The sequence below is a fragment of the Ferrimonas senticii DSM 18821 genome (assembly GCF_000422665.1).
In the GTDB taxonomy this organism is placed as follows: Bacteria; Pseudomonadota; Gammaproteobacteria; order Enterobacterales; family Shewanellaceae; genus Ferrimonas; species Ferrimonas senticii.
Map to the genome: position 1 here is coordinate 57,672 of NZ_AUGM01000013.1, position 57,671 is coordinate 115,342.

The window sequence follows — 57,671 nt, forward strand, 5'->3', positions numbered from 1 at the left end:
GCAGCCGCAGGGGGTGGAGCAGGTGTTGGTAACCAGCTTCAGCCTTAATGCTAACGGCATTCATCTGTTTAGTCGGGTGATTCAACTGACTGATAATCGGGTGCTTAGCAGCGCCCAAAGCACATTAGCGTGGTCGCAGTTGCCGAACCAGTTTTATCAGCAGCGTAGCGTGGCTAATCTTGGCGGCAAATTGAGTCGTGATGAGTCGCGGCCGCCACAACCGATTTGGTGGCAATGATGAAGTTTTTCTCTGGGATTTATGCCGGGATTAGCGCGGTGATGCTGTTGACGACCCTCAGTGGTTGCGGCGTTGCCAGCCATCGGCAATATGAAGTGGTGGCACCGCAAGCATTTCCGGTCTTAACCGCCACTGGTATGGCGCCGATCTCACTGCAACTTGGTCGCACCGAGCAGGAGAAACAGCGACAAGCGATGCGCGCGGCGACCTTGGATGCTTATCGTGAATTGGTTGAGCAGGTGCACGGCTTGAATGTGAGCGTTGCCAGCCAGCTGGAAGAGCAGCAGCTGAAGCCGCAGCAGTTGTCGGCGGATGCCAGCGGCACCATTCGTGGCGCTAAAGTGGTGCGCAGTTATCCGCTGGGCGATACCTACATCACCGAACTGGAACTGGATTACCAAACCCTGTGGCAGTTGCAGCAACAACGGCAGCCGCGTACCACCTTAAAATCGGTGAGTTATTACTGAGGTCGCCGCTGCGAGTTATCAACGACTAGTTGTCAGTTGTCAGTTGTCAGTTGTCAGTTGTCAGTTGCCAGTGAGTAGTTGTTAGCGCTTAGTGGTCAGTTGATAGTCGGTAGTCGGTAGTCGTTAGTAAGAGCCGAGCGACAGCCCGTTGGCGCAACCGTCAGGGAGCCAAGCGTAGCCGCGAATAGGTCGCGGCAAAATCCGATGAACGTTCTATGCCGCTGCCCGCCGACAATACGGCAACAAAAAGGCGCTCAATCGAGCGCCTTGTTGCCTAGCCCAGTCAGGCTTAAGCGGTAATTAAGTTGCCTAAGCGGCGGCCGACATGGGTACCGCCGACGTCGGTGTAGGTTAGGGCATTATGATGACTGGTGCTTTGCAGCAGTTGTTGCAACCGCGCCATGCTGGCAGCGACGATCTCGGCCTGCTTTTGATTGTGCTGGTTGTGCTGCTGGCATTCGGCCAGTTTGCCGCGACACTGGGCCAGTAATGCAGCTTGTTGCGGGTGATCGGTTAATTGCGCAAGGTCGGCGTGGCGACCAATGCCGATGTCGGCCAGTTTGATCTCATCCAGCAGCGTCATTTTGCGTTTCAACAACTGCTCTATCGCCATCACATCGCGGTTAAGCAGGGCATCGGTTTCTTGCACCAGCAACTCAAGCAACTGGGTTAAACGTCCCAATTGCTGAGTTAATAGGTTTTCCAGCGGCACAGCGGTCATCGGTTCAATTAGCCGTTAAGCTCTTGTTCAAAGCGCATCAGGTTGTCGGCCAAACGTTCGGCATCGATCTGATAACGACCTTCAACAATGGCAGCACGAACCGCAGCGACTTTATCCATATCAATGCCATCGGCACTGTCTAGGGCGGCTTCGGCGCGTTGCAGTTGCTGCGCTTGCGGGGTCAGTGATACCGCATCCTGCTTGGCCACGGTTGCTTCGGCGCCAGCCGCTTGCGCGGTTTGGTTGTTGCCAGCACTGGCCAGTTGGCTTAGTGGTCGGGCGTTGCCGGTTAAGCTTTTTAAGGGATCCATAGTGGACTCCGTGGTCGGTTAATAATCGGTTATTTAAGCTATCGGCCACAACCGAGCAAGCTTTAACAGAAATTTGACGCAAAGACGCACAATTCTGAAGAACTTAAGTTTACACCTTTTAAGGCTAAACCGGTTAACGCGGCGGTGGCCGTTACAGATTGACTTGCACCTCGCCGACGGCAATCACCTCGGCATCAATCATTCGCTCTGACCGACTATTTTGCACCCGTATGGTGTCGCCAACGCTGCCGTTGCCAATCGCCTTGCCGGAGGTCTTTAACTCCAAACTGGCACTGCGGGCATAGATGGTGACGATGTCGTCGCGGCACACTTGGCAGATCTGTTGCCGCCGCAATGGCTGGCCATCGCCAACGCGGCGGGTGGTGCGGGCGCCAGCCAGTTGTTCGATGCTGGTGAAGTAATTGCCGCGCAAACTGGCCGCTTCCATCCGCTGCAATTTCAGGTTGTCGTAACCCAATGACGTCAGTGGCTCCAACGCGATGCTGGCGGTCACTACTGAATAATAGATGCGGGTTTCCACCGGCACATACAGCGACCAACCATCAGCATCTGGGCAGGTCACTTTTACCGTGGTTAAACGCTGCTGTTTACTGGTTGGAGCATGCGCGTTGAGCGGCAATAAACAACGCTTAAGTTTAAGTCGTTTGTCGAGCGTTTTGGCCTTTACCTGAACTTCGGCATGTTCTGGAAAATCTGTGAAGCTAGTCACGTAATCTTCTGCAGTTTCAGCGACTTGCGATAAAGAAGTAAATGATTCAGCCGCTATAGTAGATGGTACGAAGCTTAAGCTTAGCAAGCTGAGAAAGAGGCCGGTAACGGGGTATTTCATAAGGCTTCCTTGCAAGGAAACATCCATAGTTGGTCGGCATTATAACCAGAGTTTGCTGGTGGCGGGCGAGCGTGGGATCACAGTGCCTTTGGCGCAAAGAGATAGGATTTAGAATCGATGGCCAGCATCCTCGATACCGTTAACCAACGTACGCAGTTGGTGGGGCAGAATCGCCTTGAGTTATTGATGTTCCGTCTTGGTGGACGGCAACTGTACGGCATCAACGTCTTTAAGGTGCGGGAGGTCCTGCAGTGCCCGCCACTAACCACCATGCCACACCAGAAGGGATCGTTGCGTGGCATTGCCCAAGTGCGCGGTCAAACCATATCGGTAATTGATCTGTCGACCGCCATTGGCGGTGCTCCGGTGGCCGATCTGGAAACCAGCTTTGTGATCATTACCGAATACAACCGCACCGTGCAGGGTTTCTTGGTTAGCGGCGTTGATCGTATCGTCAACCTTAACTGGGAAAATGTGCTGCCGCCGCCAGCCAGTGCCGAAGGGGGTTACCTGACCGCGGTGACGGAATTGGAAGATGGCTTGGTGCAGATTTTGGACGTTGAAAAAATCCTGCATGAGATAAGCCCAAGAGCGACCGAGATCTCGCCGGAAGTAGCAGCGAACCTATCGCCAGAAGCGATCCATACGCCGATGATCATGGTCGCCGACGATTCTGCGGTGGCACGCAAGCAGATTGTCCGTGCGCTGGAACCTCTGGGGCTGAAAATCGTGTTGGCCAGTGATGGCTTGGATGCGCTGCGGCAGTTGCAAGAGTTGTCTCTGGATTGTCGCAGTATTACTAGCAAGATGGGGTTGATCATCTCTGATATCGAGATGCCAGAGATGGACGGCTACACCTTGACCGCCGAGATCCGCAGTAACCCGAAATTGGCGGGGATGAAAGTGATTCTACATACCTCGCTATCTGGGGTATTTAACCAAGCGATGGTCAACAAGGTTGGCGCCGATCAGTTTATTGCCAAATTTAACCCTGATGAGTTAGCCACTGCGGTTAACCATTACCTTTCGGTGCCAGTAGAGGCTTAATCGTTGCCGACGTTGGAACTTGCCCTTGATGACTACCGCATGTTTGCTGATTTTTTGCAGCGGCACAGCGGTATTGTACTTGGCGACAATAAGCAATACCTGGTGCGCAGCCGGTTGTCGCCGGTGTTGCGTCAGCATCAATACCCCAATTTGGGCGAGCTGATCCGGGCGGTGCTTGGGGTTGGCAACTTAAGCTTGCGCAACCAAGTTATTGAAGCGATGACCACCAACGAAACCTTATGGTTTCGTGATGGCGCGCCGTTTGAGTTGTTTAAACAGCAACTGCTGCCGCAGTTTGCCGATCGCAACGGCGGCCGCTTGCGGATCTGGTCGGCGGCTTGTTCGACCGGCCAAGAGCCCTATTCGCTGGCGATGTCAGTACAAGAGTATCGCCAGGCGAATCTGGGCAAGCTGTTGCAGCAACCAGAGATCCTTGCCACCGATATCGACACCAATGTGCTGGCGACAGCGATGGTCGGCAAATACGACCAACTGGCGATGGGGCGGGGGTTGTCGCCACTGCGACAGCAACAATTTTTCAATCGCGACCACGATGGCCGCAGTCAGATTGCTGAATTGATCCGCACCATGGTTACCTTTCGCCGCTATAACCTGCTGGACAGTTATCTGCTGCTGGGCAAGTTCGACATCATCTTTTGCCGTAACGTACTGATTTACTTTTCTATCGATGATAAGCGCAAAGTGTTGCGGCAATTTGCTGCCGCGCTTAATCCCGGTGGCTATCTGATGCTGGGGGCGTCCGAGTCGATGGTGCTGTTAAGTGAGGAGTTCGAGATGGTAAGAAGCGAGCTCGGCATCGTCTACCGACGCCGATAACCGCCCAGTTTCGCCGCCGACAGCGGTGATTTAACCGTCAATTTTCAGGCGTATCGAATTGATTTCGATGCGCCTTTTTTGTTTTAAGCGGGCAAAAACCAAGCTGGCACAGGCTTTGCAAAAGCGTTCACTAAATGCAAGTTGGGCTAACTAGTCCATCAAGTAGGCCGTAGCCGTGTTCAGGGAGACTGATGATGGCCATTTCGTTTGATAACGCGCTTGGGATCCACCAACACACCCTTGGGGTGCGCTCGCAGCGTGCCGAGCTGTTAGCGGGCAATATCGCCAATGCCGATACTCCCGGTTACAAAGCCAAAGATCTTGATTTTGAGGCTGCACTGGCCAGCGCCAAAGCCAAACAGTCAATGGGCTTAAGCCGCAGCCATAACAACCATATCGCTGGTCAGTCGTCGCTGCTCAGTGAAGAGCTGTATCGGGTACCGTTACAGCCTGACAGTGGCGATGGCAATACCGTCGATCTGCAAACCGAACGCAACCAATTTATGGAAAATGCGCTGCAGTATCAGGCCAGCGTTGAGTTTTTAGGCAGCAAATTTTCAGGCCTACGCAAAGCGCTGCGTGGCGACTAAAGGAAGCTAGAGCATGAGCTTATTTAATATCTTTGATGTCGCCGGCAGTGGCATGAGCGCCCAGTCTGTGCGGCTTAATACCACCGCATCCAACTTAGCCAACGCCGATACGGTGTCCTCCAGTCAGGATCAAACCTACCGGGCTCGGCAGCCGGTGTTTGCCGCGATGCTGGAACAGGCAACCGATGAACAGGTGGGGGCACAGGTGCAAGTGGCGGCGATTGTAGAATCGGATGCGCCGCTAGTACGTCAGTACAGTCCCAATCATCCGTTGGCTGACACCGATGGCTACATCTACAAACCCAACGTCAATGTGGTGGAAGAGATGGCCAATATGATGTCGGCATCCCAGAGCTATCAAGCCAATGCTCAAGTGGCCAGTGCCGCTAAAGATTTGGCCAAAGCCACCCTGCAGCTTGGTAAGTAAGGAAACGCTAGATGACCCCAATAGATCCCCATAGCGGCTCGACCAACCCTATCGATTCGATGAAGTGGCAGGCGCCAACCCTGTCGGAAGCCAATGGCAATCAGTCGTTGACCCAAGAAGATTTCTTCTCGCTGCTGTCGCAGCAACTGGCGATGCAAGATCCATTTAAACCGGTGGATAACGATCAGATGATCTCGCAGATGTCGTCGTTCGCCACCGTTGATGGCATCAGTTCGCTGAATGGCGGGATTGATACCTTGAACGCGTCGATGGCCAGTAACCAAGCGCTGCAAGCGTCTGGGCTGGTCGGCCAAAAGGTGCTGTTAGCGTCCGATACCACCTACCTTAGCGAACCAAGCGAAGGCGCTTCGGGGGTGGTTGATATCGCGCCGGGCACGCAAAACCCGCGGGTGCAGATCTTCGATGGTGCTGGCCAAGTGCTGCGCACCATTCCATTGGCGCCGGGCGCCAGTGGCAAAGTGGATTTTCATTGGGATGGCCTGGCCGCCAATGGTCAACCGGTATTGCCGGGCAGTTACAGTTTCACCGCCACCGGTTTGGTGGATGGTAAAGCCGAAGCGCTGCGCACCCACGCTTATGGCCACGTATCGAGCGTGACCTTGGGCGGGGCAGATAAGCCAACCATGCTGAATTTAAAAGGGTTAGGCAGCGTTGCCATGAACGAAATCTTGGCCGTTGCTGACGCATAAGGAGCACAACAATGGGCTTTAACGTATCGCTAAGTGGCCTAAGTGCCGCGCAGAAAGATCTGGATACCACCTCCAACAACATCGCTAACGTTAATACCGTTGGCTTTAAAGAATCCCGTGCCGAATTTGCCGATGTGTACAGTAATTCGCTGTTTACTAATGCCAAAACCGCAGTAGGTAACGGCGTCGCTACTGCCGCGATCGCGCAGCAATTTCATCAAGGTTCACTGAACGCCACCAGTAATTCGCTGGATATGGCGATTGATGGCAGCGGCTTCTTCATCATGAATTCAGAACTGTCGGGGGCGGATTTTTCCTACACCCGCGCTGGTGCCCTCAAGCTGAACGACAACAACTATATGGTCGATTCTAAGGGTAATTATCTGATGGCGTTGCCGGTTAATCCTGACGGTACGGTGAAGTCAGTGTCGCTGTCGACCACCGAAGCGGTGCAGATCCCACAGGTGGCAGGGCAGCCGCAATCGACCTCGAAAGTTGATCTATCGATGAACTTGCCCGCCAGCGAGGCACCGCTGGATCCAACCCAGTTCGATCCCAACGATCCGGGCTCTTACACGGCGTCAACGTCGGTCACCATTTACGACTCTTTGGGGCAGTCGCACATTCAGACCACCTACTTCGTTAAACCGGTTGGCGCGGCGCTGGCCAACAACAACCAGTGGGCCTGTTTTGTTACCGTGGACAACATGCCGGTGGATATTTGGGACACCATGGCTGGCAAACCACTAAGTGGCACCTACGAGCAAGACACCGATGGCGATGGTGTCGCCGATGGCACCGCAGCGGTAAAAGGCAAAAATGACCACACCGGTTTTGTGCTCAGCTTCGATGACACCGGATTGTATAAGGGCTCCAGCCCAGCCACCATCTTCACTCAAGCGCTGGGGATGGACGATCCGACCTCGGTGATCCCGACCGACGATGGCGCGGGGGTGATCCCTCCCGGTGCCGATGGCACCCAGCGTTTGCAACTGAGTTTTGACAATCCAACTCAGTTCGCCTCGCCATTTGAGGTGACTTCGCTGCAGCAAAACGGCACCACGGTGGGCCGGTTGACCAACGTTGAGGTAACCGCCAACGGTTTGATCAACGCCACTTATTCCAATGGCGATAAGCACGCTTTGGGCAAAGTGGCGCTGGCTCGCTTTACCAACGAACAAGGGCTTTCACAGGTGGGTAACTCGGCTTGGATCGCCAGTCAGTCCTCTGGGGTGGCGTTGGTTGGCGAACCAGATACCGGTTCGTTTGGCGCCATCCGCTCGGCGACCTTAGAGCAATCGAACGTGGATTTGACCATGGAGTTGGTGGATCTCATTTCAGCGCAGCGTAACTTCCAAGCCAACTCGCGGGCGCTGGATGTGTCGAATCAGTTGTCGCAAAACATCCTGCAGATCCGCTAAGCGCCATGACCGCTTGGTTCTACATTGCCGCCTCAATTGAGGCGGCAATTTGTTTCCTCTGAACGTTAAATTTTGGCCGCTTAAGTCCGCTAACCGACTGAATCACCGCAGCTAAATTCATTAAAAATAGTGGCACTGGTTTTGCTAAAGATCCGTCAAACAATAACCGTTGATGGACCGACGTCGTGGATAACTACCTGTATCTCGCCGCCAGTGGCGCCAAACAAAACCTCAATGAACTGGCGGTGCGTGCCAATAATTTGGCCAATGCACAAACCGACGCATTTAAAGCGGACTTGACCCAAGCGCGCAGTATGCAAGCGTTTGGTGAAGGGTTGCCGACGCGGGTGTTCGCCATGGAGGAACGGGTCGCCAGCGATTTCGACGCCGGCCCGCTGAAAACCACCGGGCGGGTACTGGATGTTGCCATCAACGGTCAGGGCTGGTTGGTGGTGCAAGACAGCAACGGCCAAGAAGCGCTTAGTCGCTTGGGTAATTTAAAGTTTGATGCCACCGGGATGCTGGTCAACGGCAACGACCAGCCGGTGCTGGGTGAGGGCGGTCCTATCTTTGCGCCACTGCCGATCGAAAAGGTTGAGATCGCCAATGACGGCCTGATCACCGTGCGACCGCAAGGGGCACCGGCTAACGCACTGGAAGAGATTGGCCAGCTGCGGTTAACCAACCCGCCAAAAGACACCCTAACCAAATCGGAAGATGGCCTATTTCGCCAACTTGAAAACCCCGATTACCCCACCGACGTCAGCGTCACCATCGTATCGGGTTCTCTGGAAGGCAGTAACGTTAATCCAGTGGCCGAGATGGTGCAGATGCTCGATGCCCAGCGCCAATTCGACATGCTGGTGAAGATGATGAAAACCGCCGAAGAAAATGACCGTGCCGGCGCGCAACTGCTGCGTGTTTAAGGAGTAAGCCATGCAACCTGCATTATGGATCAGCAAAACCGGTCTGGATGCCCAGCAAACCGATATTGCGAACATTTCCAATAACTTGGCTAATGCCAGTACCGTTGGCTACAAAAAAAGCCGAGCGGTATTTGAAGATCTGCTGTACCAAACCATCAACCAAGCCGGCGGCATTAGTTCGCAAAACAGCGAGTTGCCGGCGGGCTTAACCTTGGGCTCGGGCACCAAAGTGGCGGCCACGCAGCGTTTGTTTACCCAAGGCAATATGCAGACCACCGACAACAGCTTGGATCTGATGTTGGATGGCCCCGGCTTTTTCCAAATTCAGCTGCCTGATGGCAACGTTGCCTACAGCCGTAATGGCCAGTTTGCTCTGGATGAGGAGGGGCAGTTGGTCACCCCTGGTTCCGGCTATCTGCTGCAGCCCGGGATTGCCATTCCAGAGGATGCGCAAGCGATCACCGTTTCAGCCGAAGGCGAGGTATCGGTGCGACTTAACGGTCAGGTGGAAAACCAAGTAGTGGGCCAGATTGAGATCACCAACTTCATCAACCCAACAGGGCTGGAACCGATTGGCCAGAACCTCTATCTGGAAACCGGTGCCTCCGGCGCCCCAATCAACGGCATTCCGGGTCTGGATGGCTTAGGGGCGATCCGTCAAGGGGCGCTGGAGAGTTCCAACGTCAATGTTACCGAAGAGCTGGTTAACATGATTGAATCGCAGCGGATCTACGAGATGAACTCGAAAGTGATCTCCACCGTCGATCAGATGCTCGCCAGCTTGAACCAGCAGTTGTAAGGAATGGTGATGGCTTGTTTGCGGCTGATTAGTGCGCTGTTATTGGCGCTTGGCGCGGCGCAGTTGAGCGGCTGCGCTCACCCTAATGCGCCCTATCCGGACGATCCGTTCTACGCGCCGATCTATCCAGAATTACCAACGTCGCAGGTGGTGACTACCGGCTCGATCTACAACAGCAGTTATCGCAATGAACTGTATTCTGACATCAAAGCCCATCGGGTTGGCGATGTGATTACGGTGCTGCTGGAGGAGCAGACCAAAGCCAAAAAATCCGCCAGTAAAGAGATCACCAAAGACAGCAATATGCAGCTTGATCCAATCAGCGCTGGTGGCGCACCGGTAACGGTTAACGGCAAAACGTTGGATCTGAAATACGCCGAAGAGTTTGATATGTCCCGTGGCTCCGATGCCGATCAATCCAACAGCTTGGATGGCTCGATTTCGGTCAACGTGTTGCAGGTGCTGGCTAATGGCAATTTGGTGATCCGTGGCGAAAAGTGGATGACCATCAACGACGGCGACGAGTTTATTCGCATCACCGGTATCATTCGACCACGGGACATCAGCCCCGATAACACCATCGAAAGCCAGCGGGTCGCTAACGCTCGAATTCAATACAGCGGCACTGGCACCTTTGCCGACAGTCAAAAATCCGGCTGGCTAAGCCAGTTTTTCTCCGGCCCGCTGTGGCCATTTTAAGGAGCGCGCCGATGAGATGGATAATCGCTTTGGCCATCGCGTTGTTGGCCACCAATGCCACCGCCATGCGCTTAAAAGACATTGCTGATCTGCAAGGGGTGCGCAGCAACCAATTGATTGGCTATGGCTTGGTGGTGGGGTTGCCGGGCACCGGCGAGCAGAGCCGCTATACCGAGCAAAGCTTTGCCACCATGTTGTCCAACTTTGGCATCAACTTACCGGCGAACGTGCGGCCAAAGACCAAAAACGTCGCGGCGGTGGCGGTGCATGCGGAGTTGCCGCCGTTTACTAAGCCGGGGCAGCAGATTGATATTACCGTGTCATCGGTAGGCAGCGCCAAGAGTCTGCGTGGCGGCACCTTGTTGCAAACCTTTTTAAAGGGGGCGGATGGCCAGGTGTATGCCATCGGCCAAGGCTCATTGGTGGTGTCCGGCTTTAGTGCCGATGGTGCCGATGGCTCTAAAGTGCTGCAAAACACCCCCACCGTTGGTCGCATTCCTGGCGGCGCTATGGTGGAACGTGCGGTACCCAGCCCATTTGCTAACGGTGACTTTTTGACCTTTAACCTGCATCGCGCCGATTTCTCTACCGCTAAGGCGGTGGTGGATGAAGTTAACGGTTTGCTGGGTCCAGGGGTCGCACGGGCGCTAGACGCCGCCTCGATTCAGGTGTCGGCGCCGCGGGATCCATCGCAGCGGGTGGCGTATCTGGCAACGCTTGAAAACCTGCGGGTCGAGCCCGCCGATGAGGCCGCTAAAGTGATCGTTAACAGCCGCACCGGCACCATTGTTGTTGGTCGCAACGTCCGGCTGATGCCAACCGCGATCACCCATGGCGGCCTGACGGTGACCATTAAAGAGCTGCCACAGGTGTCGCAGCCAAACCCCTTTGCCGATGGCACCACCGTGGTCACGCCAAACAGCGCCATTGGCGTGCAGCAGCAAGACTCGCGGATGTTCAAACTGGATGCAGGCACCAGCTTGGATGAGTTAGTGCGGGCGGTGAATGAGGTTGGCGTCGCACCGTCGGATCTGATGGCGATTTTAGAAGCGCTGTCACAAGCCGGTGCCTTGCGTGGTGAGTTGGTGGTGATCTGATGAGCAGCCTCGACAGCCGCATTAACCAAAGCAGTCATTATCTGGATCTGGCCAGCATCGATAAGTTGCGCCAGCAAGCACAAGCGGATCCGGAGGCCAGTCTGCGGCAGGTGGCGCAGCAGTTTGAGGGGATCTTCTTAGGGATGATGCTCAAAAGCATGCGCGAGGCCAATGAGTCATTTAAAGACGCTGATAGCCCGTTTCATTCCAACCAAACCGACTTTTATCAGCAGATGCACGACAGCCAACTGGTGACCGAGATGAGCAATCAAGGCTCGCTGGGATTGGCAGAGCTGATTGTGCAGCAGTTGCGGCCAACCTTAGCCAAGCCAGAAGCCGCTGCGGCCAATAGCGATGCGCCAACGGCGACGACAGTGACCGAATTGGCAATGCCGCCGCGACCGATTAAAGCTGTCGCCGCGGTTGCCGATAAATCTACTGTGGCGGCCTCGTCGCTTGAGGTTATTGCCGACAGTGACGCGGTTGATAACAGCCGCGCCATGGTGGTGGAGCCGCTGTACTTTAGTCAGCCGCAGCAGTTTATCGAAGCGATGCTGCCGGCGGCCACCGACGCGGGCAAAAAGCTCGGTCAAGATCCGCGCTTGCTGGTGGCGCAGGCGGCGCTGGAAACCGGTTGGGGGCAGAAAATTCTGTCCGGGGCGCAGGGGCAAAGCTCGCACAATCTGTTCAACATCAAGGCCGATGGCCGCTGGCAGGGACCAACGACCGCCGTCAGTGCCTTGGAATATCAAGATGGATTGCCGGTGCTGCAGCGTTCTAAGTTTCGGGTTTACGACAGCCTCAAAGCCAGCTTTGACGATTACGTCCAGTTTTTACAGCAGCCGCGCTACCAACAGGCGTTAACCGCCACCACTGCCGAAGGCTTTGCGGTGGCGCTGCAGCAGGCTGGCTACGCCACCGATCCTAAGTACGCCGCCAAGATCATCAATTTGTTTCAACGACTGACGCAGCAGCCGCTTAACGGCCAATAATGCGCGGTTGCTGGTTAAAAAAGGCCTAAGGCCAGAGGGAATGCCCGATGCCAGATTTAATGAATATTGCCCGTAGCGGCGTCCAGGCCGCGCAAGCACGGATCAACGTTGCCTCGAACAACATCGCCAACATCGGTACCGATGGTTACCACCGCCAAGATGCCAGTCAGGTAACCCAAAAATCGGAACGCTACGGCGAATCGTTTATGGGCACCGGCACCTATGTGTCGGAGATCTCCCGCGCTTACAACAGCTTTGCAGAGCGAGAACTGACGGTATCCAGCTCCAACTACGGCCAAGCCAAACTCAGTAACGACAAATTGGCCGAGCTGGATAAGCTGGTCTCCAGCGCTGGCCGATCGGTGCCCAATGGCCTCAATCAGCTGTTTGGTAATCTGAATAACGTTGCCGACATGCCGATGGACACCGCGGTGCGGCAAAACGCGTTAACCTCGGCCGAGCAATTAGCGGATGCCTTTAACGTGCTCGGCAGTAACCTGCAAACCAAGATTGTTGAAACCAATGAACAGCTGGATGGCACCTTAGACACCATCAACGGCATTACGAAAGAGCTGGCGTTTTTAAACACCTCGCTGGCGCAGATCGATGGCCGCGACAACGCCATGTTGGATCAGCAAAGCCGCTTGATTAATCAGCTTGCCGAGTATGTAAAGATCAGCGTTATCCCGCAAGAAAGTGGGGTCAAAAGCATCCTGATGGGCGGCAGCACCATGCTGGTTACCGGCGCTGAGGCGCTGCAGCTGGGCAGCACTCACGGCGATCCCACCTTTTATCAAACGCGGTTAACCGCCAATGTCGGTGGCAATCCGATGATCCTAGCCGGCGGTCACGTTGGCGGCCAGCTGCAAGCGCTGTTTGATTATCGCGATCAGACCATTCCAGAACACCAAGCCCAGCTTAGCCTGATGGCGCTGGGGGTCGCCGATGCCTTTAATCGTCAACAGCAAGCCGGTTTTGATCTTACTGGTCAAGTGGGGCAACCGCTGTTTACCGAGATCAACAGCTCTGAACAGATGCACGGTCGGGTATTCGGTTATCAGGAAAACCAAGGCAGTAAAAAGTTGGCAGTGCAGCTGGATGACGTTAATCAGCTTGGCACCGGCAACTACCAGTTGCAGTTTGACGGCACCGATTACCACCTCGATGGCAGCAGCACCCCACTAAGTGTTGACGCTCATGATCCCGGTCGACTGCTGACTGAACATGGTTTTAGCATTCGTATTGATGGCAACGGTGCCGCCGCGGCGGGGGATCGTTGGCAGCTAACGCCAACCAAAGATGGCTCGCTGAAGATGGCGATGACGCTGACCGATCCTAAGCAATTGGCGGCGGCCGGCTACGGCTTAGAACTGGTTGGCGGCAGTGGCGACGCTAAGTTACTGCAGGTGGATCGCAGTCATGCCAAGTTTCCTGGCAATGGCGAGGTCGTCAGTATCGCGGTTGATTTAACCGCTGGTAGCTTTGTCTACACCGATGGCGCTGGCACCAGCCACAACGGCACTATTGATGTTACCGGCAGCAAACCCACCATTAACGTCAATGGCATCGCCTTAGAGTTGGCCGCCGACAGCAGCGATGACAGTCAGTTTTCGTTGGACTTGGCCTTTGGCCCGGCGGATAACGCCAACGCCGTAGCGATGACTGGCTTGGTGGATAGCAAGATGATCTACGGCGGCAGCGCCACCTTGCACGATGTCTATGAAACCATGATGACCACCGGCGGCAGTAACGCCGCTGCGGCGCGATTGAGTGCCGATTCAGCGGCGGTGGTGCAAGAGCAAGCCAAGCTGCGGGTGCAATCGGAGTCCGAAGTTAACCTTGATGAAGAAGCGGCGGATCTGATGCGCTTTCAGCAAGCTTATCAAGCTTCAGCCCGGGTGATGACGGTCGCCAAAGAGACCTTCGATGTGTTGTTCCAATCGGTTCGCTAGGGTAGGAGATAACTACGATGCGCGTATCAACCAATCAGTTTTATACCATCAACAGTAATCACATCAGCCGCTTGCAACAAGAAACCAACGGCACTATTACGCAGTTAGCGACCGGCAAACGGATCAACACTACCGCCGACGATGCCATTGGTTCGATTGTGTTGTCGAATCTGGATCAGCAGGATAATCGCACCAGCCAGTACCGCGCCAACATCAACTTGGCGCATAACCGCCTAGCCCAGCAAGAGGGGCGTTTGGGCGAGTATGAAACCTTGCTGATGAACTTGCGTGATAAGATGTTGCAGGGCAATGACGGGGCGTTACCGGCGGAATCTCGAGCGGCGATTGCGCTGGATTTAGAGCAGGGGCTGGCCGCAGTTCTGACCCTTGCCAACAGCCAAGATGAGAACGGCAATTATGTGTTTGCCGGGCATCGCGGAGAGACCAAACCGTTTAGCCAAGACAGCAATGGCGCAGTCGGTTATCTGGGGGACGATGGCCGCCGCGAAGCGCGGGTAGCCGATGGCGTGACGGTGCCGGTAAGTGAAAGTGGCCAGCGGATCTTTATGGAACCCGCCAACGGCAGTGGCGATTACCGTGCCGATTACCGTAGCGCCACCATGACCGGTAAATTTTTTGTTGAAAGCGCCAACATCACTAATGCAGGTGCCCATGTTAGCGGCGATATGACGGTTAATTTCGGTGCCGACGCCGATGGCAATCGTACCATCAGCGTCAGTGACGCGGCTGGTACCGTGCTGCATCAAGGGGCATTTGATCCAAAAACGCCGCTGCAAGTGAACGGCATCGAGTTGACCATCTCTGGCGAACCGGCGGCGGGGGATAGCGTTACCCTTAGCCCGCAAGCCAGCGCCGATATCTTTGCCAGTTTAAACAACGCCATTGCACTGCTGCGGGATCCGGCAGGGCTAGATAGTCATCAGCAGCAGGCGCTGTATGGTCAGGCGCTGGATGATCTTAACGCTTCGCAGTTGCAAGCGTCGATTGTGCGCGCTGAAACCGGCAACTACATGGCGTCGCTGGATAATTTCAATGCCCAGCACAACAGCATGGAACTGGTGAACGCTGGGGCTAAATCCACCATTCGCGATCTGGATTACGCCGCTGCCGTCAGCGATTTAGAACAGCAGAACCTTGCCTTAGGGGCGGTCACCAAATCCTTTGCTAAGGTCGAAGGCTTGACCCTGTTCGATTATATCTAACGGGGCTAGCGAGATTGCTGCCAAACGGCGCTGTGGCTTGTCCATAGCGCCGTTTTTGTTGGTTAGCTCTGTCGGTAAGTGACGTAGTGTTCAGCGCGGTTGCCGCCAAGGGCTTTAGCGCGATACAGCGCTTTGTCGGCGAACTCCATCAAATCATCGACGCTGTAGCTGCTGTCGTTGTCGTAACAGAAGATGCCAATACTGATGGTCACGTTGGCCAGGGCTGCCTGCGAACTGGCGCAAAGATCCAATTGCGCCACCGCCTGCAACAGATGTTGGGCTACCACCTCGGCTTGTTGGCTGTTGGTGTACTGCAGCGCTACCACAAACTCTTCCCCACCATAACGGGCGACCAGATCGGTGCTGCGCGGCAAGGCGTTATCGAGCGCCGAAGCGATCTGTTTGAGCGCGGCATCGCCTTTGGTATGGCCAAACTCATCGTTATAGGGCTTGAACTTGTCGACGTCCAATAGCATCAGTGTCAGCGGCTCGCTGTGGCGACGGCGGTTAGCCAAAGCCGTGGTAAACCATTGGTCAAAAGCACGACGATTGGCGATACCAGTTAGATCGTCTTCCATGCTGATTTGGCGCAAGCGGCGCTGATGGCGCCAGTTAGTGTAGGCAAACAGCAACAACATCAGGTTAGTGACGATTTGACTGGCGATAAGCACGGTTTTGGTGTCGTGCAGCACCGCAAATGCCTCGGTGTAGGCCATCTCGGTGGCGACCCCCAGGTTCAGCGTTGGGCTCCAGATCCAAGCGCCGACCACTAATTTACCTTGTTGATTCAGATAGCCGTCGGTATTCACGCCCGGTAACTGCTGATGGCAGGGGCGCAAAAACGGGCTGACATCGACCTTATCGACGTTGGGTTGCAGCAATCGATCGATCAGGTTCAGTGGTTCGGATTGATATTGGCGGTTTTGCGATAGCGTTTGGCCATCGGCGTTAAAGGCAAAGCTGTCGCCACTACGGGCGTAGTTATTCAACTGCAGCACCTGAGTAAAGTGCACTTTAGGGTTGAGCTGGAACAGGATGTAGCCACCCAGTTGCTGTTCACTGTTAAGCAATCGATGAGCGATAAACACCAATGGCGAATCAAGGTCGTTGCCCTCAAGCTGATGTAAAAACAGATCGTCGCCGCGATGCAGTTTTGCCATCAGTTCAGGGGTAAGCCACTGGCGAAACTGCGCCAGTTTGTCGGCGTCGTTACTGCGGCTTAGTAGCGGTTTAAAGTGGCTATCCAGCAGCCAGTAATCAACCAGATTTTTATTGCGCGCAAGCCCTTCGAACGGCAGTTGCAGCGCGTTAAATTCGGCCTCGGTTAGCTGTTGCTCAGCACGGCTTGGCAGCTGTGACAGTATTTTCGGCAGGTAGGGGCGGTTTTCAGTGAAGGTGTTTAGGGTTGCCAGTTCATTATTAACCCAGTAGCGCAGCGCCGATTCGCTGGTGCTGACGAGGCTACTTAGTACCTTGGCAAGTGTTTCTTCGGTACGCTGCTCTAAGCAATTGGTGCTGATCCAAAAGCCAAGATTAAACACCAACGCGAACAAGGTGGCACCTTGGCAGGTATGGCAAACTCGTCGAGAAAGGCGGAGCAACATGGCGAACCGTTGAGCAATGGCGGGGCGTGGATTTTAGCGCGCTGAGCAGCTAAAAATGTGCGCTCGATCGCATTCAAAAAATTAAATCTGCTTCAGGGATGCGTTGAGTCAGTAAGTTGAATCGAACTACAAAAAGAGACTTGTAGTGTGAAGTTATTGCTGACATTGGTGGTGGTTTGAGCGCTTGCTGTCAGTTTGATGCCGTCTTTGCAGGCGTCGATGTTGGTCACCACCTCGCTGACAAGGCGTAGGCGCAGTGGTGACCGACAGGGCGTTGTGTCGTGTTGCTAGTTGGCCAACAAAAAGCCGTTGCCGCCGTCTGCTTTAACCCGATAAAGCGCTTGGTCGGCCAAGTGCACCAGTTGCACCGCGGTTAACTGCATCTGCGGTCGATATTCGGCGCCGCCAATACTGATGGTCACCACCGGGTGCGAGGCGGCGCTGCTTGGGTGGATCTGCAGTTGTTCAACCGCCGCCAGTAGCCGCGCTGCGATCGCCTGTGACTGTTCCGCATTGGTGTATTGCAGTGCGACCACAAACTCCTCACCGCCGTAGCGAGCCACCATATCGGTTGCCCTAGGCAACGCTTGTGCCAGCGCTTGCGCGACCTGATGTAACGCCCAGTCGCCTTGGGCATGGCCAAACTGATCGTTGTAGGGCTTAAATTTATCGACGTCGATCATCAACAGGATTAATGGTTGTTGATGGCGGCCTTGGTTAACCAACGCCCGCTGCATCCATTCATCAAAGGCACGTCGGTTGGCAATACCGGTCAATGGATCTAACCGCGCTTGACGACGGATCTGCCGCTGCGCCCGCCAATGACCGAAGACGATAATCGACAGCAGTAGATTGCTAAAAATCAACGATGTTTGTAACAAGCGCCGGGTGTGATTGGCATCCTTGAACGCTTCATCAAAGTCGATCTCTGTGGCGATCCCCAAATTCAGTTTGTTACTCCAGACCCAGCCGCCAATAACTTTAGCGCCATGCTTATCTTGATACCCTTTGACGTTGACTTGAACTCGCTGATCCACAAACAGCTTGGCCTGCCAGTGGGGCTCAGTGGTATCGATGTCGTAAATTTCATTAAGACTGCTGCTTTGCCAGGTGTAATTGTCGGAGTGTTGTTTGTGCCGCTGCGACAGCAACACCCCATGCTGATTAAAGGCAAAGGATTCACCGGCATCGGCCAGCAGCGCCAAGCGCAGTACTTGGCTAAACTGCAGGGTCGGATCGAGCAACAACAGCAGATAGCCCTGCAGTTGTTGCTGTTGGTCGATTAACCCCAAAGCCAGATACAGCAGTGGTCTGCCGTTGTCGCTAAGGGTAAGGCTATTTAGAAATAGTGCCTTACCTTGTGCCAGTTGCGCTAAGTTGCCGGGCTCGAACAACGAGCTGAAGCGGCGGCGATCAAATTGCCGCTGCTGATGGCTTAAAACCGTTGAAAAATCGCGATCCAGCAGGAAGTAGCCGAGGTAGTGTCGGTTGGCTAACATCCCATCCAGCGAGTGCTTTACCAAATTATCGTTTGGTGTTTTTTGTTGCTGCCACTGCTGCAGCATCGATGGCAGAAACGGTCGATTGTTGACGAAGGCACGGGCTGTCGCCAACTCATCGTCAACCCACATCTCTAACGCTTCGTGATTGGTAATTACCAAACTGCGCAAAACAGTGGCTAAGCGCTGCTCAGATCGTTGTTGCATATAAAACATCTCAGCAACCATACCCAGATTAAATACCAGCGCGACGACGACGGTCGTTAACCAAGCCTTACGGACAGTGTGATGCTCTATCAAAGACATTCAGAGGCTCAAATGAAAAAAGGTGCATTTAGAATGGATTAATAATTTAGGACAAACCGATGGGTTGGTCGCAATTTGCGCAGCTTGCTTCGGGGTACACCCAACTGGTGAGCGGGGAGGATAGCCCAGCAGATGGGGGCGCTTTTGCAAATGCAGTGACATCGAACTTTCGATGTCACCAGATAAGCAGTGAAATCATTTTGCGAGTTTATCGACTGTGGATTACTCAATTGGCTAACAAAAAGCCGTTGCCGCCGTCTGCTTTAACCCGATAAAGCGCTTGATCAGCCAAGTGCACCAGTTGCACTGCGGTTAGCTGCATCTGCGGTCGATATTCGGCGCCACCAATACTGATGGTCACCACCGGATGCGAGGCGGCACTGCTTGGGTGGATCTGCAGTTGTTCAACGGCCGCCAGTAGCCGCGCTGCGAGCGCCTGTACCTGTTTGCCATCGGTGTATTGCAACGCCACCACAAACTCCTCACCGCCGTAGCGAGCGACCATATCGGTTGCCCTAGGAAGCGCTTGCGCCAGCGCTTGCGCGACCTGTTGCAGTGCCCAGTCGCCCTGGGCATGGCCAAACTGATCGTTGTAGGGCTTAAATTTATCGACGTCGATCATCATCAGGGTTAATGGTTGCTGATGGCGGCGTTGGTTAACCAGCGCTCGTCGCATCCATTCATCGAAGGCGCGTCGGTTGGCAATACCAGTTAATGGATCTAACTGCGCTTGACGACGGATCTGCCGCTGCGCACGCCAATGACCAAAAGCAATGATCAACAGCAACAAATTGGTGAATGCCAAATAGCCCAGCAGTATGTGCTGTGTGTGCGTGGCTGCAGCATAGGCTTTGTTAAAGTTGATTTCGGTGGCGATCCCAAGATCCAGTTTGCTGCTCCAGGTCCAGCCGCCGATAACTCTGGTGCCATGTTGATCGGGATAGCCGCTGGCGTTGATGCGAACTTGTTGATCAATAAGCATTCGGCAACGCCAGTTCGGATCAGCATTATCGATGCCGTAAATGTCATTAAGGCTACTGCTTTGCCAAGTGTAATTGTCGGAATGTTGCTTGCGTCGTTGCGACAGCAACACCCCATGCTGGTTAAAGGCAAAGGATTCACCGGCATCACCGAGCAGTGCTAAACGCAGTACTTGGCTAAATTGCAGAGTTGGATCGAGCATAAACAGCAGATAGCCCTGCAGTTGCTGTTGAGCGTCGATTAACCCCAAAGCCAGATACAGCAGTGGCCTACCGTTGTCGTTTAGGGTAAGGCTATGTAGAAATAGTACCTTACCTTGTATCAGTTGCGTTAGGTTGGCTTGTTCGAACAGCGAGCTAAAACGGCTGCGATCAAATTGCCGCTGCTGATGGCTTAAAACCGGTGAAAAGTTTCGATCTAGCAGGAAGTAACCCAAGTAATGGTGATTACGCAGCATTCCGTCAAGCGAGTGTTTTATTAAGTTGTCCCCGCTCTGTGAGGTTTGTTGTTGCCACTGTTGCAGCATCGATGGCAGAAACGGTCGATTGTCGACATAGGCTCGGGCTGTCGCCAACTCATCGTCAACCCACATCTCTAACGCTTCGCGGTTGGTGGTTACCAAGCTGTGTAGAATGGCGGCCAAGCGCTGCTCAGATTCCTGTTTCAGATAGAACATGCTAGCAACCATACCCAGATTAAATACCAAAGCGACGGCGATGGTGGTTAACCAAGCATTTCGGATAGTGCGATGTTCTAACAGTGGCATAGCAGGTTCTGACAATGGATTAAATATTGCATCTGTAATGCAACATTTGTTGGTGACTTTCTGAACGTCAGATCACAAAATCGCGAGCGATGAAGTGTGATGGGATGACTAACAATTGGCGTTATCGCCATGGGCGCTGGCAGTAATTTTATGGTCCAGACGACAACGGCAGCGCGATTGTGCTGCCGTTGCGGTGAACTAACACGGCGTTAGTTTGCGAGCTTATCGACCGCCAGCTTGTAATCGGGGTCTTCCAGCAGGTTCACCTCTACCAGATCGCCAGCTTTTTGCAGTAGCTGACGACACTCTGGGCTGAGATGACGCAGGTGCAAACGCTTGCCTTCACGCAGGTAGCGCTCGGCTAAGGTGTCGATCGCTTCCAGAGCGCTGTGGTCGGCAACCCGCGAATCGGCGAAGTCGATGATTACATCTTGCGGATCTGTGCTTGCATTGAAGAGCTCTAAAAACGAGGTGGTCGAGGCAAAGAACAACGGCCCTTGCACCTTGTAGACTTTGCGGCCGAATTGGTCGATATGATGCGGGGCGTGCATGTGGGTCGCGTGCTCCCAAGCAAAACGCAGCGCCGAGACAATCACCCCCACCAGTACCGCAACCGCCAAGTCGGTAATCACCGTAACCGCCGACACCAGCACAATGACAAAGGCATCAGAGCGGGGGATCTTGCGCATAATGCGGAAGCTCGACCATTCAAAGGTGCCCAGCACCACCATAAACATCACCCCCACCAGCGCGGCGATTGGGATCAGTTCAATGGCGGCGGCGCCAAACAGGATAAACGCCAACAGGAACAGGGCCGCAGAGGCGCCAGACAGACGTGAGCGACCGCCAGAGTTGATGTTGATCATCGACTGGCCAATCATTGCGCAGCCGCCCATGGCGCCAAAGAAACCCGACACCAAGTTCGCCGAACCCTGCGCCACGCATTCGCGGTTGCCTTTACCGCGGGTTTGAGTCAGTTCATCGACCAAGGTTAGGGTCAGCAGTGATTCAATCAGACCCACTGCCGCCAGGATCATTGAGTACGGCAGGATGATCCACAGGGTTTCAAGGGTAAATGGCACCATTGGGATGGCGAAGGTTGGCAGAGTGCCTTCCAAGGTAGCGCCGTCATTGCCGGTCATATTGCGGACAAAGTCGATTACCGTTGGCGTATCAAGCCCCAATAAATGCACCAGTGCCGATACCACCAAAATGGCGGCTAGGGAGGATGGGAACGCCTTGGTCAGTTTCGGCAGGAAGTGGATAATCGCCATGGTCAGCGCAATCAAGCCCAGCATCAGATACAACATGCTGCCTTGCATCCATACCATATCGCCATTGCTATCCAAGACTTTAAATTGGCCAAGCTGGGCGAGGAAAATCACAATCGCCAGACCGTTAACAAAGCCCAGCATTACCGGATGCGGTACTAAGCGGATAAATTTACCCAAGCGGAACAGGCCGGCGGCGATCTGCAGCAGGCCGGTTAACACTACTGCGGCAAATAGGTATTGCACCCCATGCTCGGCCACCAGTGCCACCATTACCACTGCCATCGCGCCAGTGGCGCCGGAGATCATCCCTGGGCGGCCGCCAAAGATGGCGGTGATTAGGCCAACGATAAAGGCCGCGTACAGGCCGACCATCGGTTCTACCCCGGCGACAAAGGCAAAGGCCACCGCTTCTGGAACCAAAGCCAATGCTACGGTTAAGCCCGACAGCAAGTCGGCCTTAGCGGAAGCATCGGGGTTACTTCTTAGTTCAAACATTGAAAATACCAATCAGACAAAAATTAACGTCGTTGTCGCGGTGTTTTGAGGCGATAGATTGGCGCACACCATTAACTGTACTGGCATCGACCACTGCCACAGGGCGATAAAAAAGACGCGCGAAACTACCACCGCAACGCCACCTTGTCAAAAACCGCAGCGGCGATCATATCAGTAACCGTGTGCCAGCAGTTTAGTGGCAAAGCGATAAGCGCATTGGATTCATAAGTTTGCTGTTTGCTGGCACAATTAACTTAGAAAGTTAAAAAATCTGAGCAGTTGTAATGACCAAGGAAATTAAAATTGGCATCGCGTTAGGCAGCGGTGCCGCCAAAGGCTGGGCTCACATCGGAGTACTGCGCGGCTTACAAAAACTGGGGATGGCACCGCATTTCGTTGCTGGCTGTTCCATCGGTGCTTTTGTCGGCGCCGCTTACGCCGCCGATAAACTGGATGAGTTAGAACAGTGGGTTCGCGGCTTTTCTGGTTGGGATGTGCTGGGTTTGATGGATTTGTCGTGGCGCCGCGGCGGCATCATCGATGGCGAAAAGGTGTTTGAGCAAGCTGGTAAGGCGATTGGGGTTAGCTCCATCGCCGATCTAAAACGGCCGTACATGGCGGTGGCGACCGATCTGTATAGTGGCCAAGAAGTGTGGTTAGAGCAGGGTTCGTTAAAGCAGATTATTGGTGCGTCCTGTGCCATTCCCGGCTTTATTCAGCCGAAACAGGTGGGCAACCGCTGGCTAGTGGATGGGGCGGTAGTCAATCCGGTGCCGGTATCGGCGTGTCGGGCGATGGGCGCCGATCTGGTGATAGCGGTGGATTTGCATGGTGACGTTCGTCAGCACAACAGCGCCCCAATCCGGCTGGAGCTGACCGACGCTGAAGATAACCAAGCCGAAGCTACGCCGCTGGAGCCAGAGCTGCAACAGCCACTAACCCCGCCGCGAGATTACAGCGAGCCTGAGCACTCACATGGTTTTGCGGATCTGTTGATGTCTGGCAAGCATTGGGTGGATCGCATTACCGAGCGATTCAGCGACGATGGCGCCGACGAGCAAGCGCCAGAGCCACAAAAACCTAACGCGTTGGCGGTGATGCACCAATCGATGGCGATTTTAGAGCAGCGCCACAAGCGTGCACGAATGATGGGCGATCCACCGGAGGTGGTGATTGCACCGCAAGTCGGCGACATCGTTACCATGGAGTTTCAGCGTGCAGAAGAGGCGATTGCCGCCGGTGAAGCGGCGGTGGAGCGCATCGCCCACATTTTGGAAGCGGAGATCGCTCGCTTACAGCGGCGCTAACTGCCCAAACGTACCTTTTTGGCCTGCTTAAGCGCGCATTTACATAGATGACCCTCTAGCGCTGGACAGTTGCTGCAGGGTTTATTCTTCCACGGCTTGGTTAACACAATGCCGTGGTGAGGGAAGTGAATTCGCGACTCTTGCCGCCCTTGCTCTTGCAGCTGGGCAATAAACCCTTGCACCAGCTGTTTGCTGCGAGCCTTATCGATGGCAGTCAGATCCAGCCCTTGCTCTAACTGTTGTTTCAGCTGCTTGGCAAAGGCTTTTTGCAAAAGCTTAGCGGCTTGTTTGCTGGCCTTTGCCGTTTTCTTTAGGTTGAGCGGTTTGGTCACGGATCGGATCTTTGCTTATACGTCTTAGGCTGATCCTAGCTTATTCGACCGATTCTATGCTCTGCGCTCGGTCATTAACTGGCGCTGCGGTTTGTTGCGTCAGCTGCGCTTGTAGCGCTGGCGGATGCTGATGCGAGATGGGATCGGTGACGACGATGGTATCGCCGCGCAGCATATAGTTGCCGCCGTGCAAGTCGACCACCCCTTTCAGTGATACGTGGCTTAACACCTCAAACAGGGTTTCCAGCAGATCTTGGTGTTGTTCAATCACTTGGTCTTCGACGATCGCCGGTTCGCTGCTGGCGGAGTTCATATAGAAGTGTTCGGTGGTGTCTTGGATCTTATCTACCAGTTGCTCAACGCTGTCGACCTCATGGGCGAAGGCTTTTTTGTTGTAGGCGTAGGGCATGGTGATAGTTCGCAGTGCGCCCCACAGTAGGCCGAAATCGCTGTCGTGAAAGTGGCTGGGTAGGGTCGCTTCGCGGCCGGTATCAGAGATCTCTTCTAGCCGTTCCATTACGTAAAAGCGCACCACCTTGCCGCTGGGCAGGGTGATCACATCTTCACGATGGATGGTGGGAATATGCGGGTTATCTTGGTTTTGTGGCCGCATGCACCACTGGGCAAACAGGTAGTAACCGTCAATTTCACTGAGGCAGACCTTAACCACCTTGTCCGGTTCGCCGGGCAGATCATAGACCTCGGCATAGACGCCGGTGGCCATCAACTCCAGATCGGAGAAACGCTCTAGGTAGATAGAGACATCGTCACTGCGCTTAAGCTCGGCGGCATCCGCCAATTGCTCCAATTCCTCAATCGTTTCTAGATAAATTTCCATCGTTCATTGATTCGGCTGAGTGTCAGCGGGCACCTTAACAGCGCCTAGCAGTGGCGACAAATCAGCCGGCGTCTTGTCTTAAGCACTGCAGTTTTATGATCTTTACAGTGGCCGGTCAGTCCAAGCGTTTGTTAAAGCGCAGCGCTGCCAATTTGCGTTGCCGCTGGCGGCGGTAGCTGCGCCATCGGAACCCGCCTTGAGTAAATCAATCGCGGCAATCGAGCCTTGATTGCCTAAGATTTTGCTTAACTGTATCAAGGAGATGATCGAAAGTGAGCCAGCATGAAGCCAAGCAGCAATGGCGTTAGTAGCGCCGCACCGGCCGCCAGCGTAGCGGCGCTTTGCAACGATTTAGTGGCAGTCGCGCGGCAGTTAGAGCAGGGGCAAGCGCAAACGCCGCTAACTGAACAGTGCCAGCAATTAGCCCAGCCACAAACGTTGACGGCGGGGTTGATTGCTGTGGATGAACTTGGCTGGGAAGCGGCGCTGACATGGCTCAGTGGCGTTCGCGGTTGGCGGCCTCTGGCCAACGGTTGTGTGCATCAGATCCGCGGCAGCGGCGCCGATCACTTTGAGGTGGCTGTCCGAAGCCAAGCACCGAAGCAATTTCCCGATTGGCAGGCATTACAGCAGTGGCTTGGACAGCAAGCCTCTGCGCAACCGCTGGTTATCAAGGTGCCGAAGTGGCGCTTGCCGCCTTCGCTGACAGTGCATGCGGCGGCCCTTAACGGCAACGGTGATGCGAGCCAAATGGCCTCGCGGCTGATGCAACAGTGTAACTGGCTGTTTGTCAGCGGTGGCTGTCACGCCCCGCCGTTGACTGAATCCATCGCCGAGCTAATCACCGAAATGGCGGTTGTGTTACCGCTGCTGGCGGTGGATGAATTAGATCCCAGCTGCCAGATCGGCGCCGATGGTTGGTGGCAACTGCCATCGACTAAGGCATTGCCCCCACAGTTGCTAACTCACCATCAACTGGCACCGCTGCCGCAATGGTTGCAGTTGCCGCAGCAGGGACTGCTGGCGGATTTGGCCCAGTTGCGTCAGCTTGGCCAGTGTCAGCAATTGCTGCTGGCCTGTATTGACAGTGCCAAACAGCAGCAGCGCCAACTCGCTAATCGGCAGCAACGGCTGCAACAGCAAGCGCCAGCGGCAACGGCTGCGCCGCAGTCTGACGTCAATGCGATCTTTAGTGAGCTTAGCCAATGGCTTAGTCAGCGTCAGCGGCAGTTCGAGGCCAGCAATGGCCCACTGCAGCAACAACTGACGCAGTTTAGCGAAACCCTTACCAGTGCCGATATCGAACACACCATCGGCCACAAAAAGCGGTTTTTGACGCTGGCTGCGACCACCCAAGCGCGGCTGGGGTCACAACTGCAGCAGCAATTGCAGCACAGTTTGCAGCAACTGCTGCATCAGCTGGAACAACAACTCGTGCCGTGGCGTCAACAGGGCGATTGGCCACCGCCACAGTGGCCGATTAGTCAGTGGCGACAACAACTGCAACAAGCGATGCAGCTGGATGTTCGTTATCGCGGCGAGTTGCCAATGCGGGGCTGGCTGGCTCGGCTTGCGGAAGGGCGGCGCAACGTCTTTATGGTACTGCTGCTGGCGTCGATGCTTGGTTACATGGGGCTGGATATTCGTGGCAGCGGTTTAATTGGGTTATTGATCTTGCCGGTATTCATCGCCGGCATCGGCTACAGCTATGTGACTTGGCAAAAAGAGGACGCCGAGCAAGAGCAGCAGCAACTAGAACGGCTGCAACAAGAGCTTAAAGGGGCATTAATGCGTGCTCAAGCCGAGGGCAGTCGCGCCCTGTTTAGTGGCGTAAGTGACGGTCTCAATGAATTAAAACGACAGTGGCAGCAGCATCAAACGGCTCGTGATCAGCAAGCGCGCCAGCAACACGATGTTGCCGTAGCGCAGCATCGCGGCCGTGATCGTCAGTTGAGCCAGCAACAGCAACAGTGGCAGCAACTGCAGCAACAAGCTGAGCGGTTGAGTGAGCGGCTGCTCCAGCAGCAGCGACAGTCGCAACGTTCGTTGCAACAGGCATTGCAGGAGGCAAATCGATGAGTTACCTAGGGATAGACTTGGGCACCACCTATTCATTGGCGGCGCTGCTTAATGACCAAGGCAAGCCAGTATTGGTGCCAGACTTTCATGATGCCAATGTGTTTCGCACCCCCAGTGTGGTGTACATTGGCGAGCACGGTTGCTTGGTCGGTGATGTTGCTGAAGCGCTGTTAGAAGAGCAGCCGAGCCTCAGCCACGCTCGCTGTTTTAAGTTGGATATGGCCACGGAAGGCGCCGGTTACAGCGACCACCAGCAACGCCGCTGGTGGCCGCAAAGTCTGTCGGCGTTGGTGCTAAAGAAATTGCTGCAAGATGTGGCGGCGTTTGTGCCAGAGGCAATTGAGGGGGCGCTGATCACAGTGCCCGCTAGTTTTACCGAGCCGCAGCGAAACGCCACCAAAGAGGCGGCGCAACTGGCAGGGATCGCGCCGGTAAAGTTGATTGAAGAGCCGATCGCCGCCGCCACCTTTTATGGCATCAATCAAACGACTGAACAAACCCTGTTTGTTTATGACTTAGGTGGCGGCACCTTTGACGCCACCATTTTGCAAAGCGGCGACCAAGGACTGTATGTGCTGGCAACCGCTGGTAGCACCAAGCTTGGCGGCGCGTGGCTTGACCAACAGGTGGTGCAGTTGGTGCAGCAGCAGTACACCGAGCAGTTTGGTGCCTGCGATTTTGATGATGGTGCGCTGCAGCGGATGCGTCGCTTCGCGGTGGACGCCAAAATGAGCTTTTCCAAACCGGGCAAAAACCGAGTGCAGCAAACTTTGCTGCTGATGGGGCAGTCACTGGATATGGTGCTGCTGCGTTCGCAGTTTGAGCAGTTGGTGGCGGACATCGTTGCCGAAACCGTAGCGATTTGCCAGCAGTGCCTGCAACAAGCATCGATGGATTGGGATTTTATCGACGTGATTATGTTGACCGGCGGCTCATCGTTGCTGCCGCTGGTGGCCGAACAGTTGCAGCGTCAGTCTGGCAAAGCCGCGGCGCAGTTGGTATGCAAACAACCGCATCAAGCGGTGGCTTATGGCGCGGCGATCATCGCTGCGCAAAGCTTTGTCGATAGCAGCGGTAAAACCGTCAGTTCCCGTTGTCCTTATGGTCTTGGGATCCGCTTACGCAGTGATGATGCAGCACCCAAGGTGCACCAGTTGATTGCCGCCAACAGTGCGGTGCCGGTGCAAGCGAAAGCGCGTTTTCGCAGCCACCGTGCCGATCAACAACGGCTGATGATTGAAGTGATGCAACTGCCAGAAGGTGAGCTGCCACAAAGCTTGGGGTTCTTCGCCTTTGCGATTGCCGCACCGCGTAAGGGATATGTGGTGGAGATCAGTTTGGGCTATGACTTGGATGGGGCGGTTACGGTAACGGCATTGGGGTTAGACGATAAGCAGCAACTGCGGCGAGTGCTGCAGCGTCATGACGGGGCGCTGTCTGCAGCACTGCAACAGCAACAGCAGTGGTTGCTGGAACTTACCGTTAACGGCTGAAAGCGCCATCAATAGCGCTGGTAGTTGGGTTTATTGCGTTGGTGTGTTTCTAGATCATCAACCACGTCGTTGTACTGACGAGCCAAGTCATTGGCCTCGTTGACGGACTCAAAGTAAGCTTTGGTGTGGCGGCACTTATTAGTGCGGCAGCGCATGCCAGCGCTGTAGTCACCGCCTGCTCTGGGGCGGTGATAATTTATCTTACGTTCGAGCTCTTCCAGCTCCTCGTCCCATTCATCCAATATTTCGTGGTATTCCTCTTCCTCCTGTTGCCACTCGCGATAGCGGGCGCGGAACGCTTCGATGTGGGCGGCATAGCCATCGCGGAAATTGTTGTAGTAGTTAAGTCCCTGATTAAATTCGCGATGGGCAGCGGCTATTTCATTTTGTTGGCGCAGTTTTTTTCCCTGGCCTAGGGCGTTTTTTACCGGAGTTAGGCGGCTGTCGCTCAAGCGTTTCTGTTGCTGTTCTTGCTGTAGGTAAGCCAACACCTTTTGCAGATTTTGTTGGGCATTGAGCATGCCTTTGGCGCGTTCTAGTTGTTTGTCTGCGCGGCTTTGTATCTCTTGATAAAGGGTTTGCGCTTGCCCAAGTTGCCCGTCAATGTGCAGCCGCTCGGCCTGCTTCAGTTTATCCACCAGCCCCGCATCGGGGGCAAAGTCGAGGCGTTCCGTTTCAGCCAATTGATACCAACTATTTAAGCTAGTAAAGGCGTTCTCTTTGTTGCTGTCGATACTCTGCAGCAGGGTAATAAGTTGCTGATAACCTTCGCTGACAGCAACAAATTGCTGGTTCGCTTTAACAAACTGACCCTGCTGCCAATGCTGCTGAGCCTGTTGCAGTTGCGCGGCGACCTCGACAGCAGGGGGATATTGTTGCTGTTGACCTTGTTGACGCCAGCGGCGCGCGGCTTGTTCGGCATCTTGTTTCAGTTGCCGTCCCTTTTGGTAGGCTTTGGTCAGCACTGGCAACTGTTGGTTAAATTGTTGGTAGTGGCTAAAGGCTTGCGAGAACTGTAATTTTTGCAAGGCTTCATCGCCCAGCACCCATTCATTAAGTGCCGTTGTGATGGTGGCAAAACTGTGGTTATTGGTGTTGGCTTGGCGCCATTGATTGCTCAGTTCGCGGCCTAGCAACCGGGCATCGGCAACCGGAGCTACCTGAGTAAATTGGGCGTCGATATGTTGATAGTCAGCCAGCGCTTGTTGGTGATATTGCAGCCCTTGCTGGTATTTACCGGCGCGCATCGATTCTTTGCCCAGCGATAACTGCGCATCGGCTTTAGCACGAGTCTCACCATCAATCAGCAGTCGGTTGGTTAGCTCAAGCTGTTCCTCGACGGATTGCTGGGCAATGGCCAACTGCGCCAATTGCTGTTGCCCGCTGTTGCTGGGTTGGCGTTGCTGCTCACTTTGCTGCTGGCGGATGGCAAACTTATGTTCTTGCAGCTGCTCGCGCAGATCGCTTTTGGCGTCATTAAAGCGGTTGCGGGCGGCTTTGATCTTACTTTCGATGGTGGCCGCCTCCGATTTATAGCTTTGTACCTGCTGCTCACTCATCGGCAACAGCTGCTGCAGGGCGCCGCTGTGCCAGCCCCAGCCGGCGATGGCAACAGTAGCCAGCGAGGCGGCCAGCAGCCACCCTTTGGCCAGTCCAGCGGGGCGGCGAGGCTGGCGGATGTTACTCTCTGGTGCGGCGGCCTGAGCGTTGCAGGCCAGTGTGCTTATCGCTTGGCGCACCTCGTTGAGACTGGAAAAACGCTGCTTTGGATCGGGCGCTAACAAGGTTAACAGCAACTCTACCCACGCTTCGCTGTCGGCAAAGCCCCCATCGAGCATCACCGTATCGTCGGCCACTGTCGGCGGTTCGGCACAGATCATCTGGTGTAATATCGCCCCGAGCGCATATTGGTCGGCCGCCGTACTGATGCTGATGGTTTGCCGCTGCTCTGGGGCAAGGTAGGGATCGCGATCGTCGGCTGGCAACAGCGTTGCCCAGCCAAAGTGACTTAGGCGCAGGCTTTGATGTTCGGTTAGCGCCAGCCAGTCGGGGCGAAGGCCGCCGTGGGGCCTACCAATGCCAATGAGTGCATCCACCAGTGTCAGTGCCAGCTGTGCCGCCTGTTGGCGGCTGAATTGCTGTTGCGCGAGCTGCTGCGCTAAGGTCGGCTGTGATAGGGGCTCCATCACTACCACTAACTGCTGTTGATGGGGTAACACCATCACGGTGGCGCACAGTTGTGGGTGATGCAGTTCGCTACTGGCTTGCAATGCGTGTTGCAGCGAGCTCTTGTCGACCCTGTTGCATTGCTCGGTGCCAATCAATGCCAACGTGACGGCAGATTGGGTACTGCGGTCATGGCCTTGATAGTAACGCGCCTCGGTGGCGACGGTGGCCACACTGGTGACTTCGAAGCGATCGGCGATGATCTCGCCAACGGCCAGTTCGCCTTCGGCGTTGCAGTCCAGTTCGGGCAGATCCGCTAACTCCGCCGCGCCCATTTGGCTTGGTTGCGGTTGTTGTTGCAGTAATTCGGCGTTGGCTTGCGCCAGTTGTTGTAGCCGTTGGGCAAACTTGGCTTGTAGCTTTTCGGTTGGCGCTTGGTCGTATTGCTGCTGTAACTCGGTCATTTTTGCCAGCAACGCCGCGCGGATCGCTTCGATGCTGGCGTCGTCGGGCAGATTCAATAAGGCCAAGAGTTGTTGCTGATTCATCGTCGTTGCTAATCCATGCTGCGATTGGCGGCGTTGGCTGCCCGTTCGGCGCTGCGCTCGGCATCATCGGCACTGCGTTCGGCTTTATCGGCGCAGTTTTGTGCTGTTGATGAGACTTGCACGATGACGTCGTGCTGCTGCTGCGCTTGCTGCTGGCACTGTCCCACCGTCGCTAACAGCTCTGCGGTCTGTTCCATGTATAGCCGTGTTTGGGTCATGTAGTCGCCGGCTCGGATGGAGTGATCACCGGCGTCGTAGCGGTAGCCGTCGGCTTGCTGTGCCATCTGTTCAGTGGTGCGCAGCAGCTGCTCCATGGCATCCAGCATCTGCTCCATCTGGGCAGCCACGTGTTCGGCTGCGGCGCGGGCTTGTTGCTCAAGTTGCTCGGCGGTGGCCATCGCCGTTTGCGCCCGCTCCAACGCCGCTTCGGTCTGCTGCTGCAATTGTTCGGCGCTGCTAGCCGCTTGCGCTGCGGTTAATGACGCATCATCGGCCTGCTGTGCCTCGGCTTGAGCACGTTCAGCGGCATTGGCGGCGGCGCTGGCATGACTTTCACTTTGGCCACTGGCGCTAGCGGCGCTACTTTGGGCATTGCTGGCAGCGCTTGCTTGGGTCTGGGCCTCGCTGGCAGCAGCGTCAGCCGCGGTGGCGTGGCTGTTGGCGTTACTGGCGGCACTGGCGCTTTGCTGAGCGTCCTGTTCGGCGCTGGCCTGATATTGACTGATCTGCTCGGCATCCGCAGCCGCTGCTTGTTGATGCTCGGCGGTTTGCTGTTGCAGTGCCGCGGATTGTTGCGCGGCCTGTTCGCTTTGCTGTTGCGCTTGTGCGGCCGCTTGCTCTGCGGTTTCGGCCGCCTCAGCAGCCTGCTCGGCCTGTTGTTGTAAGGCTTCGGTTTGTTCCGCATGCGCTTGGGTTTGTTGCTGCGCCTGCGCCGCCTGTTGTTCGGCTTGCTGTGTCTGCTGGGCAGCAGCACTGGCTTCGGCGGCCTGTTGCGCTGCGTCGTTGCTGGCTTGCTGGCTGGTTTGCGCCGAAGTTTGCGCTTGGCTATTGGCTGTCGCGGCGGCGCTGGCTTGGTCATTGGCTTGTTGATTGAAGTTGCTGGCCTCACCGGCTTGCTGCTGAGCTTGATTGGCGGATTGGCCGGCACTGTTTGCCTGCTGCTGTGCCTCTTGGGCGGCGCTGTGGCTTTGGTTGGCGTCTTGCTGGGCGAGATCGGCAGCCTGCTGCGCCTGTTGTGCCCCCTGTTCAGCTTGCTGCTGCTGTTGCTGGCTCTGGTTGGCGGCCTGTTCCGATTGGCTGGCAGCCTGTTGCGCGCTGTTGGCGCTATAGCGGCTTTGTTCGGCGGCGTCTTGGCTGTTGTGGCGAGCTTGCTCTGCCTGACTGGCTGCTTGTTGGCTATGGCTGTGCTCTTGCTGAGCCTGTTCAGCGGCCTGTCGGGCGAGATCCGCTTGACGCTGGGCATCTTGCGCCGCTTGATTGGCTTGCTGGCTAAACTGCTGCCCGTGTTGCTGTGCTTGTTCGCTGCTGTCTTTGGTCTGCTGTGCTTGTTGATTAATCTGCTGCAGTTGCTCGGCTTGCTGGCGAGCTTGCAGAAGTTGTTCTTGCAGCTTTTGTTCGATAGACAGCGACATTGATCGGACTCCACACCAAAGGGCTAGTCTGAAGTTTAGGAAACATCACCATCTTGTTGCGGTTAGATCGTTGGTTAACTTTGAAAAGCACCGGACCTGTAGTGGAGGCGCGGTAATGGTGAAAAAAAGCCCGCGAGGGATTAACCGTCGCGGGCTGTAGGTCAGGCTAACATTCAGCGGTTAGAACTCGGCCATCATCGCTTTGTAGGCGCAATCGTCCTGATACATCTGCTGGAACACCTGATATTTGGCGTCGTAGTAGCGTTTGCTCTTGGCGGTTTGCGGAGTCACGGTTTTGCCGATGCGGCTCATGGCGTTCATCGCGTCTGGAATGTCGCTGTAACTGCCGGCGGCAACCGCGCCCAGCATCGCTGAGCCCAGCAGTACCGCTTCCGCTTCTTCTGGCAATAGCATTGCACAACCAGTGGCGTTGGCGTGCTCTTGGATAAATACCGGATTTTTGGTGCCGCCGCCGCAGGCCATGATGGTGTCGATGCGGTAACCGGCGCCGTTTTTCTCTTCAATAATATGTCGGGTACCCAGCGCTACCGCTTGAATGGTGGCCAGATATTGCAGCGCCATATCATCCAAGGTTTTGTTCATGGTTAGGCCGGTCATCGAGCCGGTCAGGTGCGGGTTGGCCCGTGGTGAACGGTTGCCGTGGAAGTAGGGCAGCACGTGACGATCGCGGGTCAGATAAGCGATATCTTCCTTGCTGCCTGCCATCGCCAGCAGCGCATCGTTGAGCAGTTCATAGATGGTCTTGCCTGCCGCTTGCGCTTGTTCCAGTGCTTGGCCGTGGAACGGGTGGGCGGCAATCACATGATCGATCAATGCCCCGGTAGCGGATTGGCCGCCCTCGTTGAGCCAGTAGCCCGGGATCATCGCGCTGTAGTAGGCGCCCCAAATGCCATCGATAAAACGGGCGGTTTTGGAGACGGTCATATGGCAGCTGGAGGTGCCGCCGATCAGCGCCAGACGGGTATCAAAATCCGCCGCTTCGCCGGTCATCCCAGCGGCGCCGAGGACGCCAATGCCACCGGCGTGGGCATCGATGATTGAGGTGCCCACTTTGGTGCCGCGCACCAAGCCCAGCTCTTGCGCGGCTTTGGTGGACAGGCCATTACCCAGCGGTGCGCCCATCGGTTTGATTTCGCTGCCGATACGACGGGCGTTGTTGTCTAGCAGATCTTCCAGGCCAATGGACTCAAAGTAGCTCTTATCCCACTTGTCTTCGTGGCCAAGGTAGGTCCATTTACACACGGTCGAGCACAGCGAGCGGCTGTCGTCGCCGGTGGCTTTCCAGGTCAGAAAATCCGGCAGATCGAAGAAGTAACCGGCGTTGCTCCACGTGGTTGGCATGTTCTCTTTCAGCCACAGCAGTTTCGGTGTTTGCATCTCTGGCGAGATGGTGTTGCCAACAAACGCCAGCACTGGATGCTTACCGGCGTTGATCCGATCCGCTTGGGCAATCGCGCGGTGATCCATCCACATAATGATGTTCTGCTCGCTGCGGCCGGTTGGGCTGGCGGTCAGCGGCAGGCCTTGTTTATCCAGCACCACCATCGAACAGGTGGCATCAAAGCCGATCCCTTTAACCTGAATTGGTTCGATGCCGGATTGCGCAAGGGCATCGCGTACCGCGAGGCAAACGCAGTGCCAGATGTCGTCGGAGGATTGCTCAACGAAGTTGGCTTTTGGCTTAAAGATCTGGATGTCGCGCTTGGCTTCACCGGCCTTACGACCTTGGGCATCAAATACCCCAGCGCGGGCACTGCCACTACCGACATCAACACCAATGAAATAGCTGGTCATATTCGATTCCTATGCTTTGTATTTTTGCAGGGCGATAAACAGGATCAGGATCCCGCCCCACAGTGCCATGGTCAGGTAGCTGGAAACGCCCAGCAGGTTCAGGCCACTTTCTAAGGTTTGCAGTACCACCAGCGCCAAACCGATGCCGATGATCCGGCCAAAACCGCCATCGGGGTTAATCCCGCCCAGTACCGACGCCAAAATCGCTACCAGCAGGTAGGACTCGCCGTAACCGGCTTTGGCGGAGTTAAACTTAGCCATCATGATGATCGCCGCCACCCAGCACAGGATGGAGGAGAGGATGTAGACGTACACCAGTGACTTTTTGGTGTTGATGCCACTAAAACGGCTGGCGGTTTCGTTAGAGCCGATCAGGTAGATAGCACGTCCCAGCGGGGTGTGTTCCAGCACCGCCCACAGCGCCATTGCGAACAGCACGAACAGCACCAGCGGCATTGGAATGCCGGCGATTGCGCCATTACCCAAGCTTTGCAGTGCCTCTGGGAAGCCGGAGATCACGCTGCCTTCGGAGATCAGCACGTTTAGGCCGTTGATAAAGGTCATCATCCCCAAGGTCGCCAGAATCGGTGATACGCCGACATAGGCGATCAACACACCATTAGCGATACCGATGACGATGGCAGTCACCAGACCGGCCGCCAGCGCGGTGGCCAGCATGGCGCTGCTGTTTGGATCTTGAGTAATGATGCTAGCCATCACCAGCGAACAGGCGTTGGCGGTAGCGATGATCGACAGGTTAATGCCGCCGGTCAGCATACAGACCGCCATCGCTAGGGCGAAGATCCCCAGCAGCGGCATCTGCGATGACATCGATTGCAGGTTGGCCAGCGAGAAAAAGGTGCTGCCCGAAGTAGCGGCCATCAGCGCCAGAATGGCCACTAGGATCACCAGCAGATAGCGGATATTGCGATCGCTTGGCAGTTTCAGCGCGTTGATTACGGAGTCCATCAGATCGCCTTCTTAGCTTGTTGTTTTTCGTTGAGCGCGGTGATGCTGATGCTCAGCAGGATGATCAAACCGGTCACCACGGTGTGCCAGTAGGATGGTACCCCCAGCAGGGTCAGGCCGTTTTTCAGGATAGCCAGCAGCGCCACCCCTAAAATCACCCCCAGCAGCGAACCTTTGCCGCCGTTCATGCTGGTGCCGCCGAGTATCACTGCCGCTAGCACGCCCAGTTCAAAGCCCATCAGTGCGTTCGGCGCCACCGATTGGGTGATCTGCATCTGCACGATGGCGGCAATACCCGCCAGCGCGCCCATGTAGCCGTAGACGAACAGATTGAGGCCAAACAGGTTTACGCCGATGCGACTGGCGGCATCGGCGTTGCCACCGATGGCGTAAATTTGCCGACCGATGCGGGTTTTGCCCATCAGCAGCGAGGTAATGGCGATGGTGCCCAGCAGCACCATGATTGGCAGATTAAGGGCGTAGTCGTAGCCGTCGCTGCCGACAAACGGCAGCACTTCGACGCCGTTCATAAACCAATCGTCAAAGCCATACAGCCATTCGCCGTTGCTGAAGTAGATCAGCGCGCCAAAGTAGACGTTGAGCATGGCGATGGTGATGATGATCGCCGGCACTTTCAGCTTGTACACCAAGGCGGCGTTGATCATCCCCAGCAGGATGCCGATGGCGGCGGCCATCGCAAACGCCAGCGGGAAGTTACCGCCGTTGGCGAGAATGTAACTGGCGGTTAGGTACTGGGCGATAGAGGCAGTAGCTGGGAATGAGATATCGATGCCACCGGCGATCAACACCACAAACAGACCGCAGGCCATGATCCCCAGAATTGCCGAGCTAACGGTCATATCGAAGATGTTGCCAAGGGTCATAAAGTCTTCGCTGGCGACGGTTAAGCCGGCCACCAACAACAGCGTCAATGCCGCCAGATGAAACTCGTGGCTGTGCAATAGGCGTTTAAAATCAGGCATTGACTGCCTCCATGATCTCCTGCTCGGTGCAGCAGGCTGGGTGGAACTGGTGGGTAAAGCGACCGTCTTTCATGACGATCACCCGATGGCTGTTGAAGTAGACCTCTGGGATCTCATCGCTGACCATCAAAATCGCCATCCCTTTGGCGGCCAAGTCTTTGGCGATCTGGTAGATGCTCTCTTTGTTGGCGATATCAACACCGACGGTCGGCGCATCCAAGATCAGCACTTGCGGCTCGGCGGCAATCCATTTGGCGATGGCGATGCGCTGGGCATTACCACCGGATAGGCTGGTGACCGGCAGTTTTGGATCGGACACTTTGATCGACAGCGATTCAATCAAGCGGCTCACCAGTGAGTTGGCTTTGCCATGATCAAGTCGACCTTTATTGCTTAGCCGCGGCAAAATCGCGGCGGTGGTGTTGTCGCTGATGCTTTGGTTCATCACCAAGCCGGTGGTCATCCGGTCTTCGGTAACGTAGCCGATGCCGTGCTTGATGGCGTCGCGGTTATGCCGCAACGATACCGTTTGGCCATTAACCAGGATCTCGCCGCTGTCGGGTTTGCTCATGCCAAACAGGCTTAGGCACAGTTCGCTGCGGCCAGAGCCCAGCAGACCGGTGATCGACACAATTTCGCCGGCGCGCAGGGTCAGATCGATATCGGCAAATTGTCCCTGTTTGCTCAGTTTGTTGGTTGCCAACAGCACATCGCTGCCGTCGGTTTTAGCAGTGAATTCGCCGATAGGGGAGAACTCAAACCGTTGGCCAGTCATCAGGTAGGCCAGCTCGTCGCTGTCGACCTCGTCGGCGTTGTAGGTGCCGATGGTTACGCCGTCGCGGATCACGGTGATGCGATCGGAGATCTCCATCACCTCATCCAGTTTGTGGCTCACGAACACCACGGTGATGCCGCGGGCTTTTAAGTCCGACACCACTTTAATCAGGTTGTTGACCTCGGTGCGGGTGAGCGAGGCGGTTGGCTCATCCATGATCACCAGCTTGGCATCGGCGGCCATCGCGCGGCAGATCGCCACCAACTGACACTGGGCGATCGACAGTTGTTCAACGCGCTTATCCAGCGGCAACTCGACTCCGACTTTGTTCATCGCCTCGATGGCGATGGCGCGCAGTCGCTTTTTGCTAGCAAAACCTTGGTACCACTTGATGTGATCCTGAACCGCGATGTTTTCATACACGGTGAGGTTGGGGAACAGCGACAGGTCTTGGTAGATCACCTGCACGCCGTGATTGATCGACTGCTGCGGGGTCAGACGGCTGTACTGTTTGCCGTTGATGATGATCTGCGCCCCTTGCTCTGGCGCATGCACGCCGGAGATCACTTTAAACAGGGTGCTTTTGCCACAGCCGTTTTTGCCTGCTAAGCAGTGCACTTCGCCGCGATTGAAGCTGAGGTTGATGTCGCTTAATGCCTTTACCGAGCCAAAGTGCTTGGAGACGTTTTTCAGCGTGATGAATTCGTTGGACATGGGATCTTGCGGATAACCAGGGGTCGATTCGAGTGCCGTCGCCAACTGGCGGCGGAGTAAGAAGCGAGCCCCACAACTGCGGGGCTCATTATTGGTTGGCTCAGTGGCCATTGTCAGCGCTTAGAAGCCGAGGCTGCGGGCGTTGTTCTTGTCCACTTCGAGGATCTTGTTGAACTTCACTACGCGGGTGTCGCTGTTCACTTCAGCGGCGCCAAGGTTCTTGATCTCAAGGCCGTTTTTGACCTGCTGACCATCCAGCATCATCTTGGCTACCGATACCAGCGCGTAACCGGCGTCCGCAGGGTTCCACAGGAAGCCCTTGTCGATTTCGCCGCGCATCAGGTAAGGCGCTGCTTGGCTTGGCATCAGGATGCCAACGGTGTTGATCTTGTTCTTAGCGCGCTTTTTCTTAATTGCTTCACCGGCGCCAATCAGACCCAAAGAGCCGTAAGATACGATGCCGGTCATATCTGGGTGGGCTTTCATTAGATCGTTAGTGGCGGCGTAAGAGGCATCGACGCTTTCAGCCACTGGCATCCGCGAGGTGACTTCGTACATCTCTGGGTAGGTTGCTTTCTGGTAGGCGATTGCCAGATCCGCCCAGTTGTTGTGCAGTGGTACGGTCAGCGAGCCAACGTAAACCGCGTAACCGCCTTTGCCGCCCATGTGTTTAGCCAGTTCATCCATGGTCGCTTTGGCGTAAGCGGCGTTATCTAGGGTCTCGATATCCCAATCGGCACCGTGGCCATCTGGGGATTCGTGGGTCAGTACCACGATGCCTTGCTCGCGCGCCTTCTTAAATACTGGCTCCAGCACGGTTACGTCGTTTGGTACCACGGTGATGGCATCCACGCCTTTGGCGATCAAATCTTCGATGATCTTTACCTGCTGCGCTGGATCTGGGGTAGATGGGCCCACTTGGCGTGCGTTTACGCCCAAGTCGGTGGCGGCCAGTTCAACGCCTTTATTCATCTGGTTGAACCATGGAATGCCGGCCACTTTAACCACGTTAACGATCTCGTAGTCTTTGGCACTTACGCCGGCAGTCAGCATCGCGAGAGACAGTGCAGCTACTTTGAAGATTGATTTTTTCACCTTAATTCACCTTAACCTTGATGCAGACTAACCTGCGTTTTGATGGCGAAAATATAAATCCAGCCCCTGCTGATTTCCGTTCGTCACTGGGGTTTTGTGATCGCTGACCAAAATCGTGAAAACGCGGGAAAATTGGTGAAAACAAAAGGTTAAATTGGGCAACTGATGAAATTAAACGACGTCACATTGGTTGCGTGATAACGTTGCCGCAACAATGATGTTTGATGGTGATTACATTACTAAAGTGAAAGCGTGTGAATTCACAGGATTGCTCAGAGTGGTGGCGAATTTTGATTGGTGATTCGTGAGTGAAGTCACTTTATGACTGCGAGGACACTGTGAAATCTTAATGGCGTTACAGTATTGATATTAAAGCAGGGTGTTTAATTGGTCAATAAATCGTCACAAACTGTAATTGAATAACGTTGCCGACCGACAAGTGTCTGAGGCGATATAAATGCAAACACGAAAAAGCCCGCAGTTCGATGAACTGCGGGCTTAATCTGAATTAGTGGTCGGCCAGAGAGGATTTGAACCTCCGACCCCTGACACCCCATGACAGTGCGCTACCTGGCTGCGCTACTGGCCGACTTCGAAATCAATCTTAAAGGGCGACCGCGAAATTGCAATAGGCCTTTGAGTTAACTGACGTTTGTTTGCGCACTTTGGTCTATTGAGCCAAGAAGCGGCCGCCTTCTTCCATCATCTGCAGTAGGGTCTGCACGTCCAAATTGGCGTCGCTTTGGCGCTGGTAGTCGTGATTAAACATCCGGTAGTCGCCCCGGTTATCGACCACGGTGGTGGCACTGTCGGTTTGCACCGCAAAGGCGCGACTGTTGCCCATTACCAAGTAAGGTCGTGGGTTTGGTTGATACAGATCGGCGCCTAAGCTGTAGTCGCTGCTGGGGTTGGTGCAGCCGAGCAGTTGCGTCATCAGCGCCGGTGCCAAACCGTAGTGGCTGGTTTGGTAGTTGATCTCTCGCGCTGGTTGGTGTGGCCAGCGGATCAACAGCGGCGTGGCGGTGGCGGCGATGCTGAAATCGTTACTGTCGCTGGCGCGCATATCGGTGGAAAAGCGGTGGCCGTTGTTGCCGGTGATGATCAACAGGGTGTCATCGCCAGCGGCCGCGACTAGCCGTTGCAACTGGCCGTCGATAAATCGCAGCGACTGTCGATATTGGTTGAACAGCACCAACTGGGCAGCATTCAGTTCAAAATCGGCGCGGATGGTTGGCATCCCTTGATAACCGATAGGGGTGCTGTAATCCGCGGGAGCGCGCAGGCCAACGATGTTCACTTGTGGTTGGTTGTGATTGGCGATGGTGGCGATCACACTGTTAACCACATTGATGTCTCGTTCGGCGGTCACCGCATCGCCTTCACTGGCAATTTGCTCAATGCCGCTAAGCCAGTGCAGGTTGCTGCTGTTGATGCTTAGGCCGAATTGATTTAGCTGATAGCCGTTGGCCAGCAACTGCGCCGTCAGTACCGGGGCAGATTGATCCAGCGCCAGCGGCTCTTGGTAATTGGGCAACATGCCATAGAGCAGGTTGTATAAGCCGATATCGGCCTGATTGCTGGCCGCACTGTGGCGCTTAAACCAATGGCTTTGACCGGCAAGCTTGGTCAGAAATGGCATGGTTTCGGCGCTGACCATATCACTGCGCCAGCCTTCAACCAGCACCATCAGTACATCGGGGGTTCGCTCTGCATGGCATTGCAGCGGTGCCAATGGGTAATGCAGTAATGCACTGTCGCCGGGAGAGGATTGCAACACCCCTAATTCGCGACCGTCCATCAGCCCCTGTTCTTGGATTAGGGTGCGGGCGGTGGCCGGATAGTGCAGCGGGAAAATCTTGTCTTGGGCGACAATCGGCCGATAGCCGGTGGCATCAGCCCAGATATGGATAAGATGGGAACCAACAAAGCAGCTTAGCAACAGCGCCACCACTTTGTTGCCCATCCGCTTACGGCGCACCTTATCCAACCGCTTCCATAAGCCGTTGGCAATCACTAATTGCAGTGCCAGCAGGGCGACCGGTACCACCGCTAAAATGGTTGAGTCCAATAGCGAGGTGATATCGGTACTGGCGATATCCAGCAAAAACGGATTGAGGTGCAGCCGATAGTGGGAATAGATCTCACCATCGAAGGCCAGCAAGGTCAGCCCTGCGGTGGCGATAACCGCTGCGACGCCGCGCAAAATGTGCGAAAACGGCAGCGCAAAGGTCAGCGGAAACAGCACAAACAGATAGACCGCAAAGGCCAAAAATGCACTGTGGCCGACCAAGTTGATCGCCATGTAGAACTGCCCAAGCAGCGTTTCTGGCATGCCATGCACGAACAGATAGCGACTGCCAACCAGCATCGCTAAAAGCATATTGATAAAGGTGAACCAGTGACCCCAGAGGATCAGCGGCGATACATGATCTTTGCTGTGTTCGCTAAATGGCATGTTATGGCTTCAAGCCTTAATGGTGGCAACTATCCTACGGTGAATATTGCTGGTTATCCAGCCAGCAAATTTAATTGTTTACGCGTCGTCACCAGCGGCAACGGACGCCTGCAGGGCGGCGGCGAACTGCTTGGCGATGGCGGCGCGGCTCGCTGGCGCAACTTTGCTGTTGATGACGATAGTCGCGGCATTGCCCAGCGACATCAGCGCCAGATCGGTTGGGGTTTTGTGTTTTTCCAGCACCGCCAGCAGATCCGCCAACAGTTCTTCTACCTGTTGGTTGCTGTATTTTGAAACGATAGCCATGGGGATTTCCTGTGATGTTGTAAAATCGGCGCGATATAATACTCGCTTTTACAGCTGACCTCTATTGCCATCCTATGAGTATTAAAATCGACCAAGCGATTATCCACACCGTCCATCAGGACAGTGCGGGCCAGTTGGAGTGCCGTCTGCGGGCCCAGCCACTGAAACAGTCTTTGGCTGCTGATGATTTGATAGCCGAACTGCACCGTCTATACACCGCCAAAGCCGGTAAGGGTTATGGCCACTTCGGAGTACCGCTGAATGAAGACGGTTCGCCGGCTGGTGAAGCCAATGAAGCATTCGAGCAGGCGCTACACCAGTGGCAAGGCGGTGAACTGGGCTTTGTCGAGTTTACTGCAGAGGCGGGTAAATTGCTGGGACAGGAACTGGCTAAATATGAGTTTGCTACCGGCGGCTATCTGCTGCTGGCGCACTACAGCCACATTGCCAGCCAATACCTGTTCGTGTCGTTGATGTCGGCCAAGCCATCGGTGGCGGTGTCGTCAGAGATGGAACTGCAGGGGATGGAGCACTTAGACCTGTCCAATATGCAGCTGACCGCGCGCATCGACTTGACCGAAATGAAAGCCGATCCGACCTCAAAGAAGTACATCTCCTTTGTTAAGGGACGTGCTGGCCGCAAGATTGCTGATTTCTTCTTGGACTTTATGGGCTGCATTGAGGGCATCGACGCTAAAAAGCAGAACAAAGCGTTGATGCAAGCGGTAGACGACTATGTTGGTCAAGCGGAATTGGATAAATCCGAGCAGCAACAGTGCCGCGATGCGGTATTTGATTACTGTAAAGCGCAGATCGCCGTTGGTGATACCGTGCAACTGCGGGACATTGCCGATGAGTTTGCCGATCGTGGTTTGGAATCCTTCCACCAGTTTACCTCGGATGGCAGCTACGACTTGGCCGAGGAGTTCCCTGCGGATCAAAGCACCCTGCGCCAGTTGAAGAAGTTCGCTGGCACCGGTGGTGGGGTGTCCATCAGCTTTGACGCGCAACATTTAGGTGAACGAGTTCAATGGGATCCAGTGCGTGACACCATAACTATTCAGGGTGTGCCGCCAAACCTGTTAGAGCAATTGATGCGCCGCAACGGCAGCCAGTAGCACTAGCAACCTCAGAGCGCATCGCTATGCAAACGGCTGTTGTGAATAATTACCCGTTAAAGCTGAATGTAACACTGTGATCTGTATCAACAAGGGGCGCTTCGGCGCCCTTTTCAATTGCAGCACTAGGCGTTAGCATACCGCTCCAAAATAGGCTTCGAAAATGAATGGCTATTCAAGCCCAACCGAAGCTAATGCAAACGACTGCCGCAGACTCTCGATAACATGACCAATAACACCACTCGGAACATTTTGATGTTCCTGCTGCCATCCCTACTGGGGATGTTCCTGTTTATGACCCCAATCCCGTATGAGGGCAACTTCACCATTCCAATCGCGATGCTTAAAGATTGGTTGCTGGGATTGATTGGTGATTCGGTTAAGCCGCTGGTGGCGGTGGTGATCATCAGTTCCGCGCTGGCCAGCATTGTGGTCAAGCTGATCAAACCGAAAGCGGTATTACAAAACGCCTTTCTTGATGGCTTGCTTAACCCAACTCCGGTGTGGTTTGTGATCCGAGTGCTGGCGGCGCTGTTTGTGTTGATGATCACCTTTGGCTTTGGTCCAGAGATGATCAAAGGCGGCAGCACTGGTGCATTCGTATTTAACGATCTGATGCCAACCTTGTTTGCGGTGTTTCTGTTTGCCGGCTCGTTGTTGCCGCTGCTAACCAATTTTGGCTTGCTGGAATTGGTCGGTAGCCTGCTGACGCGGGTGATGCGTCCGTTGTTTAACCTACCAGGTCGTTCGGCGATCAACTGTTTGGCGTCATGGCTCGGTGATGGCTCGGTTGGGGTGTTGATGTCCTCCAAGCAATATGAAGACAAACTCTATACCCAGCGGGAAGCGGCGATCATTGGCACCACGTTCTCGGCGGTATCTATCAGCTTCTCGCTGGTGGTGATTGCTCAGGTAGGTTTGGAAGATATGTTTGTGCCGTTCTACCTGACCGTCTGTGCGGCGGGTCTGGTGTGCGCCCTGATCGTGCCGCGTCTGCCGCCGCTGTCGAACAAAAAAGACCTGCTGATTGATGGCAGCCAGCGTGAATTTGATATTGAAGCGCTGCCAGCAGGGCAAAACGTATGGCAGTTTGGCTACCAAAATGCGCTGAACGTGGCGGCGGAAGTGGACAGCTTACGCAGTGTTGCCAAGATGAGCCTGAAAAACGCCGTTGATATGGTGTTTGGCGTACTACCAGTGGTGATGGCAATCGGTACCATGGGCCTGATCATCGCCGAATACACGCCAATCTTTGCTTGGTTGGGTGCCCCATTTGTGCCGCTGCTGGAACTGCTGCAGATCCCATTCGCCAAAGAAGCGTCAGAGACCATGGTGGTTGGTTTTGCCGATATGTTTATCCCATCGGTACTGGCCAGCACCATCGACAACGACATGACCAAGTTTGTGATTGCGGTGCTGTCGGTGACTCAGCTGATCTTTATGTCTGAAATTGGTGCGTTATTGCTGGGCTCGCGGGTGCCGGTAAAAGCCTGGGAACTGTTTGTGATCTTCCTGCTGCGTACCCTGGTTTCGCTGCCAGTGATCGCCGCAGCAGCACACCTGTTGTTCTAACAACCAAAACATGACTGACGCGAGGCCGCAACCCTAGGGTTGCGGCCTTTTTATTTATGGCAAAGGCCAGTGTCGGACTCGGATTTTTGGCCGCCCAATGGTACTCTCACAGGCAGTTTTGTAAGTATATCGACTGGTATTTCATGTCTTATCAGGTTTTGGCGCGCAAATGGCGACCAGCCTCTTTTGAACAAGTGGTCGGGCAGGAACACGTTCTTAAAGCCCTGACTCACGCGCTGCAGCATAACCGTCTGCACCACGCTTATTTGTTCACCGGCACCCGTGGTGTTGGTAAAACCTCGATCGCCCGTTTGCTGGCTAAGGGATTGAACTGTGAGCAGGGCATTACCGCTACCCCATGTGGCACATGCGATAGCTGTGTTGAGATCAGCCAGGGTCGTTTTGTCGATCTGCTGGAGATCGATGCTGCTTCGCGCACCAAGGTTGATGACACCCGCGAGATCCTTGACAACGTGCAGTACCAGCCGGTGCGTGGCCGTTTTAAGGTGTACCTGATTGACGAGGTGCACATGCTCTCGCGTCACAGCTTTAATGCGCTGTTAAAGACCTTGGAAGAGCCGCCAGAGCACGTCAAATTCCTGCTGGCGACCACCGATCCGCAAAAATTGCCGGTCACGGTGTTGTCCCGTTGCTTGCAGTTCAACCTCAAAAGCGTGCAGCCGCAGCGCATCAGCCAACACTTGGCGACGGTACTGGATGCTGAACAGATCAGCTACGAATCGGCGGCACTGGATCTGATCGCTCGCGCCGCCGACGGTTCAGTACGTGATGGCATGAGTCTGACTGATCAAGCGATTGCCCATGGCGCTGGCAGCTTAATTCTGGCTCAAGTACAGGGAATGCTGGGCACCATCGACAGTCGTTATGCGCTGCAGCTGCTTAATGGTCTGTGTGCCGGTGAGCCAGCGCAACTGTTGCAAGTGCTGGAAGAGGTTGAACAGTTCGCCCCAGACCACGATGAGTTATTGCGGCAACTGGCGGCGCTGATGCATCAACTGGCGCTGCTGCAATTCAATCTTAAGCCGCATTCTGAGTTGGCTGATAACCATGTACTGCAAGGGGTGGCGTCACAGCTGGATCGCGAACAGGTGCAACTGTGGTATCAGATTTTGATTCAAGGCCGCAGTGATCTGGTGTTAGCGCCAGATCCCCGCAGCGGTCTGGAGATGGTGCTGTTGCGGGCGTTGGCGTTTGCTCCGGCGGTCGAAGTGGCACCGATGCAAGCTAAGCAAGTTACTCCGGTAGTGTTGGCTCCGGCAGCGGTTGCCCATGTCCAAGCGGCAGCATCGACCACCGTGGCAGAGGCGGCAACCGCCAGCGAAGCGACTTCGGCGTCAGTTGATGCGCCAGCGCCAGTGGCAACCGCCGCGACCATGACCATGACCAAACCAGAGCCGATGACCGACACCGCGGCGATCTCTGCCGAAGAAGCATTGGCGGCAGAGCAGATCGCCTTAGAAAGGCAGGCGCAGCAGTTAGCTCAATCGGGATCCGATAGCCAAGGTCGTCCACAACCTCTGCAGCCAGAGGTACCACAGTATCAGGATGAGGCGGCGATGTTGGCGGCGATGGACGCCGAGCAAGAGCTGCTGATGTCGCAAGCGGCCGAGCACTTTGATGATTATCAGCCAGAGGATTATCAGCCATCGCCAGCCGCACCGACCGCAGCCTCAGCGGCAGTAGATGACAGCGATCCGTTGGCACTGATGAAGCAGATTTTGGCGGAGGAGAAGGCGCAGCGTGAGCACTTTGCTGTTGATGAACAGCCTAGTGAGGACGCGCCGGGAAAGGCTGATGCCGCAGCGCCGACTGCGGCGTCAGCAAGCTCAGCACCACGAACCTTAGCCCGGCCACCGCAGCGGCAGCAGCCAGCGCCGGCAGTCGACAACGATCCGCCGCCGTGGGCATTGGATGATGCCCCAGCAGTGCAACCGGTTGCGCAGCAGCAGGCCCCAGAGCCAATGCTGCCAATTGGTCAGCGGCCGCAGCAGATCGAAACGCCGCCAGCCACGGCACCGAGCGCGGTTGTCGCCGCGCCGGTTGCCGCGGATCTGCCGTTAACCGTGCCGGCTGCCGACGAAGAACGCGAGCTGGATATGCAGTGGTATGGCGCCATTGGCCGGTTAGGCATTGGGGCCCGACCTCGACAGTTGGCGATCAATTCGGTGTTGCAACGAGATGGCGAACAGGTGGTGTTGAATCTGCGCCCAGAGCAGCGCCACTTGAACAGCGATAGCGTTGTTGGGCCATTGCAGCAGGCACTGGAAACCCTATGGCAGCAAGCGGTCAGCCTGCGGATCGAGATCAACCCGATGCCGAATCGAGAAACGCCGCTGGAGATCCGCCGTCGCCGTCAGCGTGAAAAGCTGGAGCAGGCTAAGGTGGATCTGCAAGCGGATCCGGTGGTGCAGTGGTTTGCTAACGAATTGGATGCCTACCTGTTGGAAGATTCCGTCGCTTATAACGGCTAAGCGTGCAGGTCTAGCGTCACAGAAATTGGCTGGGACAAAGCCAAGCCGGGGCTAACCCCTTGTCGGCCTGACTGGTTCAGGTACACTTTGTCCCGATTTTTCCCCCAAATTGAGAGATTACTATGTTTGGTAAAGGTGGAATGGGCGGCCTGATGAAGCAGGCCCAGCAGATGCAAGAGCGCATGCAAAAAGCCCAAGAAGAGATCGCCAAGATGGAAGCGACCGGTGAATCCGGTGCTGGCCTTGTGAAGATCACCATCAACGGCGCCCACAACGTACGCCGCGTCGAAATTGACGACAGCCTGATGGAAGACGACAAAGAGATGCTGGAAGATCTGATCGCTGCGGCGTTCAATGACGCCGCTCGTCGCATCGAAGAAGGTCAAAAAGCCAAGATGGCGGAAGTGACCGGTGGCATGAAGCTGCCACCTGGCATGAAGATGCCGTTCTAACCGATGAAATTCAGTCCACTGGTTGATGAGCTGATCGCTACCTTGCAATGTTTGCCAGGGGTAGGACCACGTTCGGCGCAGCGAATGGCGTTTCAATTGTTGGAACGCGATCGGTCTGGCGGTGCCAAGCTTGGCAACTCGTTAACTCGTGCCATGAGCGACGTCGGTCACTGTCAGCAGTGCCGCACGTTCACCGAGCAAACCCTGTGTCAGATCTGCACCAACCCTAAGCGTGCTGAATCTGGCCAATTGTGCGTGGTAGAGTCGCCAGCCGATATGTTGGCGATTGAATCCTCCGGGCAATACAGCGGTCGTTACTTTGTGTTGATGGGGCATCTGTCGCCACTGGACGGCATTGGTCCTGATGACATCGGCCTTGATACCCTTGAGCAACTGCTAAAGCAGGGCGATTGGAGCGAAGTGATCTTGGCCACCAATCCTACCGTCGAAGGCGATGCAACCGCGCAATACATTGCCGATATCGCCAAAGACTATCAGGTCAGTGTCAGCCGCATTGCCCACGGTGTGCCGGTCGGCGGCGAATTGGAGTATGTCGATGGCACCACCTTGGCGCTGTCGTTTTCTGGCCGTCGCCAACTGTAGCGGCAGCAGCTGCTCACAAACGGGGAACCTTTCGGGTTCCCCGTTTTTTTTGTCGAAAAAAACTGGCGAATTGATAGGTTTTGATCTGGTCGAAATTTACTCAACTTATCCACAGCAGTTCCCCAAGTTTTTCCGTTGTTTGCGCTATTCGCCAACGATACCTTGTGGTGTCAGTTAAGGACGATGAGAGCAACAGCATGGATGAGCACGTGGTGGGCGATATTATCGAAGGGGCCTTTGATGCCGCCATCGATGGCAACTGGTACCAATGGTTGGAGCAACTGCGTCGGCACTTAGGTGCCAGTGGTGGCTTTTTGGTGGATTTAGGCTGTGACTACAGCATGCCGATTGCCTGTGGCAGCGATGTCGACCCCGGTATCATCAACAGTTACTTGTCGCAGCGTCAGCACGATCCGTGGTACTGGCAGGTACACAATCTGCCCAATCAAGTGATGCGCTTAGAGGGATTAGTACGGCAGCGCCGCGCCAAACCGAGGTTGCCAAACTGTGCCAGGCGCTTGATGCCCACTTTCATACCGGAGTGGTGCTCTCGGGCGAGCAGGGCGACATGTTATTAGCGCTGCACCGCGGCGCCGAGCAGCAAGATTTTGATCAGCGTCAACTCGACTCTCTAACCCAAGTCGTCGGTCATCTGCGCCGTGCTTTAGGGCTAACCCAACTGTTGGCCGAGCAGGTTAGCCAGCGACTTAAGCGACTCAATTTGTCGCCGCCACTGACCGCCGGCGCCATCGGTCAAGCGGTGGTACGCGCTAATGGGGTACCGGCCTATGTGGATCCGGCGCTGCGGCAGGCGTTAGCCGAACAATCGCAATTGCACTTTCAACAGGGGCAGCTCAGCGCCAGCAACCGCTTGCTGGCTAAGCGTATAGCTTATGCCCAGCACCAGGCCTGCAGCGCTAACAAGTCCAGCGAGATACGGCTTGATGGCGCGACCTTATCGATAGCGCCGGTGGCTGAGCAGGTGCTGGCTAACGCCAGTTTGTGGCGGCTCTATCGCCACGGTGAATATTCCTGAAAAACAGGGTATTGAAAATCCGCTAGCTGTCCCCATCTCTTTGGGGACTAACTATTTCAATGCATGTTTTTCAGGAGAAACCCATGTCCGTGCAGCAAGAAACCCACGGTTTTCAGACAGAAGTTGCCCAGCTACTGAAGTTGGTAACCCACTCCCTGTATTCCAACAAAGAGATCTTCCTGCGTGAGCTGGTCTCCAACGCTGCCGACGCCGCCGATAAGCTGCGTTACAAAGCGCTGTCGGATGCCAGCCTGTACGAAGGCGATGGCGAACTGCGGGTGCGTCTGTCGTTTGATAAGGACGCTGGCACTCTGACCATCTCCGATAACGGCATCGGCATGACCAAAGATGAGGTGATCGCCAACTTAGGTACCATCGCCAAATCCGGTACCGCGGAATTTTTCAAAAATCTGTCCGGTGATGCTGCCAAAGATTCCCAGCTGATTGGCCAGTTCGGTGTCGGTTTCTACTCCGCCTTTATCGTGGCCGATAAGGTAACCGTAAACACCCGCGCTGCCGGCAGCACCCAAGCGGTGCAGTGGCAGTCGAACGGCCAAGGCGAGTTCACCACCGCCGACATCGACAAAGCCGGCCGCGGTACCGACATCATCTTGCACCTGAACGACGATGAAAAAGAGTTCTTGGATGAGTGGCGTCTAAAGAGCATCGTGTCTAAGTACTCCGATCACATCTCCATTCCGGTAGAGATGTGGCAACAGGGCGAAGCCGAGCGTGAGGAAGATGGCGAAACCATTCCTGCCACCGAAGGCCAGTGGCAAGCGGTTAACAAAGCGACCGCGCTGTGGATGCAGTCCAAATCCGACATCAGCGACGAACAATACCAAGAGTTCTACAAGCACGTTTCCCACGATTGGGAAGACGCGCTGAGCTGGTCGCACAACAAGGTGGAAGGCAAGCAAGAGTACACCTCGCTGCTGTACGTGCCATCCAAAGCGCCGTTCGACATGTGGAACCGCGACAACAAGCACGGCCTGAAACTGTACGTGCAGCGGGTATTCATTATGGATGAAGCGGAGCAGTTCTTGCCGCAGTACCTGCGTTTTATCAAAGGCTTGGTTGATTCCAACGATCTGCCGCTGAACGTCTCTCGGGAGATCCTGCAAGACAACAAAGTGACCCAATCGCTGCGCACCGCGCTGACCAAGCGAGTACTGGGGATGCTGGATAAGCTGGCCAAAGACGAAGACAAATACGCCACCTTCTGGAGCCAGTTCGGTAACGTTCTAAAAGAAGGCCCTGCCGAAGACATGGCCAATAAAGAGAAGATTGCCAAGCTGCTGCGTTTTGCTTCAACTCACAACGACAGTGCCAGCGAAAACGTTTCTTTGATGCAGTACGTTGAGCGGATGAAGGAAGGTCAGGACAAGATCTACTACATCGTCGCCGATTCCTACAGCGCCGCTAAGAACAGCCCACACCTGGAAGTGCTGAAGAAAAAAGGCATTGAAGCGCTGCTACTGTCGGAGCGCATCGATGAGTGGCTGGTATCGCACCTGACCGACTTCGATGGCAAGCAGCTAGTATCGGTCACCAAGGGCGATCTAGGCCTGGATGATCTGTCCGATGAAGAGAAAGCCGAGCAAGAGAAACAAGCCGAGCAGAACAAGCCGTTGCTGGATCGCTTCAAGGACACCTTGGGCGATAAAGTGAAAGAGGTGAAGATCTCTCAGCGTCTGACTGACTCGCCAGCCTGTATCGTTGCCGGTGAGTACGACATGTCTTCGCAGATGGTGAAGATGATGGAAGCGATGGGCCAGCAGGTGCCAGAGCAAAAGCCAGTATTCGAGCTCAACCTAGAGCACCCACTGGTGCAAAAACTGGCGGACGAGCAAGATGAGCAGCGCTTTGAGCAGTGGGCCAACCTGCTGCTGAGCCAAGCCACTCTGGCAGAACGCGGTAGCTTAAAAGATCCATCTGAGTTCGTGTCTCAGCTAAACAGCCTGTTGCTGCAACTGAGCAAATAAGCGCCAGCCATATTTGCAGTAAGCCCCATTTAGGCGACACTAACGGCCTAGTGGGGCTTTTGTTTAAGAGAATCTTATGTCCGACAATATCTTTAACGCCAACGCACAGAACATTCAGCAGATTGTTGAAGCGTCGAAGCAGCGTCCGGTGGTGATGAACTTCCACTCGGCGCAAGTGCCAGAGTGTGCTCAGGTTACCCAAGCGCTGCAAGTTGAAGCGCAAAAACGGCCGCAGCATCTGGTACTGGCGCAGGTTGATTGCGATAGCCAAATCGAGATTGCCCAGTACTTCCGTATTCAAGCGCTGCCAACGGTGTTGGTGTTGGTTAACGGCCAACCGGTGGACGGTTTTGCCGGCCCACAACCGGCGGAAGTGATCGCCACCATGCTGGCCAAACACTTACCGCAAGAGTGGCAGTTGAAATTAGAAGCGGCGGCGCCGCTGCTGGAAGCCGGCGACTTTAACGGCGCTTTGCCGCTGCTGCGCGAAGCGCTGGCTGATGAACAAAACGGCGAAACCCTGCTGGCGCTGGCACAGGCACTGCTGGGACTGAAAAACGCCGATGAAGCGGAAGTGCTGCTAAACCAAGTGAAATTGGAAGATCAAGACAGCCGCTTTACCAGCTTAAAATCGCAGTTAACCTTACTGCGCGAAGCGGCCGACACCCCGGAAATTCGCGCCCTGCAAAACCGTTTAGAGTCGGAGCCAGACAATCACGCCCTGGTGGTGGAATTGGCCAAGGCGTTGCATCTGGCCGGGCGTAACGAAGAAGCCCTCGAAGGCTTGTTTGCGCTGCTGAAAACCCGTCTGGATGCCGCTGATGGTGAAGCGCGCAAAGCGTTTTTGGATATCGTGAATGCCATCGGCAGCGGCGATCCTGTGGCCGCCGGTTTCCGTCGTAAATTCTACGGTTTGCTGTATTGATAGCGACTGTCGCCAAATAAAAAGCCACCGCAAGGTGGCTTTTTTGATCGATGCTGGCGGGTAGCCGAAAACAAGTTTTCGGACTTTATACCAATTAGACTAATGTTGTGCTCGTCTGCTGCGAAGCTGCAGAAACCAGATAATTTTTTGATTGGTATTCGCCTCCGGCGGGAAAGGGGTTCACCCTTTTCAATCCCAAATGCCTCCAACACGGCGAAAGCCCTTCGCTCCTTGTGCTGCTCCTTTCGGCACTGCGCGGATGCATCGCCCCTGATTTAGCCGCGCACTCCGGCCATCCATGACCCTCGACCTCAATGCGCAGCACACCGCTCAGCGCCGTGAGTCGGCCAAAAACCGTTGGCGCAACCGTTACCAGAAAATCACTTCCCTTAATGCTTCTGATGACGGTTGCTATGGCGGCTCTAAGCCGACTTGTTGACGCCGAGTGAAACCGCGAACGCAGCGGCAAGCCGAGGGCAGGATGCCCGAGAGGCCCGCGAAGGCAGGGATGCCGCCTCGGGCCGGTGCTGCTGCGAAGTGCGGTGAGAACGAGGGGCTTTCGTCAACCTTGAAGGCGAAGGGGATTTCAAAGGGCACCGCCCTTGACCGCCGGAGGCTAAAACAAGAGAGGTTACTGGGAAAGCTGGATAGACCAGATGATTATGCAGAATGGTATTAGCGGTTGCTGGTCAGTGGCGCTTGGCTTCCGAGAACCTGTTCTCGGCTTCGATTGCTGGGCAGTTCTCCAGTCAACGACAGCAACAACAACGGCGCCCCGAGGGGCGCCGTTATTGCGGTTGTTAACGCTGCTGACGTCTGACAACCTTTAACCGAGAGATCGGTTTTGCCTAACTTGTGGCTTAGGCTTCCGCGTCAGCTGGCAGCTCTTGCTTGCCAATCACGCCAACCACGAACCAGGCAGCCACTGCAGCAACTACGATACCGATAGCGGTGGAGATATCCATCGGCAGACCGAAGCCCTGAGAAGCGCTGTTCAGGATGAAGGTGGTAACCACTGCGGTCATGAACATTGCTGGTACGGTGGTGATCCAGTGCAGCTTGTTAGCACGAGCCAAATAAGCGGTTGCGGTCCACAGCATCATTACCGCGGTCAGCTGGTTAGCAAAACCGAAGTAGCGCCAGATGATACCGAAATCCACCTGAGTCAGGATGGCACCGATGATGAACAGTGGTGCCGCGATGATCAGACGGTTCTTGATCGGCGCTTGGTTCATACCGAAGTATTCAGCCAGGATCAGACGGCTAGAACGGAACGCGGTGTCACCAGAGGTGATTGGCAGAATAACCACACCCAGGAACGCCAGTACGCCACCCAGGGTACCCAGCAGACCGAAAGAAGCATCGTATACCACTTGGCCTGGGCCACCTGCTTTAACTGCTTCTGCCAGAGAATCAACGTTACCGAAGAAGGACAGTGCCAGGGCACACCAGATCAGCGCGATAACGCCTTCACCGATCATTGCACCGTAGAATACAAAGCGACCGTTGCTTTCGTTTTCCATGCAGCGTGCCATCAGTGGTGACTGAGTCGCGTGGAAACCAGAGATTGCACCACAAGCGATGGTGATGAACAGTGCTGGCCACAGTGGCAGATCGTTCGGGTTCATGTTGGTGAACATGTCAGATGGCTGGAAAGAACCCATCAGCTGATGTTCTGGAGACAGGATCAGCGCGCCGATCAGACCTACAGACATGAATACCAGCAGGGCACCAAACAGTGGGTAGAAGCGACCGATGATCTTATCGACAGGAACGATGGTTGCGATCACGTAGTAAGCGAAGATCACCACCACCATGATCAGACCATTCATAGCCAGATCGGTGTTGGAGTTGATCAGGTTGGTCAGCATGCCTGCCGGCGCAGATACGAATACCACACCAACCAGCAGCAGCAGCACGATAGCGAACAAGTTCATAAAGTGCTTAGCTGGCTCGCCCAAGTAACGGCCTACGATGGTTGGTACCGAAGCGCCGCCGTTACGTACGGACAACATGCCAGAGAAGTAGTCGTGTACGGCACCGGCGAAGATACAGCCAACTACGATCCAGATCATTGCAGCAGGGCCGTACAGGGCACCCATGATTGGACCGAAAATTGGGCCAACACCGGCGATGTTTAGCAGCTGTACTAGGTACACTCTGCCTTTGGACATTGGCACGTAGTCCACGCCGTCGGTGCGGGTATGCGCCGGGGTTTTACGCGCGTCGTTGATGCCAAATACTTTCTCAACGAAAGCGCCGTAGATGAAGTAGCCGCCAATCAGCAGTGCCACACAGCTAAAAAACCAAAGCATTGGGATAAATCCTTGCAACATTAATTGCCGCTAATGTTACTGACGGTTACACAATATGCTTGGGTAGGTGACTAAGCGGTCGAAAATTGAGAGTAAGCGGCGAATAGCATCGCTGAGCGGTCGAAATAGGGGGATAAGCGGTAGCTAACCACCGCTTATAAGGTGATAACCAACTAGATCTGCCTCACAATTATGTAAATTGCTGGCTGCGGCTGGTTACGCTTTCAGGGTGGCAACTCGGCCTTTCAACTTGCCGCCGGCGGAGAAAGTGACCACTCGGCGTGCGGCGATTTCATGTTCTTCGCCGGTTTTCGGATTACGCCCAGGTCGTGGGCTTTTCTCCCGCAAATGAAATACGCCAAAACCGGACAGTTTGACCTCTTCACCGCGCTCTAGGCTTTCACGGATCTCTTCGAAGAACACGTCCACTAGGCTGCGCGCATCGGCCACTTTCATATGGCGCTTATTGACCAACAGATCGGTCAAATCGGCTTTGGTTAATGACATGTCACCACCTTCTTTCACTTGAACCAGATTTCGCTCTGTAAAAGTGTAGAAGCCAGTGAGATTGTTGAGGATTTTTTTGTTCTAGCGCATCAAGCGAAGCCAAATTTTTGTTTCAGTGGCTTGAGGTAACGGCGACTGACCGGTACCGATGCGCCCGAATGGGTGACGACTTCGGCGTTGCCGCTCTCCTGCAATACGATCTCCGCCACCGCCTGGGGACGAACTAAGTACTGTCGATGGCAGCGGAGAAAATCACTTTGTTGCTCAAGCACTTTCAGTGTTAATTGGGTAAAAAAGGTGCCCTGAGCGGTGGCCACATGGACGCCTGTTAAGTCTGAAAAAATGTATTCGGTTTGAGCAACATCGATGATCTTCAGGCGTTTACCGGCATAGCAAGGAAGATGAGTCAGCGGTTCGACTGCCCGTAAGGTTTGCGGGGCACTGGCAGCGCGGATCTTCGCTAAGGTCTTCGCCAGTCGCTCGGCAGCCACCGGCTTGAGCAGATAGTCACTGGCGTTGTTGCTAAAGGCATCGATGGCGTATTGGTCATAGGCGGTGACAAATACCACAAACGGCATCTGTGCCGGATCCAGCATCGATACCAACTCCATACCGGTGATCTTTGGCATCTGGATATCGATGAAAACCAACTGTGGTTTGTATTGTTGGATCTGACTGAAGCCCTCAATGGCATTGCCGGCCTCGGCGACCACCTCGATGTCGTGGTGTTCACTCAGCAGCAGCGCCAGTTCCTGCCGTGCCAGCGGTTCGTCATCAATGATTAGGGTACGAATGGTCATCGCTTAGCCCATCGGTAAGGTTACGTGAATTTCGGTCAACTGATTGGCAATGCAATGAACGCTGACGCCATATTGGTTGCCGAAACTGGCTTTAATGCGCTTATCAACGATGCTCATCCCAAGGCCATCGCTGTGTTGCGGCTTTTCATAGGCACCGGCGTTATCGGCGACCGTTAGCATCAGCAGGTCATTTTCGGCGCGAGCGCGGATGGTAATTTCGCCCGGCTCCAGCATATTCGATGTCCCGTGCTTAACCGCGTTTTCTACCAGAGGTTGCAGTGTGAATGTTGGGATCGGTTGCTGCAATAGTTCAGCCGGGATCTGCCAATGAACTTGCAACTGCTCACCAAAGCGGGCTTCCTCAATCACCAGATAGGAGCGCACGTGCTCGAGTTCTTCCGCTAAGGTGATCTGTTCTGCGCCGCGTTTGAGATTAGCTCGCAAGAACGCCGCAAGGTGCTGGGTCAACTCGCGGGCGCGGTTGGGATCGAGGCGGATCACCGCATTGAGGGTGTTTAAGGCGTTAAACAAAAAGTGCGGGTTAATTTGTGCCTGCAGCAGCTTAAGCTCGCTTTTAATCAGCAGATGTTTTTGGTTCTGAAAGCGGCCAGTCAGAATTTGATTCGACAGTACCCGCGCGATCCCCTCGCCAAGCGTTTGATTTAGGTGCAGGAAATAGCGCGATTTACGCTCATACAACTTAACTGTGCCGATCACTTCGCCATCGCCGCGCAGCGGCACAATCAAGCATGAGCCAAGCGGACAGGTTGCGCTAATGGAACATTGAAAATGGGTAGCGGCACCGTCGGCAAACACCACTTGGTTGTCGTTGATCGCTTGCATGGTCAGCTTAGAAGCAATTGGAGTACCGGCCAGATGGTGATCGGCACCGGCGCCGATAAATGCCAGTAATTTATCGCAATCGGTGATCGCCACCGCACTGACGCCGGTCTCTTCATAGATGATCCGCGCCACGGTTGCTGCGGTGGTCGGGTTAAAGCCGCGAGCCAGATGACCGACGGTGCGTTCGGCAATCTTCAACGCTTTGGCGGAATATTCTGACGACAGTTTTTCCGCCATGGTGCGTTGATCGCGGATCATGCTCATAAACAGTGCCGCCCCTAAAGAGTTCACTACCAGCATTGGGATGGCGATGGTTTGTACTAGCGCGAGCGCGTCATCAAAGGGGCTGGCAACCGTTAAAATGATCGCCATTTGTAGGATCTCGGCTGACAGGGCAATGGCAAAAACTCGAAACGGGTTAAACAGTTGTGCTAACTGATTAGCGCGTAGCAAGCGCAGATGCATCAAACCTGCGAATAGCCCTTCGCTGGTGGTCGAAATTGCGCAGGCCAGATCGGTAAAGCCGCCTAACGAGTAGCGATGTAAACCGCCGGTCAAACCAACCAAAAAACCGATAATCGGCCCGCCCAACAAGCCGGATAACACCGCCCCCATCGCTCGGGTGTTGGCGATGGCGTTATGGGTTTGTTCGCCAAAATAGGTGCCCATAATACACAGCAGCGAAAAGGTGACATACAGCACCAGTTTGTGTGGCAGGCCAACTGCCAGGTCGACCATCGGCCTGAGCACGGGGGTTTTCGTTAGCAGATAAGCCAATACCAGATAGAGGCTCATCTGCTGGGTTAGGTCGATGGTCAGGTTAAGGGTTTCAGTCATCAAGTCGCTGCTGTTGATAAAAGAGGAATGTGCGCAAATTCACAAATATGGGGCACCTAGGCTGGTGCACAAAATAAAGGTGCTATTCTAATGCAACTTTAATTGTCATAACTACAACGGAGCGACCGATGTCCAGCATTCACGCCCATGAATTTTTGAACCTTATCGGTGAACAACAGCAGTCGCTGGATCTGAACCAGCTAGCCCAATTGGCGGTTGATGCCTTCGGTGCCGAGGTGCGTTTTCACACCTGTCGTCTGCAAGATCAGAACATTGAACAGATGATCACCTTTTTTGTAAAGATGGAAAAGGTAAGCCCACAAGGTGAAGGATACGTACTGAACCGCGGCAACATCTGTAACCACTAAATTTAGGTTACTGTCGATAGTTACCAAAAGCGGCCGCCACTGATGTGGAGGCCGCTTTTTTGTGCCCCAATATTTATTTG

The 57,671-nt window shown here is 54.9% G+C and carries 52 protein-coding genes and 1 tRNA gene (2 of these 53 cut by a window edge); 29 read left to right on the plus strand and 24 right to left on the minus strand.

Annotation, left to right across the window (positions count from 1 at the left end; translation table 11 throughout):
* Both G506_RS0109520 and G506_RS0109525 read left to right on the plus strand, forming a co-directional pair.
* Window positions 1-238, plus strand: partial view of a FlgO family outer membrane protein gene (locus tag G506_RS0109520; RefSeq protein ID WP_028116663.1) — the 3' portion only. Its footprint begins 380 nt before the window's first position; 238 of the gene's 618 nt are visible here — the last part of the coding sequence; its start codon lies beyond the left edge, outside the window; its stop codon occupies window positions 236-238.
* Window positions 238-705, plus strand: a complete 468-nt coding sequence (locus tag G506_RS0109525; protein ID WP_051202035.1) for an LPP20 family lipoprotein — start codon at window positions 238-240, stop codon at window positions 703-705. Before G506_RS0109520 ends, G506_RS0109525 begins: the two co-directional genes overlap by 1 nt.
* A gap of 289 nt (window positions 706-994) precedes the next feature.
* On the opposite strand, the gene flgN is transcribed toward G506_RS0109525, so the two are convergent.
* The 3 genes from flgN to flgA form a co-directional block, all read right to left on the minus strand.
* A complete protein-coding gene (gene flgN / locus G506_RS0109530; protein WP_028116665.1) occupies window positions 995-1,426 on the minus strand; it encodes a flagellar export chaperone FlgN in 432 nt (143 codons plus the stop codon).
* Window positions 1,427-1,434: 8 nt separating this feature from the next.
* Entirely contained in the window at window positions 1,435-1,737 is a 303-nt protein-coding gene (flgM, locus tag G506_RS0109535) for a flagellar biosynthesis anti-sigma factor FlgM (RefSeq protein WP_028116666.1), read from the minus strand.
* Between the two features lie 151 nt (window positions 1,738-1,888).
* The gene (gene flgA / locus G506_RS19395; protein WP_084631293.1) at window positions 1,889-2,614 is read right to left on the minus strand and encodes a flagellar basal body P-ring formation chaperone FlgA; all 726 of its coding nucleotides are present in this window, start codon (window positions 2,612-2,614) and stop codon (window positions 1,889-1,891) included.
* 90 nt (window positions 2,615-2,704) lie between these two features.
* On the opposite strand from flgA, the gene G506_RS0109545 reads away from it, so the two are divergent.
* From G506_RS0109545 to flgL, 13 genes are all read left to right on the plus strand, one after another.
* A complete protein-coding gene (locus tag G506_RS0109545) occupies window positions 2,705-3,634 on the plus strand; it encodes a chemotaxis protein CheV (protein WP_028116667.1) in 930 nt (309 codons plus the stop codon).
* Between the two features lie 3 nt (window positions 3,635-3,637).
* On the plus strand, window positions 3,638-4,471 hold the full coding sequence (locus G506_RS0109550; RefSeq protein WP_028116668.1) for a CheR family methyltransferase: 834 nt from the start codon (window positions 3,638-3,640) through the stop codon (window positions 4,469-4,471).
* Window positions 4,472-4,665: 194 nt separating this feature from the next.
* Complete coding sequence (flgB, locus tag G506_RS0109555; RefSeq protein WP_028116669.1) at window positions 4,666-5,061, plus strand: flagellar basal body rod protein FlgB; 396 nt, start codon at window positions 4,666-4,668, stop codon at window positions 5,059-5,061.
* A 13-nt stretch (window positions 5,062-5,074) separates the two neighbouring features.
* Window positions 5,075-5,488, plus strand: coding sequence for a flagellar basal body rod protein FlgC (flgC, locus tag G506_RS0109560; RefSeq protein ID WP_028116670.1), 414 nt, complete (start codon window positions 5,075-5,077; stop codon window positions 5,486-5,488).
* An 11-nt stretch (window positions 5,489-5,499) separates the two neighbouring features.
* A complete protein-coding gene (locus G506_RS0109565; protein ID WP_028116671.1) occupies window positions 5,500-6,198 on the plus strand; it encodes a flagellar hook assembly protein FlgD in 699 nt (232 codons plus the stop codon).
* Window positions 6,199-6,209: 11 nt separating this feature from the next.
* A complete protein-coding gene (flgE, locus tag G506_RS0109570) occupies window positions 6,210-7,619 on the plus strand; it encodes a flagellar hook protein FlgE (protein WP_028116672.1) in 1,410 nt (469 codons plus the stop codon).
* Window positions 7,620-7,804: 185 nt separating this feature from the next.
* Window positions 7,805-8,545, plus strand: coding sequence for a flagellar basal body rod protein FlgF (locus G506_RS0109580; protein ID WP_028116673.1), 741 nt, complete (start codon window positions 7,805-7,807; stop codon window positions 8,543-8,545).
* A 10-nt stretch (window positions 8,546-8,555) separates the two neighbouring features.
* A complete protein-coding gene (gene flgG / locus G506_RS0109585; protein ID WP_028116674.1) occupies window positions 8,556-9,344 on the plus strand; it encodes a flagellar basal-body rod protein FlgG in 789 nt (262 codons plus the stop codon).
* Window positions 9,345-9,371: 27 nt separating this feature from the next.
* Entirely contained in the window at window positions 9,372-10,043 is a 672-nt protein-coding gene (flgH, locus tag G506_RS0109590; protein ID WP_028116675.1) for a flagellar basal body L-ring protein FlgH, read from the plus strand.
* A gap of 11 nt (window positions 10,044-10,054) precedes the next feature.
* Complete coding sequence (locus tag G506_RS0109595; protein ID WP_028116676.1) at window positions 10,055-11,140, plus strand: flagellar basal body P-ring protein FlgI; 1,086 nt, start codon at window positions 10,055-10,057, stop codon at window positions 11,138-11,140.
* Window positions 11,140-12,132 (plus strand): flagellar assembly peptidoglycan hydrolase FlgJ, encoded by a 993-nt coding sequence (gene flgJ, locus G506_RS0109600; RefSeq protein ID WP_051202037.1) that lies wholly within the window; start codon window positions 11,140-11,142, stop codon window positions 12,130-12,132. The genes G506_RS0109595 and flgJ overlap by 1 nt, the downstream gene beginning before the upstream one ends.
* A gap of 47 nt (window positions 12,133-12,179) precedes the next feature.
* The gene (gene flgK, locus G506_RS0109605; protein WP_028116678.1) at window positions 12,180-14,084 is read left to right on the plus strand and encodes a flagellar hook-associated protein FlgK; all 1,905 of its coding nucleotides are present in this window, start codon (window positions 12,180-12,182) and stop codon (window positions 14,082-14,084) included.
* A 17-nt stretch (window positions 14,085-14,101) separates the two neighbouring features.
* Window positions 14,102-15,307 carry a flagellar hook-associated protein FlgL gene (flgL, locus tag G506_RS0109610; protein WP_028116679.1) on the plus strand — a complete coding sequence of 402 codons (1,206 nt, stop codon included), beginning with the start codon at window positions 14,102-14,104 and terminating at the stop codon, window positions 15,305-15,307.
* A gap of 62 nt (window positions 15,308-15,369) precedes the next feature.
* Here flgL and G506_RS20445 read toward each other — a convergent pair whose 3' ends face one another.
* From G506_RS20445 to G506_RS0109630, 4 genes are all read right to left on the minus strand, one after another.
* Complete coding sequence (locus G506_RS20445) at window positions 15,370-16,911, minus strand: GGDEF domain-containing protein (protein ID WP_084631295.1); 1,542 nt, start codon at window positions 16,909-16,911, stop codon at window positions 15,370-15,372.
* A 287-nt stretch (window positions 16,912-17,198) separates the two neighbouring features.
* Complete coding sequence (locus G506_RS20450) at window positions 17,199-18,716, minus strand: GGDEF domain-containing protein (protein WP_084631297.1); 1,518 nt, start codon at window positions 18,714-18,716, stop codon at window positions 17,199-17,201.
* Window positions 18,717-18,942: 226 nt separating this feature from the next.
* Window positions 18,943-20,463, minus strand: coding sequence for a sensor domain-containing diguanylate cyclase (locus G506_RS21165; RefSeq protein WP_051202040.1), 1,521 nt, complete (start codon window positions 20,461-20,463; stop codon window positions 18,943-18,945).
* Between the two features lie 209 nt (window positions 20,464-20,672).
* The gene (locus G506_RS0109630) at window positions 20,673-22,232 is read right to left on the minus strand and encodes a SulP family inorganic anion transporter (RefSeq protein WP_028116680.1); all 1,560 of its coding nucleotides are present in this window, start codon (window positions 22,230-22,232) and stop codon (window positions 20,673-20,675) included.
* Window positions 22,233-22,516: 284 nt separating this feature from the next.
* On the opposite strand from G506_RS0109630, the gene G506_RS0109635 reads away from it, so the two are divergent.
* Window positions 22,517-23,539 (plus strand): patatin-like phospholipase family protein, encoded by a 1,023-nt coding sequence (locus G506_RS0109635; RefSeq protein WP_028116681.1) that lies wholly within the window; start codon window positions 22,517-22,519, stop codon window positions 23,537-23,539.
* On the opposite strand, the gene G506_RS0109640 is transcribed toward G506_RS0109635, so the two are convergent.
* Both G506_RS0109640 and G506_RS19415 read right to left on the minus strand, forming a co-directional pair.
* Window positions 23,536-23,871, minus strand: a complete 336-nt coding sequence (locus tag G506_RS0109640; protein ID WP_028116682.1) for a hypothetical protein — start codon at window positions 23,869-23,871, stop codon at window positions 23,536-23,538. The two genes, G506_RS0109635 and G506_RS0109640, sit on opposite strands and share 4 nt — an antisense overlap.
* Window positions 23,872-23,911: 40 nt before the next feature.
* Window positions 23,912-24,709, minus strand: a complete 798-nt coding sequence (locus G506_RS19415) for a hypothetical protein (protein WP_205619498.1) — start codon at window positions 24,707-24,709, stop codon at window positions 23,912-23,914.
* A 282-nt stretch (window positions 24,710-24,991) separates the two neighbouring features.
* On the opposite strand from G506_RS19415, the gene G506_RS0109655 reads away from it, so the two are divergent.
* Both G506_RS0109655 and G506_RS0109660 read left to right on the plus strand, forming a co-directional pair.
* Complete coding sequence (locus G506_RS0109655; protein ID WP_028116683.1) at window positions 24,992-26,788, plus strand: hypothetical protein; 1,797 nt, start codon at window positions 24,992-24,994, stop codon at window positions 26,786-26,788.
* Window positions 26,785-28,281, plus strand: coding sequence for an Hsp70 family protein (locus tag G506_RS0109660; RefSeq protein ID WP_028116684.1), 1,497 nt, complete (start codon window positions 26,785-26,787; stop codon window positions 28,279-28,281). Before G506_RS0109655 ends, G506_RS0109660 begins: the two co-directional genes overlap by 4 nt.
* 8 nt (window positions 28,282-28,289) lie before the next feature.
* Here the strand turns inward: G506_RS0109660 and G506_RS0109665 are convergent, their stop codons facing one another.
* The 10 genes from G506_RS0109665 to G506_RS0109710 all read right to left on the minus strand — a co-directional run bounded on the left by G506_RS0109665 (window position 28,290) and on the right by G506_RS0109710 (window position 41,738).
* Window positions 28,290-30,995: a protein kinase domain-containing protein gene (locus G506_RS0109665; protein ID WP_028116685.1), complete on the minus strand. Its 2,706-nt coding sequence runs from the start codon at window positions 30,993-30,995 to the stop codon at window positions 28,290-28,292.
* Window positions 30,996-31,003: 8 nt separating this feature from the next.
* Complete coding sequence (locus G506_RS20460) at window positions 31,004-32,626, minus strand: hypothetical protein (protein ID WP_028116686.1); 1,623 nt, start codon at window positions 32,624-32,626, stop codon at window positions 31,004-31,006.
* Window positions 32,627-32,806: 180 nt separating this feature from the next.
* Window positions 32,807-34,441 (minus strand): FGGY-family carbohydrate kinase, encoded by a 1,635-nt coding sequence (locus tag G506_RS0109675; RefSeq protein ID WP_028116687.1) that lies wholly within the window; start codon window positions 34,439-34,441, stop codon window positions 32,807-32,809.
* A gap of 9 nt (window positions 34,442-34,450) precedes the next feature.
* Complete coding sequence (locus G506_RS0109680; protein ID WP_028116688.1) at window positions 34,451-35,410, minus strand: ABC transporter permease; 960 nt, start codon at window positions 35,408-35,410, stop codon at window positions 34,451-34,453.
* On the minus strand, window positions 35,410-36,393 hold the full coding sequence (locus G506_RS0109685) for an ABC transporter permease (protein ID WP_028116689.1): 984 nt from the start codon (window positions 36,391-36,393) through the stop codon (window positions 35,410-35,412). Before G506_RS0109685 ends, G506_RS0109680 begins: the two co-directional genes overlap by 1 nt.
* A complete protein-coding gene (locus tag G506_RS0109690) occupies window positions 36,386-37,882 on the minus strand; it encodes a sugar ABC transporter ATP-binding protein (RefSeq protein WP_028116690.1) in 1,497 nt (498 codons plus the stop codon). The genes G506_RS0109685 and G506_RS0109690 overlap by 8 nt, the downstream gene beginning before the upstream one ends.
* A 120-nt stretch (window positions 37,883-38,002) precedes the next feature.
* Window positions 38,003-38,977, minus strand: coding sequence for an autoinducer 2 ABC transporter substrate-binding protein (locus G506_RS0109695; protein WP_028116691.1), 975 nt, complete (start codon window positions 38,975-38,977; stop codon window positions 38,003-38,005).
* 512 nt (window positions 38,978-39,489) lie between these two features.
* Window positions 39,490-39,566, minus strand: a tRNA-Pro gene (locus G506_RS0109700).
* Between the two features lie 81 nt (window positions 39,567-39,647).
* Window positions 39,648-41,432 carry a DUF3413 domain-containing protein gene (locus G506_RS0109705; protein ID WP_028116692.1) on the minus strand — a complete coding sequence of 595 codons (1,785 nt, stop codon included), beginning with the start codon at window positions 41,430-41,432 and terminating at the stop codon, window positions 39,648-39,650.
* Between the two features lie 78 nt (window positions 41,433-41,510).
* Window positions 41,511-41,738, minus strand: coding sequence for a YejL family protein (locus tag G506_RS0109710; RefSeq protein ID WP_028116693.1), 228 nt, complete (start codon window positions 41,736-41,738; stop codon window positions 41,511-41,513).
* Window positions 41,739-41,812: 74 nt separating this feature from the next.
* Here G506_RS0109710 and yejK point away from each other — a divergent pair, with 74 nt between their 5' ends.
* The 10 genes from yejK to G506_RS21255 all read left to right on the plus strand — a co-directional run bounded on the left by yejK (window position 41,813) and on the right by G506_RS21255 (window position 52,725).
* On the plus strand, window positions 41,813-42,856 hold the full coding sequence (gene yejK / locus G506_RS0109715; RefSeq protein WP_028116694.1) for a nucleoid-associated protein YejK: 1,044 nt from the start codon (window positions 41,813-41,815) through the stop codon (window positions 42,854-42,856).
* 255 nt (window positions 42,857-43,111) lie between these two features.
* Entirely contained in the window at window positions 43,112-44,428 is a 1,317-nt protein-coding gene (locus G506_RS0109720; RefSeq protein ID WP_035387230.1) for a nucleoside recognition domain-containing protein, read from the plus strand.
* Window positions 44,429-44,571: 143 nt separating this feature from the next.
* Entirely contained in the window at window positions 44,572-46,920 is a 2,349-nt protein-coding gene (dnaX, locus tag G506_RS19425) for a DNA polymerase III subunit gamma/tau (protein WP_169628094.1), read from the plus strand.
* 122 nt (window positions 46,921-47,042) lie between these two features.
* Window positions 47,043-47,372, plus strand: a complete 330-nt coding sequence (locus G506_RS0109730; protein WP_028116696.1) for a YbaB/EbfC family nucleoid-associated protein — start codon at window positions 47,043-47,045, stop codon at window positions 47,370-47,372.
* A gap of 3 nt (window positions 47,373-47,375) precedes the next feature.
* Complete coding sequence (gene recR, locus G506_RS0109735; RefSeq protein WP_028116697.1) at window positions 47,376-47,975, plus strand: recombination mediator RecR; 600 nt, start codon at window positions 47,376-47,378, stop codon at window positions 47,973-47,975.
* Window positions 47,976-48,142: 167 nt separating this feature from the next.
* Window positions 48,143-48,553, plus strand: a complete 411-nt coding sequence (locus tag G506_RS0109740; RefSeq protein WP_156904861.1) for a hypothetical protein — start codon at window positions 48,143-48,145, stop codon at window positions 48,551-48,553.
* Complete coding sequence (locus G506_RS0109745; RefSeq protein WP_035387213.1) at window positions 48,544-49,011, plus strand: hypothetical protein; 468 nt, start codon at window positions 48,544-48,546, stop codon at window positions 49,009-49,011. Before G506_RS0109740 ends, G506_RS0109745 begins: the two co-directional genes overlap by 10 nt.
* Before the next feature lie 83 nt (window positions 49,012-49,094).
* Complete coding sequence (gene htpG, locus G506_RS0109750) at window positions 49,095-50,996, plus strand: molecular chaperone HtpG (protein WP_028116700.1); 1,902 nt, start codon at window positions 49,095-49,097, stop codon at window positions 50,994-50,996.
* 76 nt (window positions 50,997-51,072) lie between these two features.
* The gene (locus G506_RS0109755; RefSeq protein ID WP_028116701.1) at window positions 51,073-51,921 is read left to right on the plus strand and encodes a tetratricopeptide repeat protein; all 849 of its coding nucleotides are present in this window, start codon (window positions 51,073-51,075) and stop codon (window positions 51,919-51,921) included.
* Window positions 51,922-52,590: 669 nt separating this feature from the next.
* A complete protein-coding gene (locus G506_RS21255) occupies window positions 52,591-52,725 on the plus strand; it encodes a hypothetical protein (protein ID WP_276197525.1) in 135 nt (44 codons plus the stop codon).
* 56 nt (window positions 52,726-52,781) lie between these two features.
* On the opposite strand, the gene G506_RS0109765 is transcribed toward G506_RS21255, so the two are convergent.
* The 4 genes from G506_RS0109765 to G506_RS0109780 all read right to left on the minus strand — a co-directional run bounded on the left by G506_RS0109765 (window position 52,782) and on the right by G506_RS0109780 (window position 57,223).
* Window positions 52,782-54,236, minus strand: a complete 1,455-nt coding sequence (locus G506_RS0109765; protein WP_028116703.1) for a carbon starvation CstA family protein — start codon at window positions 54,234-54,236, stop codon at window positions 52,782-52,784.
* A 216-nt stretch (window positions 54,237-54,452) separates the two neighbouring features.
* Window positions 54,453-54,743: an integration host factor subunit alpha gene (locus G506_RS0109770; protein ID WP_028116704.1), complete on the minus strand. Its 291-nt coding sequence runs from the start codon at window positions 54,741-54,743 to the stop codon at window positions 54,453-54,455.
* A gap of 89 nt (window positions 54,744-54,832) precedes the next feature.
* Complete coding sequence (gene btsR, locus G506_RS0109775) at window positions 54,833-55,543, minus strand: two-component system response regulator BtsR (protein WP_028116705.1); 711 nt, start codon at window positions 55,541-55,543, stop codon at window positions 54,833-54,835.
* A gap of 3 nt (window positions 55,544-55,546) precedes the next feature.
* Window positions 55,547-57,223 carry a sensor histidine kinase gene (locus G506_RS0109780; RefSeq protein ID WP_035387214.1) on the minus strand — a complete coding sequence of 559 codons (1,677 nt, stop codon included), beginning with the start codon at window positions 57,221-57,223 and terminating at the stop codon, window positions 55,547-55,549.
* A gap of 128 nt (window positions 57,224-57,351) precedes the next feature.
* On the opposite strand from G506_RS0109780, the gene G506_RS0109785 reads away from it, so the two are divergent.
* Window positions 57,352-57,591, plus strand: coding sequence for a YecH family metal-binding protein (locus tag G506_RS0109785; protein ID WP_028116707.1), 240 nt, complete (start codon window positions 57,352-57,354; stop codon window positions 57,589-57,591).
* A gap of 73 nt (window positions 57,592-57,664) precedes the next feature.
* Here G506_RS0109785 and G506_RS0109790 read toward each other — a convergent pair whose 3' ends face one another.
* A protein-coding gene (locus G506_RS0109790; RefSeq protein WP_028116708.1) for a phosphate-starvation-inducible protein PsiE crosses the window boundary here: on the minus strand, window positions 57,665-57,671 show its 3' end. Its footprint extends 380 nt past the window's final position; the window shows 7 of its 387 coding nt (coding positions 381-387); its start codon lies beyond the right edge, outside the window — the gene reads right to left on this strand; it ends in the stop codon at window positions 57,665-57,667.

What these genes read in the sequence shown, in the direction of transcription:
- G506_RS0109525 (WP_051202035.1), top strand. Translation starts at nt 238, where the DNA reads ATGAAGTTTTTCTCTGGGATTTATGCCGGGATTAGCGCGGTGATGCTG.
- flgN (WP_028116665.1), bottom strand. Translation starts at nt 1,426, where the DNA reads ATGACCGCTGTGCCGCTGGAAAACCTATTAACTCAGCAATTGGGACGT.
- flgM (WP_028116666.1), bottom strand. Translation starts at nt 1,737, where the DNA reads ATGGATCCCTTAAAAAGCTTAACCGGCAACGCCCGACCACTAAGCCAA.
- flgA (WP_084631293.1), bottom strand. Translation starts at nt 2,614, where the DNA reads ATGGATGTTTCCTTGCAAGGAAGCCTTATGAAATACCCCGTTACCGGC.
- G506_RS0109545 (WP_028116667.1), top strand. Translation starts at nt 2,705, where the DNA reads ATGGCCAGCATCCTCGATACCGTTAACCAACGTACGCAGTTGGTGGGG.
- flgB (WP_028116669.1), top strand. Translation starts at nt 4,666, where the DNA reads ATGGCCATTTCGTTTGATAACGCGCTTGGGATCCACCAACACACCCTT.
- flgC (WP_028116670.1), top strand. Translation starts at nt 5,075, where the DNA reads ATGAGCTTATTTAATATCTTTGATGTCGCCGGCAGTGGCATGAGCGCC.
- G506_RS0109565 (WP_028116671.1), top strand. Translation starts at nt 5,500, where the DNA reads ATGACCCCAATAGATCCCCATAGCGGCTCGACCAACCCTATCGATTCG.
- flgE (WP_028116672.1), top strand. Translation starts at nt 6,210, where the DNA reads ATGGGCTTTAACGTATCGCTAAGTGGCCTAAGTGCCGCGCAGAAAGAT.
- flgG (WP_028116674.1), top strand. Translation starts at nt 8,556, where the DNA reads ATGCAACCTGCATTATGGATCAGCAAAACCGGTCTGGATGCCCAGCAA.
- G506_RS0109595 (WP_028116676.1), top strand. Translation starts at nt 10,055, where the DNA reads ATGAGATGGATAATCGCTTTGGCCATCGCGTTGTTGGCCACCAATGCC.
- flgJ (WP_051202037.1), top strand. Translation starts at nt 11,140, where the DNA reads ATGAGCAGCCTCGACAGCCGCATTAACCAAAGCAGTCATTATCTGGAT.
- flgK (WP_028116678.1), top strand. Translation starts at nt 12,180, where the DNA reads ATGCCAGATTTAATGAATATTGCCCGTAGCGGCGTCCAGGCCGCGCAA.
- flgL (WP_028116679.1), top strand. Translation starts at nt 14,102, where the DNA reads ATGCGCGTATCAACCAATCAGTTTTATACCATCAACAGTAATCACATC.
- G506_RS20445 (WP_084631295.1), bottom strand. Translation starts at nt 16,911, where the DNA reads ATGTTGCTCCGCCTTTCTCGACGAGTTTGCCATACCTGCCAAGGTGCC.
- G506_RS20450 (WP_084631297.1), bottom strand. Translation starts at nt 18,716, where the DNA reads ATGTCTTTGATAGAGCATCACACTGTCCGTAAGGCTTGGTTAACGACC.
- G506_RS21165 (WP_051202040.1), bottom strand. Translation starts at nt 20,463, where the DNA reads ATGCCACTGTTAGAACATCGCACTATCCGAAATGCTTGGTTAACCACC.
- G506_RS0109630 (WP_028116680.1), bottom strand. Translation starts at nt 22,232, where the DNA reads ATGTTTGAACTAAGAAGTAACCCCGATGCTTCCGCTAAGGCCGACTTG.
- G506_RS0109635 (WP_028116681.1), top strand. Translation starts at nt 22,517, where the DNA reads ATGACCAAGGAAATTAAAATTGGCATCGCGTTAGGCAGCGGTGCCGCC.
- G506_RS19415 (WP_205619498.1), bottom strand. Translation starts at nt 24,709, where the DNA reads ATGGAAATTTATCTAGAAACGATTGAGGAATTGGAGCAATTGGCGGAT.
- G506_RS0109655 (WP_028116683.1), top strand. Translation starts at nt 24,992, where the DNA reads ATGAAGCCAAGCAGCAATGGCGTTAGTAGCGCCGCACCGGCCGCCAGC.
- G506_RS0109660 (WP_028116684.1), top strand. Translation starts at nt 26,785, where the DNA reads ATGAGTTACCTAGGGATAGACTTGGGCACCACCTATTCATTGGCGGCG.
- G506_RS0109665 (WP_028116685.1), bottom strand. Translation starts at nt 30,995, where the DNA reads ATGAATCAGCAACAACTCTTGGCCTTATTGAATCTGCCCGACGACGCC.
- G506_RS20460 (WP_028116686.1), bottom strand. Translation starts at nt 32,626, where the DNA reads ATGTCGCTGTCTATCGAACAAAAGCTGCAAGAACAACTTCTGCAAGCT.
- G506_RS0109675 (WP_028116687.1), bottom strand. Translation starts at nt 34,441, where the DNA reads ATGACCAGCTATTTCATTGGTGTTGATGTCGGTAGTGGCAGTGCCCGC.
- G506_RS0109680 (WP_028116688.1), bottom strand. Translation starts at nt 35,410, where the DNA reads ATGGACTCCGTAATCAACGCGCTGAAACTGCCAAGCGATCGCAATATC.
- G506_RS0109685 (WP_028116689.1), bottom strand. Translation starts at nt 36,393, where the DNA reads ATGCCTGATTTTAAACGCCTATTGCACAGCCACGAGTTTCATCTGGCG.
- G506_RS0109690 (WP_028116690.1), bottom strand. Translation starts at nt 37,882, where the DNA reads ATGTCCAACGAATTCATCACGCTGAAAAACGTCTCCAAGCACTTTGGC.
- G506_RS0109705 (WP_028116692.1), bottom strand. Translation starts at nt 41,432, where the DNA reads ATGCCATTTAGCGAACACAGCAAAGATCATGTATCGCCGCTGATCCTC.
- G506_RS0109710 (WP_028116693.1), bottom strand. Translation starts at nt 41,738, where the DNA reads ATGGCTATCGTTTCAAAATACAGCAACCAACAGGTAGAAGAACTGTTG.
- yejK (WP_028116694.1), top strand. Translation starts at nt 41,813, where the DNA reads ATGAGTATTAAAATCGACCAAGCGATTATCCACACCGTCCATCAGGAC.
- G506_RS0109720 (WP_035387230.1), top strand. Translation starts at nt 43,112, where the DNA reads ATGTTCCTGCTGCCATCCCTACTGGGGATGTTCCTGTTTATGACCCCA.
- dnaX (WP_169628094.1), top strand. Translation starts at nt 44,572, where the DNA reads ATGTCTTATCAGGTTTTGGCGCGCAAATGGCGACCAGCCTCTTTTGAA.
- G506_RS0109730 (WP_028116696.1), top strand. Translation starts at nt 47,043, where the DNA reads ATGTTTGGTAAAGGTGGAATGGGCGGCCTGATGAAGCAGGCCCAGCAG.
- recR (WP_028116697.1), top strand. Translation starts at nt 47,376, where the DNA reads ATGAAATTCAGTCCACTGGTTGATGAGCTGATCGCTACCTTGCAATGT.
- G506_RS0109745 (WP_035387213.1), top strand. Translation starts at nt 48,544, where the DNA reads ATGTTATTAGCGCTGCACCGCGGCGCCGAGCAGCAAGATTTTGATCAG.
- htpG (WP_028116700.1), top strand. Translation starts at nt 49,095, where the DNA reads ATGTCCGTGCAGCAAGAAACCCACGGTTTTCAGACAGAAGTTGCCCAG.
- G506_RS0109755 (WP_028116701.1), top strand. Translation starts at nt 51,073, where the DNA reads ATGTCCGACAATATCTTTAACGCCAACGCACAGAACATTCAGCAGATT.
- G506_RS21255 (WP_276197525.1), top strand. Translation starts at nt 52,591, where the DNA reads ATGGTATTAGCGGTTGCTGGTCAGTGGCGCTTGGCTTCCGAGAACCTG.
- G506_RS0109765 (WP_028116703.1), bottom strand. Translation starts at nt 54,236, where the DNA reads ATGCTTTGGTTTTTTAGCTGTGTGGCACTGCTGATTGGCGGCTACTTC.
- G506_RS0109770 (WP_028116704.1), bottom strand. Translation starts at nt 54,743, where the DNA reads ATGTCATTAACCAAAGCCGATTTGACCGATCTGTTGGTCAATAAGCGC.
- btsR (WP_028116705.1), bottom strand. Translation starts at nt 55,543, where the DNA reads ATGACCATTCGTACCCTAATCATTGATGACGAACCGCTGGCACGGCAG.
- G506_RS0109780 (WP_035387214.1), bottom strand. Translation starts at nt 57,223, where the DNA reads ATGACTGAAACCCTTAACCTGACCATCGACCTAACCCAGCAGATGAGC.
- G506_RS0109785 (WP_028116707.1), top strand. Translation starts at nt 57,352, where the DNA reads ATGTCCAGCATTCACGCCCATGAATTTTTGAACCTTATCGGTGAACAA.